We start from the raw sequence: 57171 nt of genomic DNA, 5'->3' as shown, positions 1-57171 counted from the left end.
CAGTACTCATCGCAGCGCAGCGGCCTGCAACACCTGGCGTTCATGGTGCGGCGCCGTTCCCTGGTACACGCCGTACACGACCACATCGTTTCGGTCGGTGGCAGCGTCATTCACCCGCCGCAACATTTCCCGCAGTACCCCGGGCACTACTACGCCCTCTTTTGGTACGACCCATTCGGCATCAAGCTGGAAGCCGTCTGTCACCACGACCGCGACTAACGCCGGCGCTGTATCCGATTGGTGCGCAACGTCACCCGATGGTGGTGATCCCTGCATTGGAGATCGTGAACCCGTGGCCCGGGGAGGTGGTGCAGGTGATTCCATCGGGCTTCGATGTGCAGCTGAACGGACCGACGCCGGCGGTTTGGCCATAGGCAAGGGTTGGCGTGCCCTCCCCAGGGTTGCCGACACACGACACACCGGTGCAACTGGTGACGACTCCGCCCGTGGACAGGTGCGCGGACTGCGGCGGCGAATTGGTCTGGCAATAGGCCTCGTCGGAGATGCCGGGATCACGTTTGTAGTTGATCTCGCAGCTGATGTTGCGTGAGGGAGACAAGAAGGCGCACATCGACGCCGTGCAGGCCGGGTTGTCCCCGGCGGCATGCGGGATTGCCACGCAGCAGCCAACGACGACGAATCCGATTGCCGCGACGACTGCACGCTTCATGGCGTCAAACCTAGCGGATGGGCAGCCCGGTCAGCGCTCTCGAAATCACCAGGCGCTGGATCTCGCTGGTCCCCTCGAAGATCGTGAAGATCTTCGCGTCGCGGTGCATCCGCTCCACGGGGTAGTCGCGGGTGTAGCCGTTGCCGCCGAGGATCTGGATGGCCTCGTCGGTGACATACACCGCGGCCTCGCTCGCCACCAGCTTGGCCATCGAGCCCTCCGCGGAGTCGAAGTTCTGGTTGTTGCGGGCCATCCAGCCCGCGCGCCACACCAGCAGCCGGGCGGCGTCGACCCGGCTCTTCATGTCGGCAAGTTTGAACGCCACAGCTTGGAACTCGCCGATCTTGCGGCCGAATTGCTCACGCTGGCAGGCATATTCGAGCGCGTACTCGTAGGCGGCCCGGGCGACGCCGACGGCCATCGCGCCGACTGTGGGCCGGGTGCGCTCAAAGGTCTTCAGTGCCGCCTGGCCACCCGCGGAGGTGCCGGATTTGACCCGCGCGATCCGGGCTTCGAACTTCTCGCGGCCGCCGAGAATGCAGTCCTCGGGCAACCGGACATTGTCGAGGACCACCTCGGCGGTGTGCGAAGCGCGGATCCCGTGCTTCTTGAATTTCTGACCCTGAGCCAGACCCTTGGTGTCGGGCGGGATGACGAACGAGACCTGGCCCCGCGTACCCAGCTCGGGATAGACCGACGCCACGATGATGTGCACGTTGGCGATACCGCCGTTGGTCGCCCAGGTCTTGGTGCCGTTGAGAACCCACTCACGTGTCGCCTCGTCGAAGCGGGCACGCGTGCGGATGGCACCGACGTCTGAACCCGCATCGGGCTCTGACGAACAGAACGCACCGAGTTTGGGGTCGCCGGGCGTACCGAACATCTCGGGCAACCACTGGCCCAGTTGCTCGGGAGTTCCGTTGCCCGCCAACGCCGCTGCGGCCAGCCCGGTCCCCATGATGGAGAGCGCTATGCCGGCGTCACCCCAGAACATCTCCTCGAACGCGGTCAGAAAGCCCAGGCCCGTCGGCTCGGCGGCTTGCTGTGCGAAAAAGTCGGGGGAGTAGAGCCCAACCTTCGCTGCCTCCTGGATCACCGGCCACGGGGTTTCCTCCCGTTCATCCCATTCGGCCGCGGCGGGGCGGATGGTCTCGGCCGCGAATTGGTGCACCCAATCGCGCACCTCGATCACGTCGTCGCTCAGTTGCATTGAGAAAGTCACGGTATGGCTCCTGGAATATGTTGATGCTCAACGGTTTCGGGGGTTGGTGTGCTGCGCGAGGACGCTAACCGTCTGGGTGACCCAGGCCTCGAAGTAGCGGTCCTCGTCGACGTTGCCCGGCAAGCGGCCGGACAATGCCTGCAGCGTCGCCGCGTAGGACAGGGAACCGATCGCCACGGCCGCGGCGGCCTCGGGATCGGGAATGCTGGTACGGCCGGAGCGATTGGCTGCCGTCAGCTCGTCGGCGAACCGCTGATAAGCGTTGTCGGTGATGACCTGCCACGTCTTCTCGTCGAGATCGCCGACCTCTTCGGGCTCGCGCAGCATGACCTTGAGCAAATCCTCGCTCTGCTTCAGGTTGCTCCAGATCAGTTGGCCTGCGGTGCGTACCGTCTGCTCGACGCTGCCCGGTTGCCCGGCGTCGAACTGCTCGCGCGCGGCCACGATGCTGTCGATCCGGTGGGTGACCGCGGCCTCCAGCAGGTCGCGCTTGGAGGCGAAGTGCTTGTACAGCGCGCCCGATCCCGGAGCGAGGCCGGATGCCCGCTGGATATCGGCGACCGACGTCGCCGCATAGCCCTTCGCGGCGAAGAGCTTCAGCGCCTCCGCCAGCAGTCGATCGCGTCCCGAGTCGGCCACGGTGAGAGAGTACTCACTCACCGCAAGGATGGCAAACGCCGGTACGGGGTGTGGCCCTATCCGCAGGTGGTAGCCGGAAGGGGTGGCCGTAGGCAATGCTGGGACCCGGGGGCCGCAGGTTCCCGGCATCGGGACCGCGCCCGGATCAAGCACCGACGGAGGGAGCGAAGTGAACGAAGAGCAACGCAACGCGATGGCGTCGGGGCGTGGCTTTATCGCCGCGCTGGACCAAAGCGGCGGCAGCACGCCAAAAGCCTTGAAGCTCTACGGGATTGAGCAGGACGCGTACGACAACGACGAGCAGATGTTCAACCTCATCCACGAGATGCGTGAGCGCCTGATGGCGAGTCCAAGCTTCTCCGGCGAGAAGGTACTGGCAACGATCCTGTTCGAGCAGACCATGGACCGGGCCATCAACGGCGAGGAAACCGCGGCGTTCTTGTGGAAGCAGAAGCACATCGTGCCGTTTGTGAAGGTCGACCAGGGGCTCAGCGACGCCGAAAACGGTGTGCAGCTGATGAAGCCGATGACAAAGCTCGACTCCCTGTTGGAGCGGGCCGTCGATAAGGGCATCTTCGGCACCAAAATGCGCTCGTTCATCCAAGAGCCCAACGAGGCAGGCATCAACGCCGTCGTCGACCAGCAATTCGAGTACGCCGACAAAATCGCCCAGCGCGGGCTGATGCCGATTGTCGAGCCTGAGGTCAGCATCAAAAGCCCCGACAAGGCAGGAGCGGACGGCCTGCTGGTGGCGGCGCTGCGCACGAAACTCGACGAGCTCCCCGGCGACAAGCAGGTCATGCTCAAGCTGACGCTGCCCGACGAAGACAACCTCTATGCGCCGCTGATCGAGCACCCCCGGGTGCTGCGGGTGGTCGCATTGTCCGGCGGCTACAGCCTCACCGAGAGCTGCGCGATCCTGGCTCGCAATCACGGCCTGATCGCGAGTTTCTCGCGGGCGTTGACCGAGGGCCTGACCGCCCAGCAGACGGACGCCGAATTCGACGCCAAGCTCGGATCGAATATCGACGAGATCTACGCGGCGTCGATAACGTAGCCGCACTAGGCTTCAAGGCATGGCTCCGAAGCTGCCCTCGCCGAAGATCTTCCTGGAATGGCCCGTCATCCGTCAGCTGCGTTCGGGCGACGTGTTCGGTCGCGGTCCGGCGGTGACCTCCAAGCACACCCGCGCGATGACCCCGCGCACCACGACCGCGGACCGAGTCGTGCAAAGCGTGTGCCCGTACTGCGCGGTTGGGTGCGGCCAGCGGGTGTTCGTCAAGGACGAGAAGGTCGTTCAGATCGAAGGCGATCCCGACTCGCCGATCTCGCGCGGCCGGCTGTGCCCCAAGGGGTCGGCGAGCGAGCAGTTGGTCAACTCGCCGGGCCGACAGCTCCAGGTGCTTTATCGCGCCCCGCGGGCGACCGAATGGCAGCGCCTCGAGTTGGACACCGCCATCGACATGGTGGCCGACCGCTTCCTCGAGTCCCGCCGCCACACCTGGCAGGACATCGACAAGAAGGGCAACCTGCTGCGGCGCACCATGGGGATCGCCGCACTCGGCGGTGCCACGCTGGACAACGAAGAGAACTACCTGATCAAGAAGCTCTTCACCGCCGCGGGCGCGATCCAGATCGAGAACCAAGCTCGTATTTGACACTCCGCCACGGTTCCCGGTCTGGGAGCCTCCTTCGGGCGCGGCGGCGCCACCCAATCACTGCAAGACATGGCCAACGCCGACTGCATCATCATCCAGGGCTCCAATATGGCCGAGTGCCATCCGGTTGGATTCCAGTGGGTTGAGGAGGCCAGGGCCCGGGGGGCACGGCTGATCCACGTCGATCCGCGCTTCACTCGCACTTCGGCGGTCTCGGACAAGCACATCCCGATCAGGGCGGGCTCGGACGTAGTGCTGCTCGGTGCACTGATCAACCACGTGATCAGCAACGACCTGTGGTTCAAGGAATACGTCGTCGCGTACACGAACGCGGCCACGCTGATCAACGAAAACTTCGGGGACGCCGAAGAACTCGGCGGCCTCTTTTCCGGCTTCGATCCCGAGACCGGGCAGTACGACCCGTCGTCATGGGCCTACGCCGAATCCGACGGGGGGCACGTCGAAGATCCAGGCGGCGGCCACGAGCATGGTGCGGACGCCTCGGCACGGGCCGCGGGCGACGAGCACGGCGGCGCCGGCCCGGCGTTGGCGCACGCTCAGGTGCTGCGCGACGACACCCTGCAGCATCCGCGGACGGTGTTCCAGATCCTCAAGCGGCACTATGCGCGCTACACCCCAGAGATGGTCAAGAACCTCTGCGGCATCAGCATCGAGGATTTCTACTATCTGGCCAATTCCATCGTCGAGAATTCCGGCCGCGAGCGCACCACCTGCTTCGCCTACGCCGTCGGGTGGACGCAGCACACCCTCGGGGCCCAATTCATCCGCACCGCAACAATTTTGCAACTGCTGCTGGGTAACGTCGGCCGCCCCGGCAGCGGCATCATGGCGTTGCGCGGCCACGCCAGCATTCAGGGTTCCACCGACATTCCCACGCTGTTCAATCTGCTGCCCGGCTACCTGCCGATGCCGAAGGCGGGCACGCACGACACGCTTGCCGACTACCTCGAAGCGATCGGGTCCAAGCAACAGAAAGGCTTCTGGGCCAACGCCGACGCCTACACCGTCAGCCTGCTCAAGGCCTGGTGGGGCGACGCGGCCCGGGCGGACAACGATTGGGCCTACGACTACCTGCCGCGGCTGTCCGGCCCGCACGGGACCTACCAGACCGTGATGGGCATGCTCGACGACGAGGTGGAGGGCTACTTCCTGTTGGGCCAGAATCCGGCGGTCGGCTCCGCCCACGGCCGGCTGCAGCGACTCGGCATGGCGCACCTGAAATGGCTTGTGGTGCGCGACCTTAACCTCATCGAGTCGGCCACCTGGTGGAAGGACGGTCCGGAGATCGCATCCGGGGAATTGGAAACCGAGAAGATCGAGACCGAGGTGTTCTTCTTCCCGGCGGCGTCCCATGTGGAGAAGGCGGGATCGTTCACCCAGACGCAGCGGCTCTTGCAGTGGCGGCACAAGGCCGTCGAGCCACCCGGCGACTGCCAAAGCGAATGCCAGTTCCTCTACGAGCTGGGCAAGCGGATCCGGGCGCGATTGGCCGGTTCGACCGACGAGCGCGACCGGCCGCTGTTGGACCTCACCTGGGACTACCGCACCGACGACCACGGCGAGATCGACGGCGAGGCGGTGCTGGCCGAATACAACGGCTATCACCTCACCGGCCCCGACGCCGGCAAGCCGGTGTCGTCGTTCACCGAGCTGCGTGCCGACGGGTCGACCGCTGCCGGCTGCTGGATCTACTCGGGGGTGTACGCGAACGCCACCAATCAGTCCGCCCGCCGGGTACCGCACGGCGGAGCCGGCCCGAGCCAGTCGGAGTGGGGTTGGGCGTGGCCGGCCGACCGACGGATTCTGTACAACCGTGCCTCGGCCGATCCCGACGGCAACCCGTGGAGTGAGCGCAAGCGCTACATCTGGTGGGACGCGCAGCAGCAGCGCTGGGTCGGTCACGACGTGCCCGACTTCGTGGTCGACCGGGCGCCGCACAGCCGCCCCGACCCCGGGCTCGGCGGCCCGGCCGCACTGGCCGGCGATGACGCGTTCATCATGCAGGCCGACGGCAAGGGTTGGCTGTTCGCGCCCAAGGGTGTGGTCGACGGGCCGCTGCCCACGCACTACGAGCCGCAAGAGTCGCCGGTCGCCAACGGGCTGTACCCGCAACAGCAGAACCCCGCCCGAATCATCTTCCCGCGCAAGGACAATCTGAGCGCCCCGAGCGCCGGCGACCCCGGCGCCGACGTGTACCCGTACGTGTTCACCACCTACCGGCTCACCGAGCACCACACCGCCGGCGGCATGAGCCGGTGGCTGCCCTACCTCTCCGAGTTGCAACCGGAGATGTTCTGCGAGGTCTCCCCGGAACTGGCCGCCGAGCGCGGGCTACAGCCCTACGGGTGGGCCACCATCATCTCGCCACGCGCGGCGATCGAGGCGCGGGTGCTGGTCACCGAGCGGATGACCCCACTGAGGATCGGCGACCACACCGTGCACCAGATCGGGCTGCCCTACCACTGGGGGGTGGGCAGCGACGCGGTGGTGAGCGGGGACGCGGCCAACGATCTGCTGGGCGTGACGCTGGATCCGAACGTGCAGATCCAGGAGTCCAAGGCCGGGTCCTGCGACATCCAACCGGGCCGCAGGCCGCAGGGCGCGGCGCTGTTGCAGTTGGTGGCCGAGTACCAGTCTCGCGCGGGCGTCACGGTCGAGACGGACAATGTACGAGTCACCGAAGCCGTCTGGGACATCATCGACCCGCCGCGCGGGAAGCACAGAAGGGGAGCCGATGGGGCAGCTGACCGGACCGACTGACCCCGCCGCCGACGCCGGGTGGGCAGATGCCAAGCCGCGCAAGGGTTTTTTCACCGATACCTCGATCTGTATCGGATGTAAGGCCTGCGAAGTGGCGTGCAAGGAATGGAATCGCAACCCGCACGACGGCGACCTCGAACTGCTGGGCTCGTCCTACGACAACACGGGCGCGCTGGGGGCGAGCACCTGGCGGCACGTGGCATTCATCGAACAAGGCCGCGACCGCATCGAGGAGGCGCGCGAATCCGGCCGGGCGTTGGTGAGCCTGGGCATGCCATCCCTGCCACCCGATACCGCAGAGACTCAGGCAGATTCGAAGCCGCCGGACACCCCGGAGTTTCGCTGGCTGATGTCGTCGGACGTCTGCAAGCACTGCACGCACGCGGGCTGTCTCGACGTCTGCCCGACGGGGGCGCTGTTCCGCACCGAGTTCGGCACCGTGGTGGTGCAGGACGACGTGTGCAACGGCTGCGGAACGTGCGTGGCCGGCTGCCCGTTCGGGGTGGTCGAGCGCCGCAGCGACGGCACCTACGCGACGCCGGTGGAACGGCCCGGCCGCCCGCAAGAGGAATTCGTCACCGGCGTCGCCCAGAAATGCACTCTCTGCTACGACCGCCTCATCGAGGACCAGATACCCGCCTGCGCACAGACCTGCCCGACCACCTCTATCAAGTTCGGTGACCACGACGACCTGGTGGGCATCGCGCGCGAGCGGGTCGCGCAGCTGCATGCCGAGGGCCGCACGGAGGCAAGGCTTTACGGTGCCAACGAGCACGACGGCGTCGGTGGCATCGGGTCGGTTTTCTTGTTGCTCGACGAACCGGAGGTCTACGGCCTGCCGCCCGATCCGCGGGTGTGCACGGCTGACCTGCCGACCATGGTCAAGCGCGCCGGCATGGCCGCGGCCGGCATGGTCGGCGCGGCGGCATGGGCCTTCTGGAAGAGTCGATGAGCACCTCCGAATTCGACAGCTTCCGCCCGCCGGAGCCCGAGGGCGGCAAGCGGCGAAAAGGCAAGCGTGCGGGCCGTCGCGGCGGTGGCGACGGTTCACGCGAGATGCCGATGGTCCCCGACGCCGAGTTCACCTCGTATTACGGGCGTCCGGTGGTCAAGCCCGCGCCGTGGGGACACGAAGTGGGGGCGTACCTGTTTCTTGGTGGCGTCGCCGGTGGGTCCGGTCTGCTGGCGGCCGGTGCCCAGCTCACCGGGCGAAAAACGTTGCGCCGCAACACCAGACTGTCCGCATTGGTCGCGGTGTCACTGGGCGCGGTCGCGTTGGTGAAGGACCTGGGCCGGCCCGAGCGTTTCGTCAACATGCTGCGGACGGTCAAGCTGACCTCGCCGATGAGCGTCGGCTCGTGGATTCTCAGCCTCTTCAGTGCAGGCATCGGGATTGCCGCGGTCTCCGAGATCGACCGGATGACCGGCGAGCGAATCCCGTTGGGCCCGTTGCGGTCCGCGCTGCGCGCCGCGGAAGGGCCGGCCGGATTGGAAGCCGGTGTCTTCGCGGCACCGCTCGCCGTCTACACCGCGGTGCTGCTGACCGACACCGCGACCCCGACATGGAACGCCGCATATAGAGACCTGCCGTTCGTCTTCGTCAGCTCGGCGAGCCTGGCCGCATCGGGATTGGCGATGATAACCACCCCGGTCGCCGAGGCCGGGCCCGCCCGCAAGCTCGCCGTCATCGGCGCGATCAGTGATCTGATCTCCGCCAGGTTCACCGAGTTCCGGATGGACCCGCTGACCAGAGAACCGCTGCACCAAGGCACGCCCGGGCGGTTGCTGGCATGGAGCGAATGGCTGGCTGCCGCAGGCGGTTTGGGCGCGCTACTGGGCGGGCACCGCCGCGATGTCGCCGCCCTGTCCGGTCTGACGCTGCTGACGGCGTCGGCGATGCTGAGGTTCGGTTTCTTCGAAGCGGGCAAGGAATCGGCCCGCGACCCCCGCTACACGATCGAGCCTCAGAAACGTCGGCTGGCCGCACGCCGCGCCGCGGGCATCACGGACGACTCCATCACGACCGCTGACTAACGGACCTCGATGCCCTCGCCCGCGACGGTGTGGCCGATCACCGGGTGACCGGGCAACTCGCCGACGACGAGCAGGCCGCCCGAGGTTTGCGCATCGGCGAGGAGCAGTAGGTCGTCCTCGGTTACGCCGGGGCCGGGCCGCAGCTGCGGGCGGACCCAATCGAGGTTGCGCCGAGTTCCGCCGGAGACGAAGCCGTCGCGCAGCGCCTCGCGTCCCGCATCGAGCACCGGCACCGCGGTGCGGTCAATGACGGCGCCCAGCTTCGACGCCCGGCACATCTTGTACAGGTGGCCGAGCAGCCCGAAGCCGGTCACATCCGTGGCGGCCCGTACACCCGCTGCCACCGCGGCCTCGGCGGCGTCGCGGTTCAGCAGGGTCATCGTCGCGATCGCCTCCGCGAACACCTGACCGGTCTGCTTGTGCCGATTGTTGAGCAGCCCGACACCGAGCGGCTTGGTGAGGGTCAGCGGCAGACCGGGTTGGGCGGCGTCGTTGCACAGCAATCGGTCCGGGTCCGCTACACCGGTTACCGCCATGCCGTACTTCGGCTCCGGGTCGTCGATGGAGTGGCCGCCGATCACCGGGCAGCCCGCCTCCGAAGCCACCGCCAGCCCGCCGCGCAGCACCTCGGTCATCAACTCGAGGGGCAGCACATCGCGCGGCCAGCCGATCAGGTTGATCGCGATCACCGGGCGTCCGCCCATCGCGTAGACATCGGAAAGCGCATTGGCCGCGGCGATCCGGCCCCAGTCGTAGGCGTCGTCGACGACGGGTGTGAAGAAGTCCGCCGTGGACAGCACCGCGAGATCGCCCACCAATACCGCGGCCGCGTCGTCACCGTCGTCGAGGCCGACCAGGACGTTCCCGTTCGTCTGTCCGACCAGGCCGCGGACCGCTTCCTCAAGCTCGCCGGGCGGGATCTTGCAGGCGCAGCCACCGCCGTGCGCATAACCGGTGAGCCGCGTCCGCGTTTGGGTCATGCCATGAGCCTACGAGGAGCCGGCGAGCTCACACTCTGCCCGCCTCGCAGCGACAACTGTCAACGTCGTCACACCTTCTTCGCGTGTGCGTCCTGGGCGTTAGTGTGCGCCCAGGGCGGCGACACGCCGGGTGAGGCCACCGCACCCGCACACTCGACGTCGTCACTGTTGTCGCTCTGAGGCGGGCGCGACCAACACCGCCCCGGCGTCGGCGCTGACCAAGCTACGTTGTGCATGGAGGCGTTTGGGTTCCTGGTGGTCCCCCCGGTCTTCAAAACCGGTGAGATCGAGTATCTCGGTCTGGCGGGTTCGATTCCCGTCCGCCTCCGCCAGCCGCGGACCGAGGAGGTCGAAGAGGCAAGTGACACAGGTCGACCCGCGCCGCCGGATTCCGCGCACAGATCAATTGCTTTCGCTTCCGCCGGTGCAGGAGGCGCGAAACCGGCTGGGCGAGCAGGCGGTCAGAGCCGCGGTGCGCGACGTCCAGGACCGGGCCCGCCGCGGCGATCTGTCGCCCGATCAGGTGCAGGACGCGGTGCTGGCGGCGCTGGCCGCGCACCGGAACACGAAGTTGCGCCCCGTTCTCAACGCCACCGGTGTCGTCGTGCACACCAACCTCGGTCGTGCCCCGTTGGCCGCGAGTGCGATCGACGCGCTGGTTGCCGCGAGCGGCTACGTCGACGTGGAACTCGACCTCGCCACCGGCACCCGGTCCAAGCGCGGCGTCGCCCTTCGCCAAGCACTGCTGGATGCCTGCCCCGCGGCCGAGGACGCGCTGGTGGTCAACAACGGCGCCGCCGCGCTGGTGCTGGCGACCACGGCGCTGGCGGCCGGCGGCGAAGTCGTGGTGAGCCGCGGCGAACTGATCGAGATCGGCGCCGGCTTCCGGTTGCCCGACCTGATCGCCTCCACCGGTGCCCGGCTGCGCGAGGTCGGCACCACCAACCGCACCCACCTGAAGGACTACGCAGACGCGATCGGGCCGCAGACCGGATGCGTGTTGAAGGTGCACCAGAGCAACTTCCGGGTGGAGGGATTCACCTCCGCCGTCACGGTGCCGGAGCTGCGGGCGCTGGGCGCCGAGAAGCGGGTGCCTTTGGTCGTCGACCTCGGCAGCGGGCTGCTTGCGCCCGACCCGCTGCTGCCCGATGAGCCCGACGCCGCCACCACGCTGTCCGACGGCGCCGACATCGTGACCGCCAGCGGCGACAAGTTGCTCGGCGGGCCGCAGGCCGGCATTGTGCTCGGCCGCGCGGAGGTGGTGACGCGGATGGCGCGGCATCCGCTGGCGCGCGCGGTCCGTGCCGACAAGCTCACCCTCGCCGCGCTGGAGGCGACCGTCCGGGCCGGCACATCACCGGTGACGCAAGCCCTGCACGCCGACGCGGGGCGGCTGCGAGCGCGGGCTCAGCGTCTCGCCGAGGCGGTCGGCGCGTCCGTCGTCGCGCACGACGGCCGGGTCGGTGGCGGTGGAGCCCCGGGCGTGCCGTTGACCGGCTGGGCGGTCCGTCTCCCCGAGTCCGCGGCTGCCGCCCTGCGCGCGGGCGACCCCGCGGTGCTGCCGCGGATACACGACGGTGCCTGCCTGCTGGACCTGCGCTGCATCCCCGAGTCCGACGACGATCGTCTGCTGGATGCGGTCCGTGCCGCGTTGGCAGGAATGCCCGGGGCGGACCGCTGAGCACCCACGTCTCGCACGTTCTGGCCACCGCCGGCCACGTCGACCACGGCAAGAGCACGCTCATTCGCGCCCTGACCGGCATGGAGCCCGACCGGTGGGAGGAGGAGCGGCGCCGCGGCCTGACCATAGACCTCGGCTTCGCCTGGACCACGCTGCCGTCGGGCCGCGAGGTGGCGTTCGTCGACGTGCCCGGACACCAGCGCTTCCTGGCCAACACCTTGGCCGGTCTCGGCCCCGCACCGGTGGTCTGCTTCGTCGTTGCTGCGGATGAGGGTTGGCGGGCGCAGTCCAGCGACCACCGCGACGCGTTGGCGGCCCTGGGAATCCGGCACGGCCTGATCGTGATCACCCGCGCCGACCGGGCGCCGGACCGTGCTGCCGCGGTTCTGGCGCAGGCCCGCGACGAGCTGGGTAGCACCGGGCTGGCTGATGCGCCCGGTGTCATCGTGTCCGCGGTCGAGGGGTCCGGGCTGACCGAGTTGCGCGCCACCCTCGACCGCGTCCTCGGGCAGCTGCCCGCGCCCGAGAGCACCGCCCGGGTGCGGTTGTGGGTCGATCGCTCCTTCACGATCACCGGCGCGGGCACCGTCGTGACCGGAACGCTCGCGGCCGGCACGGTGGCTCGCCGTGACCGTCTGGACCTGCTCGGCGCGGACCAGCGGCAGTCGGTGGTGATCCGCGGCCTGCAGAGTCGGGGCGAGCCGCATCCGACGTTGGGACCGGTGGCCCGGGTGGCGCTGAACCTGCGCGGCGTCTCGCGCGATGTCATCCATCGCGGGCACGCGCTCGTCACGCCCGACGCGTGGCCCAGCACCGGCGCCCTCGACGTGCGCCGCGCTACCGGCGGTGCATTCACCGAGGCACCGGCGCAACTCGTCGTGCATGTCGGCACCGCGGCGGTGCCCGCGCGGCTGCGGCCGTTCGATGACGACCATGGCCGGCTCACGCTCGACCGGCGCCTGCCGCTGGTCCTCGGCGACCGATTGGTGTTGCGCGATCCGGGTGGCCACCGGGTGCTCGGCGGCGCTCTGGTACTCGATGCCGACCCCCCGGTGTTGCGGCGGCGCGGCGACGGAACCCGCCGGGCCGCGTTCCTGAGTGGCATGAACGCCGCCGGCGAGGTCGGCGCGGAGGTGGCCCGCCGCGGTGCGGTGCGGGAAAGCCACCTCCGCCGGCTGGGGCTGCTGCCGCCACCGGACGCGATACCCGCGGGCGTGCGGGTGCTCGACGGCTGGTGGGTGCACGTCGCGACGTACGACGCCTGGCGGCAGCGCCTGCGGACCGCGGTCGAGGAGCTGCATACGCGAGACCCGTTGGCAGAGGGGCTATCTCGTGGTGCCGCGGGTTACCTGCTGGTTCTGCCGGACGAGTCGCTGCTCGACGCTGTCGTCCGCGACGCGGGACTTGAGCAGCAGGGCGGCCACATTCGGATGGCCGGTGCCGGCGACGACCTCGGTGCCGCCGAGGCCGCGGTGGGTGAATTGGAAGCGCGACTGCGCGCCGAGCCCTTCCACGCGCCGGAGGCCGACGACCTGTCGGCGTTGAAGCTCAGTGGCCGCGAACTGGCCGCGGCCGAACGTGCCGGTCGGGTGCTGCGGCTGCGCGACGGGGTGGTGCTGTTGCCCACCGCACCGGCGCTGGCAATGCGCCAGTTGGCCCGGCTGGATCAGCCGTTCACCACGAGCCAGGCGCGGCAGGCGCTGGGCACCACGCGGCGGGTGGCGATTCCGTTACTGGAACACCTCGACGCGCGCGGCTGGACCCGACGACTGGATGCCGGTCATCGCGAGGTGGTGCGCCGATAGCCGGAGCGCAACGCGAATTCGATTGCAGGACTCAGCATTAAGGAGGTCGGCGAGTGATCATTGTCGTCGGTGCGGGGATATGCGGGCTGGCCGCTGCCTACGAGTTGGCACGGCGCGGCGAGCCTACGGTCGTGTTCGAACGCGGCGAGCCATTCGCCGAACAGTCCGCGGGACTGGCGCGCATCTTCCGCATCGCACATCAGCGCGCCGCGCTGTGCAGGCTTGCCATCCACGCGCGCGCCGGCTGGCAGCGCTGGGAGAGTGAGCTCGACGCCGGGCGACTGCTCGGTTCCGAAGGCTTCATCGTGGCAGCCCCACCCGAGGAGACCGCAACGGCGATGACCGAGGCCGGCGCCGAGTTCTCCTGGCTTGACCGCCGCGACATCGAGGCCCGGATCCCCTTCGTCGCTGCTCCCTGGGAGGCCGGGATCTTCGATCCACTCGGCGGCAGCCTGCGTATCCGCCGTGCACTGACCGCCGTGGCGGCCCGGGTCGAGATCCGGCCCGGCCGGGTAGTCTCGCTCGCCGACGACGGCTCGGTCCGACTGGCGGACGGCACCGTGACGCGCGGCGACCAAGTCCTGGTTTGTGTGGGAGCCCAGACACCAGAACTGTGGGGTCCGCTCGATGTGGAGTTCGCTCCGCATACTCGTTTCACCTATCAGGGCGCCGACGCCACCGGCGCGGCCTGCCTGGTCGCGCCGCAGGGCTACGGGCTGCCGCTGGGCAGCACGGGCCGCTGGGCGTTCGGTCAAGAGATTCCGGAACCGGCCAGCGTGCGCGCTCTTTTCCCGTCGCTGTCCCCGGTGGGCCAGGTGGACTGCGTCTCGGTTCGCGCACCCTGGCTGGACGCGGGAGGCGATGGGTGGATGGTGTGGCGCCGCGGCCGCGTCGTTGCCTTCGTCGGAAGCAACCTGATGAAGTTCGGCCCCTTGCTCGGCGAACTACTCGCGCGGGCCGCACTCGGCGACGGGCTGCCCAGCGAGTTGAGTCTTACGTGAACCATTGGCGTACCGCGCTGCTGCGATCCGGCAAGCGATCAATGGGCGATGATGGTCGCGAGGCAATAGCTCAGTGAGGGAGCCCAACATTCGCGCGTTGAGAAAAGTCCGGCTGCCGATGCGGGTGTTGTCTTTGCGCACCATCGTCATCGTCGCGCAGTTAGGCGTGATCGCCGTCGTCTTCACCCTGGGCGTATGGGTGTGGGTCGGCGTCACCAACGACCAATACAGCCAGCTCGATCGCCGCCTGGACTCCGTGAGCAGCCTGGGCGACATCAACACGCTGCTCAACAGGCCGCAGCAGAACACCCCCGACCGGCCCACCCCGGACGGCAACCTGGTACGCACCGCACGCATCGCGGGCGTGACGGTGTCGGCACCCAGCAACATCGTCTTGCCCAAACTCGCCAACGGCTACGCCAACACCACCATCAACGGCGTGCAGTACCGGGTGCGCACCTTCGAGGCGGGCCCGGCCTCGATCGCGCTGGCGGCCCCACTGGCCGAGGCGCAGCATCGGATCAACGAACTGCACCTACGGGTGTTGTTGATTTGCGCCGGCGTCATCGGCGGGACGTTCCTGGTCGGCTGGGTGATCTCGTTGATCATGGTCAATCCCTTCCTGCTGCTGGCCCGGCAAGCCCGCGCGATCAACGCTCAGTCCAGCCCCGACGAGGTCCAGGTCCGCGGTGTGCGAGAGGCCGTCGAGATCGCCGAAGCCGTCGAGCAGATGCTGGCCCGCATCGGCAACGAGCAACAGCGCACCAGGGCAGCACTCGAATCGGCGCGCGACTTCGCCGCCGTCGCCTCACACGAGCTACGCACCCCGCTGACCGCGATGCGCACCAACCTGGAAGTGCTGTCCACCCTGGAGCTGGCCGCCGAGCAGCGCCAGGAAGTCATCGGCGACGTCATCCGCACCCAGAGCCGCATCGAAGCAACGCTGACGGCGCTAGAGAGACTGGCGCAGGGCCAGCTGACGACCATCGACGACTTCGTTCCGTTCGACATCACCGAACTTCTGGATCGTGCCGCGCATGACGCGCTGCGCGTCTACCCCGACGTGGAGGTGGCGCTGGTGCCGTCGCCCACCGTGTTGATGGTGGGACTTCCCACGGGTCTACGGCTGGTGATCGACAACGCCATCGCCAATGCCGTCAAACACGGCGGTGCTTCCAAGATTCAGCTCACCGTGAGCAGCTCGAGTGAAGGCGTGGAAATCGCGATCGACGACAACGGCACCGGCGTTCCCGAAGAGGAACGCACCGCGGTCTTCGAGCGCTTCTCCCGCGGGTCGACGGCATCGCGGTCGGGTTCCGGGCTGGGATTGGCGCTGGTCGCCCAACAGGCCGAATTGCATGGCGGGAGTGCATCCCTGCATGCCAGCCCGCTGGGCGGGACGCGACTTCTGTTGAACCTGGCCGGTGATGGTCGCGGCCCTGCCTGAGCCAAATAAATTCCAAATATACGGCGGGCCAAAAGGTTTAGGGAAAGCCGGAGTTTGTAACCACGGCCCATTACGAATTCGTCACAGCGCGAACAAAAGATTTGCATTCCATATGCGCACGGCTCGTCCGGTTGACCCGCGCTGATAGCGCACATACCTTCGAACAGAAGCCAGGCGGACACCCAGCCGAACAACGGAGTTGGTGCTTAGCGTAATCGCCTGTATACCAGCATTTTACATCGATGAGGGGAGTAATGATGCAACTCATCGAACAGCCCGAACGGCACGCAACCCAGCGTCGATCCGCCTCTTTGAAGGACCGACTACGCCCGGTGCTGCACCACGACTTGTCCTCGTCACTCGTGGTCTTCTTGGTCGCCCTGCCGTTGTCACTGGGAATCGCGATCGCTTCCGACGCACCGGTACTCGCCGGCCTGATCGCCGCGATCGTCGGTGGAATCGTGGGCGGAGCGATCGGCGGCTCGCCGCTGCAGGTGAGTGGACCCGCGGCCGGCCTGACGGTCGTGGTGGCCGACCTGATCAGTCAATTTGGTTGGAAAATAACGTGTTTCATTACCTTGTGCGCTGGAATCATGCAGGTTCTGTTGGGCTTCAGCCGGGTTGCGCGCGCCGCCCTTGCCATCTCGCCGGTCGTCGTGCACGCGATGCTGGCCGGAATCGGCATCACCATCGCGCTTCAGCAGGTGCATGTACTACTCGGTGGGGCGTCCAAAAGCACGGCCTGGAGCAACGTCATTCAGCTTCCTCACCAAATCGTGAATGCACATCGGCCCGGAGTCCTATTGGGACTGCTCGTCATCGGCATCATGATCGCCTGGCGATGGGCTCCCGCCAGAGTGGCCGCCGTTCCCGGTCCACTGATGGCGATCGTGGTGGTGACGATCGTCTCGCTGGTTTTTCCATTCCAGGTAGCCCGGATCGAGCTGGACGGGTCGGTGCTCGAGGCGCTGCAACTGCCGGGCATTCCCGACGGAAATTGGGGTGCTGTCGTCATCGGCATCATCACCGTGACACTCATCACCAGCGTGCAGAGCCTGCTGACAGCGGTGTCGATCGACCGAATGCACCATGGCCCACGAACGGACTTCAACCGCGAGTTGATCGGACAGGGCGCTTCCAACATCGTGTCCGGGGCGATCGGCGGCCTTCCCATCGCCGGCGTAATCGTGCGAAGCGCGGCCAACGTCAATGCCGGCGCGAAAACCCGCGCCTCGACGATCCTGCACGGCTGTTGGATCCTGCTGTTCGCTCTTCCGTTCGCGGAATTGGTGGAACAGATCCCGAGTGCCGCACTCGCCGGCCTGCTGATTGTCATCGGAATGCAGCTATTGCAGCCGGCCCACATTGAAACAGCGTCGAAGACAGGCGATTTGACCATCTACCTGGTGACTGTCATGGCCGTCGTATTCCTCAACCTGCTGCACGGCGTGATGATCGGATTCGCCCTGGCTATCGCCCTGACCGGGTGGCGGGTGATCCGTACCAAGATCGAGGCCACGCCGGCAGGTGACGAATGGCGGGTAGTCGTCGAGGGAGCGTGCACGTTCCTTGCCCTGCCACGGCTCACTCGGGTTTTGGCGTCGGTTCCGGAGCGCACCACGGTCACCGTCCACCTACTGGTCAGCTACCTGGATCACGCTGCGCACCAGGCGATTAGCGATTGGCAGCGGCAACATCACGCGACGGGCGGGACGGCTGAAATCCACGGGGCAGTGGAAGTGGGCCGCCGCTCGAGCCCGGCCGACGCGGTTCCGGATCGGGCCTAGCGAAGTCGCCGCGACCTGACACGCTATATCAACAGGGTTGACACGTATCAGCCAGATTGATACTAATTGGACGATGACCGACCCCACACCCCCGCCCTGGCTCAAGCCCATGAACAAGGTCATGATGGCCATGCAGAAGGTCGGCATCGCCACCGGACCGGTGCGGGTGCTGACGGTGCCCGGACGTAAATCGGGCAAGCCGCGCAGCACGCCGGCAACTCCGTTCACCCTCCACGACGGCCTCTACGTCGTCGGTGGTTACCCAAAGGCGGACTGGGTGCTCAACGCCCGCGCCGCCGGCGCGGGAACCGTTACCCGGGGCCGCAAGTCGCAGCGGGTCAGCTTCGTCGAACTCAGCACGGAGCAAGCGCACCTGGTGTTGCGAGCGTTTCCGGAAAAAGTGCCCACCGGAGTCGGGTTCTTCAAACGCTCCGGGCTGGTCACCCAGGGAACCGCCGACGAATTCGAGGCACTCGCGGGTCGCTGTGCCGTGTTCAGGCTCGACGTCATCCCCGCGGGCTGACCCGCGTCACAGGCGAACCAGTTCGCGTTCCAGCACTTTCAGGACGAAGTGCCGGCCGCGGTGGCAGAGCACCGGCCCGATGTCATCGTGATGGATCTGCGGATGCGGCGGATCGACGGCATCGAGGCGACGCGCAGACTCGCCGGCGGGCCGCCGGTGCTTGCCCTGACGACGTTCAACGAGGACGAGTTGCTCTCGGGGGCATTGCGCGCCGGCGCCGCCGGTTTTGTGCTCAAGGACTCCTCCGCCGAGGAGCTGATCCGTGCCGTGCACGCCGTCGCCAGGGGTGACAGCTATCTGGATCCTGCGGTCACCTCGCGGGTGCTCACCACCTACCGCAAATCGGCCGAGGTACCGCCCGGGACCGACATCTCGGAGCTGACCACCCGCGAGCTCGACGTACTGACCTTGATCGGAAAAGGTCTCTCCAACACCGAGATCGCCGACGAACTCTGCATCTCGGGTGTCACGGTCAAAAGCCACATCGGCCGCATCTTCGGCAAACTCGGCTTGCGCGACCGCGCCGCCGCGATCGTCTACGCCTACGACAATGGGGTGGTTGCGCCGCGGTGACGGCGCAAGCTCTACAGCGGGGCCTGGTCGGTCAGGTTGAGCATGACGTAGGCAAGGCAGAACAGGAAGTTCAGGACAAGCAGAATCATCCCGGCAAACATCAGCGAGCGGGTGCCTTGACGCTGTAGATGTCGGCGTTTCGCGTTGCGCTCATCGCGCTTCATCTGGGTCGCGATGAGGGCGAAGTTCACATCGGTCACTTCTTCGTCGGTGACCGGCATGCCCGCGAGCATCTGCTGAAGACGAACCGGCCCGGTGTCGACACCCACGTCCGCGAAAGACCGGCACAGCCGCCGCGCCCGCCTCTGGCCGACGATCTGATATCGCATATGCAACCGGTATGGCAGCTGTCCTCGTTCGTCACCACAGGGATTCGACGCGGTCGTCACAAGCCGGAAGTCTAGACCCGTTGCGGCTTTTTCGGGCGGCGCTCGCCGATTAAATTGGCGTCGTCAATTCCCCGGGTTACGGTATGCCCCCGGTCATCCGATCGGATGCCGGTAGGTCGAGGTAGCGCTCGAGATTGCGGTGCATGTTGATCACCCGGCGCTCCTCGCCGGAGAGCACGACGTGGGTGAATCCGGGTTGATGCATGCCGCGCTGTAAGCCCGGGAGGACGCGGATGTCCTGGGTGAGTACCAGGCCCGGTTCAGCTTCCCCGGCGCTCATGCGAACGTCCGTGGGCTTGTTGCGCGCCGCGCCCGGAGGCATCCGGGTCATCAGGAACATGACCAACTCGCCTTTATCAGGGCTCGAGCCGGGATCCGGCCCGGGGCGCGAGCACATGATCGTCAAGTGGTCGGCGTTGGCCAAAAACGTCATGTTCGGGAACACGTTGTACTGGTGCAGCCGGGTGATCCGGTCGGTGTCAGCCCAGTCGAGGCTCACCCCCCGGGAGGCCGCGAAATCCCGGGTGCGTGCCGCGATCGCATCCTGGACCGTCTGCCCGGGCTGGAGTTCGTCGGCGGGCAACGGTGTGCCTTCGGCCACGCCCATCAGCGCACCTTGGGTGTATACGTAAGCGTCCCAGACCTCTTCGTCGCTCAACGCGCCGTCGAAGCGTGGGCTTTGCACACCATATGGCTGGTCGGACTTACCCGTATGACCCCAGATCTGTTGTGGCGCATGGATGTCGTCGACGCAGCGCAGCAGTTCGGGATGCAGGGTCTGGATGTGGTAGGTCTCGCTGTAGCCGTCGGCGATCGTCTTCCAGTTGGCCTCGACCTCGACCGTCAGGGTCGCATAGCACCGGAAGTCCTCCAGATGACACCAAGCGATGTCATCGGGCACTTCCTCCAGATACTCGAGCAGCGGCATCGCGTTGACGTCGAGATTGACGAAGACGAGCCCTTGCCAGCTTTCGACCTTGGCCGGCACCAATGGGAAGTCCGACATGCGCAGCGCGCCGAAGCCCTTGCGGTTGGGCACCCGCTTGAGCGCGCCGGCCAGATCCCAGGTCCAACCGTGATAGCCGCATTTGAGCTCGCGCAGTCCGGAACCCGATCCCACGCACAGCGAGTTGCCCCGATGCCGACAGGCATTCTGGAATGCGCGCAGCACGCCGTCGTCACCGCGGACGATCAGCACCCCGTATGGGCCGCAGCGGTATTCGAAGTAGTCGCCTGGCTCGGCGACGTGGTCGACCATGCAGGCGACCTGCCACACCCTCGGCCACATTCGTTCGATCTCGAGTTGGGCGAATGCGGGAGAGTAGTACCGCTCGGCCGGCACCAACGTCGGACTTTCAGGCGGGGTGCCGATCGCATCCTCGTCCCGGGTGCGTGCCGGATTGCCGGCAGTCGCTGTCACCGACGGAGCTCTTAGCGCGCTCCGCGCACCAAGCGCCCGGGCCGGGCTCCGGTGTCGACGTCTTTGCGACGGGTCACCGTGCCACTGACGATGGTCGCCGCGTATCCGCTTGCTCCCTGCAGGATCCGGTTGCCGCCGGCCGGCAGGTCGAACGCCATCGCCGCGGGGTGCAGTGTCAGCGCGTTCATGTTGATGACGTTGATGTCGGCCTTCTTACCCCGCTCGATGGTGCCGCGATCGGTGAGGCCGAACAGGTGAGCGGTATCGCGCGATTGCTTGCGGATCACGTACTCCAGCGACAGCTTCTCACCGCGGTGCCGGTCCCGCGCCCAGTGCGTGAGCAGGAAGGTGGGATAGGAAGCGTCACAGATCATCCCGCAGTGGGCGCCGCCGTCGGAGAGTCCGAGCACGCCGGCGGGGTGCAGCATCATCTCGCGGATCGCGTCGTGGTTGCCCTCGGCGTAGTTGAACAGTGGCAGCATCAGCATGGCGGTCGCGTCCTGTTCGAGCATCAGGTCGTACAGGGTCGACAGCGGGTCGTCGCCGCGGGCCTTGGCGATGGCGGCGACGGTGCGCTCCGGGGTGGGTTCGTAGTCCGGCGGGTTGCCCAGCGCGTACAGCCGCTTCAGGGAGTGCTGCACCAGGGCGAACATGCCGTCGAACAACAGGCTCGGGTCGACGGGTAGGTCGTCCTCGGACAGGATCGCGGCTTTGACCGCGGGGTCGGCCAGGCGCTGCGCGAGCTCCTCGCGGCTGCACTCGGCCTTCAGCCGGCGGAAGGTCGGCCGGTGGCTGAAGCCGTTGTGACCCTGGAATCCGAACATCATGCCGAATGGCCGGGCCGCGATCTGGGGGTAGAGCCGGCTGCCCGCCGCGTGCGCGTCCGCGGACAGGTCCAGCATCTCGCGCCACAATTTCGGATCGGCGTCGACCTGGATCAGCGCGAACGACACAGGGCGGTCAATCTCGCCGCTCAACCGCCGCATCCATTCCAGTTCCTTTTTTGGCGCGACGATGTCCTCACCCGCGGATCCCTGCGGGGCCAGCTCGAACACCGCCTGGCCCCCGGCCGCCATCGCGCGGCCAAGACCGAACAGCTCGTCTTCGGCGGCAAACGTGCCGGGAACAGGTTCGCCGTCCATGGCACGGTGTCCCATCGTGCGCGACGTCGAGAACCCGAGCGCTCCGGCTTCGATCGCCTCGGTCACCAGTCGGCCCATTGCCTCGATGTCCTCGGGCGTGGCCGGCTCATTACGGGCGCCCCGCTCGCCCATCGCGTAGGCGCGGATGGCGCCGTGGGCGACCTGGCTGCCCACGTCGATCGCGAACTTGTGCTTGCCGATCGCGTCGAGGTACTCGGGATAGGTTTCCCAGCCCCAGGTGATGCCCTCGGTCAGCGCGGTGCCGGGGATGTCCTCGACGCCCTCCATCAACTCGATCAGCCACTTCTCACTGCCGGGCCGCACCGGTGCGAAGCCGACACCGCAGTTGCCGGTCACGATCGTCGTGACGCCGTGGCCGCTGGAAGGCTCGAGCAAACTGTCCCAGGTCACCTGGCCGTCGTAGTGGGTATGGATGTCCACGAAGCCGGGGGCCACCACATGCCCCGTCGCGTCGATGGTTTCGGCAGCCTCGCCACCCATTTCGGGGTCGTCGGCACCCTGTTTGTCTGGAAGGCGCACAACGTCGACGATCTGGCCATCCTTGATACCAATGTCGGCACGGTAGCGCTCGGCGCCAGTGCCGTCGACAACAGTTCCACCGGTGATCTTGAGGTCGAACACGAGTCTCCTCCGAGTCTGTTCGGGGTCGCCATCGGCTGGCTGGCCGGAGATGGTGGACGCGAGACCGGGGTGCGCCCGGTCTCGGCCGCCCATTACGCTACGCCCCGGAGCGTAAATAGTGAAGGCCTTCACGGGAGTTGAACGAATCCTCTTGGCGCGTCGTGGTCCGCATTGTGTGCGTCGGTAGCCCCTAAGGGTTGCGCACCACAACAGCCCATGGATTGAATTGCCTTCAGCGACTTAGTTCCACGCTGCGCAGCAGGACGGAAAGGACGGTGGGCCGTGGAGCCCGCTGATCGCGATCGCGAGCCGCAGGATCGGCCCGCCGAAACACAGCACCGCTTCGGCGCACTCACCCGGCGCGGCGCGCTGTTGGGGATGGGTGCGGTGGCCGGCGTCGCCGCCGTGGACGTGGGCGGGTTCGCCTACGCGGGCGGATGGTTGCGGCCCGACGACTTGACCCCGCCGCGCTTCGCCGATCGCTTCGAACAGGTCTTCGGCCGCCACCAGGGGTTTCGGCGCAACCACGCGAAAGGCCTGTCCGCAACGGGATCGTTTGCGAGCACCGGGGCGGGTGCGGCCATCTGCCGCGCAGCGGTCTTCCAGCCGGGGAGTGTTCCGCTGATCGGCCGGTTTTCACTGGGGGGTGGTCTGCCCGACCAGAGCGACAAGCCCGACACGGTCCGCGGTCTTGGGCTGATGTTCCAGACGCCCAACGGCCAGCAGTGGCGCACTGCGATGGTCAGCTTTCCGGTGTTCACCGACCGCACTCCGGAGGGGTTTTACGAGCGGTTGCTCGCGTCAAAACTCGTTCCCGCCACGGGCAAGCCCGACCCGCAGAAGATGGCCGCCTTCCTCGACCGGCATCCCGAGACGGTTGCGGCCATGAAAATCATCAAGCAGACACCGCCGAGCGCGGGCTTCGTGGACAGCGCGTTTCACGGTCTGAATGCCTTCTACTTCACCAACAGCGCCGGCGCGACTGTGCCGGTGCGCTGGTCGTTGGTTCCCCAGCAAGCCGGCGGGCAGCCGGCAGCCGTGCCGGCATCGGTGGGCAAGGATTACTTGTTCGACGACCTGATCCAGGCGGTGGCGCAGGGGCCGCTGGCGTGGAAGTTCATTCTGGCCATCGGTGAGCCGGGCGATCCGACGAACGACGCCACCAAACCCTGGCCGCAGTCGCGGCGGTCAATCGACGCCGGCACCATCACCATCACCGGGGTGCAGACCGAGGAAGCGGGCAACGCGCGCGACATCAATTTCGACCCGACGGTGCTGCCCGACGGCATCACCGTATCCGACGACCCGCTGCTGGCCGCGCGGTCGGCCGTCTATGCACGCTCGTTCACCCGCCGTGCCGAGGAACCCAAGTCGCCCAGCGAGGTCAACGTCCGACAGGTGCTGTCATGACGGGCGAGAAGGTCGAAACAGCAGGCACATCAACACGTTTCGCGCTCCCGTCCCGGATTCTACACTGGACGATGGTGCCAATGGTCGTCGCGCAGCTGCTCATTGGCGTGATCATGATCGCGTCGCTGAGCTATTACCCGTTGCTCTTGGCCATCCACCGGCCCTTGGGTGTGGCGATCCTGATTTTCGCGATCGTGCGGCTGGGCAATCGGCTTACCCACCGGCCGCCGGCGTTTTTGGCCACGATGGGCCCCGTCGAGCGGCGCATCGCAACGTGGTCGGAATACGCGCTATACGGCTTGCTCCTGATCCAGCCGGTGATCGGATGGGCCACCCTGTCGGCGGCCAGGCTCCCGGTCACCCTGGTGGGGCCGGTTCGCTTGCCCGGCATCGCACCGGACAACCTCGATCTGTACGCGGTGCTGCGGGAGTGCCACGGGGTTTTCGCCTTCCTGCTGTTCGCGGCGTTTACCGCGCACATGTGCGCGGTGCTGTTTCACACGCTCGTGCTGCGGGACAGGCTGATCGATCGAATGGCACTGTGGCCCGTTAAATCCCCACCCCCGCAGTAGAAATAACGTTCACACATGACGGCTGCACCAATGGTCGTGCGAACATATCGACATGACGAGTGAAAGGGACCTCACCGGCCTTGTCGTTATCGATCCGTACAACGATTTCATCTCCGAAGGCGGCAAGGTATGGGATCGCCTCAAAGGTGTCGCCGAAGCCAACGGATGCGTCCCGCATATGCGCGAAACCCTCGGCGCCGCACGAGCGGCGGGTATCCGCGTCTTCTACGCGCTGCACCGCCGCTACCGTCCGGGCGACTACGAGACCTGGAAGTATGTCGCGCCAATCCAGCGCGCCGCGTGGTCGCGCAAAACCTTCGAGTTCGGAACCTGGGGCGGCGATCTGCATCCCGACTTCGTGCCTGCGCCGGGTGACATTGTCGCCCAAGAACATTGGTGCTCCAGTGGGTTCGCCAACACTGATTTGGATCTACTGCTCAAGAAGCACGGCATCCATCGGCTGATCGTCATCGGCCTGATCGCCCACACCTGTGTCGAGGCGACCGTTCGATTTGGCGCCGAGCTCGGCTACGACGTCACGATGGTCAAGGACGCGACCGCGAGCTACTCCGACATCGAGATGCACGCTGCTCTCGAAGTCAATATCCCGAACTATGCCAGCGCGATTCTCACCGCCGACGAAGCCGTCGCGGAGATTGCCGCGCTGGGCCGCTAAAGTTCGGTGCGCTCAGGCCGGCCCTTCAGCCCCGCTCACGTCTGGTGTGGGCGCACGGCGTTGCGTGTGCGCCCAGGGCGGCGACACGCCGATGAGGTTCGCCGTGGGCGCACACTCAAAGCCGTTGACACACAGTCATAGTAGCGACGCGGGCGTTCAGCGTTTGCGCTTCAAGGACTCGACGATGATTTGCGTGGTCAATTCGGCCCGCCGACGTGAATACTGTCGCGCGTCAGAGAGGATGGGATAGACCACGCCACCGACAATGGCGTCGGCCGCCGACTCGGCGGTGCCCGCGTCGATGCCGTCGGCCAGCAGCCTGGTCCGGACGCTGTCGTGCAGCGGCAAACTAAATCCGGCGCGCAACTTGACCGCGGTCTCCTCGTGCTCCATGCAGGCGACGGTCAATGTCCGCAGCATCGCCGAGCCGCGCTCCGTCGTCAGGGTCGCGGTGAGCTTGCGCACCCACCCGATCAGGTCGGCAGCCAGGTCGTCGGTGTGATCGACCGACGCGAGAATCTTGTCGGCATCCTCGAGCATGACGTCGGCGACGAGGGTGTGGCGGCTCGGCCACCACCGGTAGATCGTCTGCTTTCCCACGCCGGCCCGCGCGGCGACCGCCTCGATCGTCAACCCGTCGAATCCGCGCTCGAGAAGCAGCTCGCGCGTCGCCGTAACAATCGCCGTGCGCGACTTCTCGCTGCGGCGCCTTGGGGAGCCGGCCCGTGCGCTCGCGTGGGTGAGATCGGTTGGCATCTGGTGATCCTCGTCTCGCAGGTCCCTTGCCGTCCTTACCGCTGGCAGCGGGGACCCGGGTCGCTTTACATATCTAGACCCGCCCCGGTAATCTTCCACAAGACGAGACGGTTCGTCTTGTAAGACGGAAGGATATCAGCCGGTGCGGCCGAAGCCCATGTTCGCCACTGCGCGGCCCCGGTCATGACTCTCGGGTTGACGCCGGAGCAGCAGGATCTGAGCGAAGCCGTCGGACAGTTCGCCGCCCGACACGCCCCGATCGCCGCAACACGAGAAAACTTCGACGCCCTGGCCGCCGGAAAGCTCCCTGAATGGTGGGATGCGCTGGTCGCCAACGGCTTTCATGCCGTGCATCTGCCCGAGGACCTCGGTGGCCAGGGCGGACGGCTGATCGATGCCGCATGTGTGCTGGAGTCGGCCGCCAAGGCGCTGCTGCCCGGCCCGCTGCTCCCGACCGTGACTGCGGGAGCCGTCGCGCTGCTGGCCGATCCGTCGCCGAGTTCCGAATCACTGATCCGCGAGCTCGCCGCGGGCACACCCGCCGCGATCGTCTTGCCCGAAGGCGCGGATTTCCGGGCAAGCATTGACGATCAGGGATGGCTGATCACGGGCGGCTCTAAGGTCACTGCGGGCGTGTGTGCGGCGCGGGTGATCCTGGTCGGCGCGCGGACCGACGGTGGCGAGGTCATCTGGGTGCCGGTCGACACCGAACAGTCCACTACGACAGTCGAATCCGCGCACGGCACCGACCTGGTCACAGATGTCGGGGTGCTGCGCCTCGCACAGTTTCGCGCGGTCGAGTCTGACGTTCTGACCGGGATCGACGAAGACCGCGCGGCAGGTCTGGTCGTGGGTCTGGTGGCCAGCACGACAGCGGGTATCACCCAGTGGTGCGTCGACGTCGTCACCGCGCACCTGCGCACCCGGGAACAGTTCGGCAAGGTGATCGGGACCTTTCAGGCCCTGCAGCACAGTGCGGCGATGCTGTTGGTCAACAGCGAGTTGGCCACGGCGGCGGCCTGGGATGCGGTGCGTGCCGCCGACGAGCCGCCCGACCAGCACCGCCTCGCCGCGGCCGGGGCGGCGGTCATCGCCATCTCGCCGGTGCCGGACCTGGTGCTCGACGCTCTGACGATGCTCGGCGCCATCGGTTTCACCTGGGAACACGACGTGCACCTGTACTGGCGGCGGGCCATCAGCCTGGCGGGATCGATCGGCCCGGCCAGTCGCTGGGCGCGGCGGCTGGGACAACTGGGCTGCACCCAGCAGCGCGATATGTCGGTCAATCTGGGCGACGCGGAATCGGACTTCCGGTCCTGGGTCGCCGAGACGCTGGACGCCGCTCTGCAGTTGCGCAACGACAAACCCGCACCGCACGGCGACTACGAGGACCAGGCCAGCGGGCCGCAGCGCACGTTGATCGCCGACGCCGGTCTCATGGCGCCGCACTGGCCGGCGCCGTGGGGCGTCGATGCCGGTCCCCTCAAGCAGCTGATCATCGACGAGGAGTTCGCCAAGCGCCCCGGGCTGGTCCGGCCGTCGCTGAACATCGCCGAATGGATCCTGCCCTCGGTCCTGGCCGCCGCACCAAAAGACTTGCAGGAAAGCCTGATCCCGGCGACTCAACGTGGCGACATTCACTGGTGCCAGCTGTTCAGCGAACCCGGAGCCGGTTCCGACCTGGCGTCGCTGGCCACCCGGGCGACCAAGGTCGACGGCGGCTGGCAGATCAACGGCCACAAGATCTGGACGTCATTGGCGCAGTACGCTGACCTCGGCGCGCTGCTGGCGCGCACCGATCCGGAGGCGAGCAAGCACCGCGGCATCGGCTATTTCATCCTCGACATGCGATCCCCCGGGGTCGAGGTCCAGCCGATCAAGACGGCGACCGGACAGGCGCATTTCAACGAGGTCTTCCTCAACGACGTCTTTATCCCCGACGACATGCTGCTGGGCGGCCCAACCGACGGCTGGAGCCTCGCGATCGCCACCATGGCCGAAGAGCGGTCCGCCATCAGCGGATACGTCAAATTCGACCGGGCTGTCGCACTGCGTTGTTTGGCGTCCGAACCCGGCCCCGAACGCGACGACGCTGAGCGGGCACTGGGCGAACTCGACGCCTACACCAACGCCATCAGGGCACTCGGGGTGCGCGAAACCATTCGGCTGCTGGACGGGCAGCCGTCCGGTCCGGCGTCGAGCATCGCCAAGGTGGCGATGAATGTGCTGCTGCGGCGCACATTTGAGGCCACGCTGCGCCTGACCGGACAGACGGCCATGGTCGCCGACTCTGAACCCGCGGTCGTCGAGCCCTATTTGCACTTGCCGGCCGAGCTGATCGGCGGCGGAACGAGGGAGATTCAGCTGAACATCATCGCGCAGATGATTCTCGGCCTGCCCCGCAAGTAGACCCCGAAAATAAGGACACACCATGGGATTACGTGGAGAGGCCGCGGTCGTCGGCTACGTCGAGCTGCCGCCCGAGCGCCTGAACAAGGCCTCACCCGCGCCCTTCGCCCTCGAGCAGTGGGCAGAGCTATCCGCCGCGGCACTCGACGATGCGGGGCTGACGGGCGACGTCGTCAACGGGATCGTTGCCTCCCATCTTGCCGAGTCGGAGATCTTCGTCCCCTCCACGATTGCCGAATACCTAGGCGTGGGAGCGCGATTCGCCGAGCACGTGGATCTTGGGGGAGCCAGCGCCGCGGCGATGGTGTGGCGAGCGGCCGCAGCTATCGAACTCGGCATTTGTGACGCCGTGCTGTGCGCACTGCCGGCCCGGTACATCACGCCGATGTCCAGCAAGAAGCCCAAGGCCTACGGCGACGCGTTGTATTTCGGGTCGTCGAGCAACCAATACGGCTCTCCGCAAGCCGAATTCGAGATACCCTACGGCAATCTCGGCCAGAACGGGCCCTACGGCCAGGTGGCCCAGCGCTACGCGGCGATCTACGGCTACGACGAGCGGGCAATGGCCAAGCTCGTCGTCGATACGCGGGTCAACGCCAACCACACCGACGGCGCGATCTGGAAAGACAAGCCGCTCACCGTCGAGGATGTGCTGGCCAGCCCGGTGATCGCTGACCCGCTGCACATGCTGGAGATCGTGATGCCGTGCGTCGGGGGCGCCGCGGTGGTCGTCGCCAACGCCGACATAGCCAAGCGTTCGCGCAATCGTCCGGTGTGGATCAAGGGATTTGGCGAACATGTGCCATTCAAGACGCCAACCTATGCCGAGGACCTGCTGGCAACGCCGATCGCGGCGGCTGCCGACACCGCCTTCGCCATGACCGATCTGACCCGTGAGCAGATGGACATGGTGTCGATCTACGACTGCTACACGATCACCGTGCTGCTGTCGCTGGAGGACGCGGGCTTCTGCGAGAAGGGTACCGGGATGGAGTTCGTCGCCAACCACGACCTGACCTTCCGGGGTGACTTCCCGCTCAACACCGCCGGCGGTCAGCTCGGCTTCGGCCAAGCGGGATTGGCCGGCGGCATGCACCACGTCTGCGACGCCACCCGCCAGATCATGGGTCGCGCCGGGGCGGCTCAGGTCGCCGACTGCAACCGCGCCTTCGTGTCCGGCAACGGCGGAATCCTTTCCGAGCAAACGACGCTCATCCTGCAGGGAGACTGAGGACCCATGGTGACATTCGATCGTCCGATGCCCGTCAAAACGCCTACCACCGCGCCGTTTTGGGATGCGCTGGCCCAGCATCGCATCGTCATTCAGTACTCGCCGTCGCTAGAGGCGTATGTCTTCTATCCGCGGGTACGCGCGCCGCGCACGCTGGCCGACGACCTGGAATGGCGCGAGATATCCGGTATGGGGACGTTGTATTCCTTCACCGTGGCGCATCGGCCCGTGAGCCCGCATTTCGCGGACGCCGTTCCGCAGCTGCTCGCGATTGTCGAATGGGACGAGGGGCCAAGGTTTTCCACCGAGATGGTCAATGTCGAACAGGCCGACCTCAGCGTCGGCATGCGGGTACGGCCGGTGTTCTTCGACTACCCCGAACACGACGTGACGATGCTGCGCTACGAGCCGGCCGAATAGCGCGCCGAACGCCCGGCTGGCCGGGCCCACGAGTTCGAGCGCCCGACTGGCCGGGCGTTGGGCGTCAGAAGTCACTTCAGCTGTTCGGTAGGAACGCCGTAGCGCTCCTGGTAAGCGCGCACCCGCTCACGCACTTCGCCGGCATCCAAGCCGGTGTCCGACCAGGTGTAGCGGCCGCGGCCGCCGTCACCTGGATGGGCGGCTAAGAAGTCGCGCATTTTCTGTTCGGCCTCAGGCCGCAGCTCGCGGCCCAGCTTCTGATAGATGTCGCCGATCGTACGCAGGGGATCCTGCATGAAATCCGTGAACTGGACGTCGATTACGCCACCGGCGGGAATGGTGCCGCCGTCGCGCAGTGCCATCCCGCGGTCGAGGCCGACGGTGATTTCCTCATACGACTGCGCCGCGCACTCGGCAATGTCCGACTCGTCGCTGCCCATCCGCCGCAAGTGGTGGGTGAGTGCGGCGATCGACGAGATGACGTTGAGTGGATCGCGGTGGGTCTGCACGATCACCGCATCGGGGTATTCGGCGAGGAGCTTGTCTAGCTGCCACAGATGCGCTGGCGACTTCAGCAGCCACTGTCCGGGAATGCCAGACTGCAGGTGCTGCAGGAAGATTCGGTGATAGCGGTAGGCACCGGCGTGATCCGCCTCGTACAGCAGCCAGCGATAGTAACTCGGCAACCGATACTGCACGGTGTAGATCATGCTGGTGAACTCACTGCCCGTGATGCGGACACACTCCTGTGCGAGTAGCGCACCCATCGGGTGAAAGGCCAGGAAGCCTGGAACGATCTGCTCGGACATTTCGATGCTGGCCTGCGCTTGCGCGATGCGCGGATCGCTGTGATAGGTCTCGGGCTGCGGGACCGGACAGGGCTCGTCGACCTCCCAGGTCAATGGCGCGCGCAGCTCGGGATCCTGGGCCAGCAGGTCATGCAGGATTGTGGTCCCGGTGCGCGGTTGTCCCACGATGAAGATCGGCGCGGTGATCGGCTTTTCCGCAATCTCTGGATGCTGGTTGCGCCAAGCGATCACGCCGAGCCGGTTCTTGAGAGCCCGCATGAGGTCGAGGTGGGCGACCTCGACGCCGATCGCCGAGAGCCGCGCCTCGTTGACCAGGCCGTCGGCCAGCAGCTGCAGCCCGGAGCGCCAACCCTCATCACTAGAGGTGTCGCCGAAGTCGTCGCTGCCGGCCTGTTCGCAGGCGGCCGCGATAAGGCTCTCCGGGGCGAAGCGCTCCTGCAGCGTCATGCCTGCTCGCCGCCTTCGCGCACGGAGACCTTGACGTCGGGTGGCGTGGGGTTATCCAGCCAGCGCAGCACGACGAAGCCGCGCCGGCGGCCCCCGGTGTCGAGCCAATGCCCAAAGCCGAAGTCCTGCGCGGAGATCGCGATACGCACCCGCCCGTCGGCGTCGGGTCGCACGGCGCGATTGGTCACCGAACTGGGCCGGCGACGCGGCTCCAGGCACTCGTGCCAGACGCTTTCCAGCGTGACGTTCCAGTACCGGGTGTCGGGCGGCTCGATGTCGAGCACCAGCGCCTGGCCGGGATCGAGCCGATAGGTGCCCATCATGTAGAGGTTGTCGGGCGTGGTGTCGGCCGCACCCAGATCGGCGGCCTCGGCGGTCAGCAGCGTGTTCGGCTGCTGCAGTAGCTCCGGCTTGATGGTGCGGTGCAGCGTGGTGAGCTTCATCAGCGACCACGCCATCGCGGTGAACTGCTCGGCCAATTCGCCGTCGGACAGCGCGGTCACCGGGTCGGGGTCGAGCGCCTCGATCCGCATGGTGGCCGGCTCTTCGGAGTCGCGATCGCCGATGTACTCGCGGACGACCACCGACGATGCGTCATCGGGGATCTGTATCCACTGCGCACCGCCAAGATCGGCGGTCTCGTCGGCCGAGAGCACCAGTGCGAACTCACCGGCATTCAGGTCCAGGTTCGTGTCGCCGACGTAGTTGGACATGCGCCGCGGAGTCAGGCCGGTGCCCGCCAGGATCTGGAATCCGAGGTAGGCCGTTGTGCCGCGAGTGCCGGTGATCCGATAGCGCCGATCGCCGCGGATCATCGCCAGGTAGTAGTTGCCGTCGGGGTTGGGTCCGCCGATCATCCTGTTGTCGGAACACATATCGAAGAAGGCCGGGCGCGCGGTGTCGGATTCGACGGCCATTTGCGAGCACAGCGACGACACCCGGGCGATGACTCGCAGCCCCTCGATAAGCTCGCGCTCGGATTCGGCGTCCTCGGTCACGATCTTGGTGACGTCGGTGATCATCTCCTGGAAGAACTGCCACGCGGCCAGCGTCTTCGCCGGACTTTGAGTCATAGTCTTATACTTAGACTATGTCTCACGCGTTGTCTAGCGGCAGTTCCCCCGCGGAACGACGGCGGGCGGCCACCCGAGAGCGCATCGCCGCAGTTGCCGCGCAGCTGGTGGCCGAGCATGGCTTAGCCGGGGCAACCGTGGACCGCATCGCCGATGCCGCCGACATCAGCCGAGCGACATTCTTCCGCTATTTCAACTCCAAGGAAGACGCGGTCGCCGAGGGTGTGAATGTGCATTGGCTGAACCGGATCACCAATGCGCTGGCCGTTCAGCCGCCCCAGCTCTCCGCCACCGATGCGGTGGTGGGAGCCTTTCGGCACCTCGCACTGGGCTTCACCGAGATCGAAGACCAGGTCCGCGAATTGGCCACGCTCACGAGGTCATCCGAAACGCTCGACGCGTGGACACTACACATCTACGTCCGATACGAATCGGTTATCGCCGAGATGATCGCACCGCGCATGCGCGAGTCAACTCCCGATGATCCGCGGCCGCGTCTGCTCGGTGCGCTGGCAATGGCCACGGTCCGCATCGCGTTGGACGACTGGCTGCGTCACGGCGGATCGCTGCCTGACCGGGTGAGTCAGGGCCTGGCCGCGATCGCCCTCACTGCTACGAACTAGCTTGCGCTACTGGCTATTTGAGAATCTCACGGGCCGTTTTGCCTAGAATCCAGGTCTTATCGTCCTCCGACAGCGACGAGGAGTCGCGGATACTGAACAGCGTCTCGGCCCAAGTGGAGCGGTGCCGGGTCATCGTGTAGTCGCTGGCCCACATGACGCGCTGGGGTCCGAAGGCATCAACGGCGCGGCGCAGCGTCGGCTCGAGGTCGGCGAACGGGTAGGGCTCGGTCGACAGAAACGATGCCGCGTGTGCCCATTTGAAGGCGACGTTGGGAAAGCGGGCCATCGCAACGGCGTCGTCGATGCTGGCTTGGCCGGGCGGCGCATCAAACGCGGCGCCGCAATGATCGATGACGAATTGGACATCGGGAAAGCGTTGCGCGTACTGCGCGAGGTGCGGCACCCGTCCTGGACAGGTGACGAACACCGGAAAGCCATGGACCCGTGCGGTTTTCAGTAACCGATCGTGGCCGCCCTGCTCGAAAATCCGGCCTTCGGCCGGGGTGAAGACAAGGGTGCGCAGCGCTTTGCAACCGGGTGCGGCGCTCAGCGTCTCAACCCAGCATTCGATACCGGGATCAGTCGGATCGACGCGCATCAAGAAGGCGAAACGCTCGGGATGGCGTATCGATGCCGCCTCGGCGTTCGGCCCGACGGTGCGAAAGGCGCCGTTGGACAGCCGATAACCCGGTAGCAGCGTCCCGTCGGCGGCCGGGCCGTCGAACTCGTCGAACAGCACGGCCGCAATGCCCAGGGCGTCCATGATCGCCAGCGTGACCTCGGTGCCGAGCATGTTGGCGTGCATCTGGGCGTCGACGATGTCCATTGAATTGCTCCCATCCGGCGGTGCGCTCAGACCCGGAGTATGCCAGTGCGGTTACGTCGACGAGCGCACGATCAGGTGCGCGATGTCATCGAGCTCACCGGAAGGCGGCACGGGGTATCCCAACCGTTCCAGGAGTGCAGCCAGCGCGACATCGGCGACCGCGCGCGGATCGAATTGCACGGTGGTCAACGGCGGGCTGCTCACCACCCCCATGGGGCTGGCGTCGACGCCGATGACGGCGAGGTCACGCGGGCAGCGCAGCCCCGCCTCGTGAATACCGTGCAGGACGAGGCAGGCGATCTCGTCGCTTTGCGCACACACCGCGGTCACGCCGTCGTGCACCCAGTCGCTCACCACATCCGCGGCGTTGTCCACCGTCACCTCGCCGACGACCAACGGTGGCAACCCACGTGACCGCGCCGCGCGCAAGACGCCTTCGATCCAGTAGTCGCCAAGGGCCCGCCATTTCTGAATTCCGGTGTAGGCGAACGCGATCTGCCGGTGACCGCGTGACACCAGATGTTCGACCCGCATGTCACCGACGGCGAGGTGTGGATCTGCGAGTGCGGGCAGCGTTCCGATCGCGATGTTCGGTATGCCGGAGGCCTTCACCGCGCGCGCGGCGGCCGCGCTGAGCGGGAACAGGCTGGTGACCGCGATCGGGTCGAGGTTCTCGATTGCATCCACGACATACTGATCGTCGTCGGTCTCGAAGATCTGTACCTGAAGCAGGCCCAGGCGCGCCAGTTCGGTGGTCATCCGGCTGCCGGCCTGCATCGGCATGTCGCCCACCGCCACATACGGCACCACGTAGAGCACCACGCCGCTCTTGCCCCGGGCGAGGTTGCGCGCGGCGAGGTTGGGCCGATAGCCCAGTAGCTCCGCGGCGCGGTGCACCGCCTCCCGGGTCTTCGCCGAGATTCTGCGGCCCTCGGCGTTGTTCAAGACGTAGCTGACCGTCGCGGTCGACACGCTGGCCAAACGAGCCACATCGGCGTTGGTGGGCCGCACCGCCCTATTCGTATCCGACTCGGGCCCAGCCATGATCCATGGTGGCACGCGACGACAATCGGCAGCGAAGGATCCCGCAATCCCAGGTGCAGGCCTGCGGCCCGTCAACATGGACTAATAGTCACTAGATATGCCGGTGGCCAGGGTGTGGTTGTTTGTTCACGTACGAGCGGTATATTTGCGGTGTACCGGGCCTTTAACTTCCCAGAAGCAGCAATGCATGGCGTTGACTCTGTGACTGAGATCATTGTCTACTAGTCGCTGCAATCGAGGAGGGCGGCATGAACAAAGACGACCTGATCCTGATCAGTGTGGACGACCACATCGCCGAGCCGGCGGACATGTTCGACGCGCATGTTCCGGCAAAGTACAAAGAGCTGGCCCCGCGGGTGGTCCTTGAGCCCGACGGTGTCCAGCAGTGGTACTACGGCGAGATCCGCGGGCGCAACATGGGCCTGAACGCCGTCGCCGGCAAACCCCGCGAGATGTACAACATCGACGCCTCGCGCTACGACGAGATGCGGCCGGGCTGCTTCAACGTCGACGAGCGGGTCCGCGACATGAACGCCGGCGGCCAGTTAGCGGGTTTGAACTTCCCGAACTTCACCGGCTTCTCCGGCCAGGTCCTCAACCAGGGACCCGACCGCGACGTCAACCTGGTGATGATCAAGGCCTACAACGACTGGCATGTGGACGAGTGGTGTGCGGCCTACCCGGGCCGGTTCATCCCGTGCGGCATCCTGCCCTTATTCGATGTCGCCGAAGCGGCCAAGGAAGTCAAACGCCTGGCGGACAAGGGATGTCACGCCGTGACGTTCTCGGAGAATCCAGAGGCGTTGCAAATGCCCAGCATTCACACCAAGTACTGGTATCCGCTGTTCGAGGCCGTCTGTGAGAACAAAACAGTGCTGTGCACGCATGTCGGGTCCGCATCGCGATCCCCGCAGGTGTCGACGGACGCCCCGCCCAGTGTCCAGATGACGGCGTCGTCGATGATGAGCATGTTCACCTTCACCGAGCTGATCTGGGCCGAGTTCTGGGCCGACTTCCCCCAACTGAAGTTCTCCCTCACCGAGGGCGACGTCGGCTGGATACCGTACTTCCTGTGGCGGGCCGAGCACGTCTACAACCGTCACTCGGGCTGGACACTCGCGGAATTCCCGCCCGGCTACCACGGACCCAGCGACGTGTTCAAGCGGCACTTCTACACCTGCTTCATCAGTGACAAAGTCGGCGTGCACAACATGGACTGGTTCAACGAGGACATGCTGTGCTGGGAATCCGACTTCCCGCACTCCGACAGCAATTGGCCGTTCGCGCCGGAGGACATCATCGCGACGATGGGCCATCTCGACGACGCGGTCATTAACAAGATCACCCACGAAAATGCCATGGCCGCTTACTCATTCGATCCCTTCCGGTACATACCGAAGGAGCACGCCCGGGCCGGCCAGCTGCGTGCACAGGCCACCGACGTCGATGTGGTCACTCATGTCGGTCGCCAAGCCAGCCAGCGTGACCGCGACGCGTGGACCCGGATGACGCAGTTCGCCCTGCAGGCGCAGACCTCGGCGCAGGTACCGGTCGAGGTCACCGGAATCGCCGGCCGCGCTGCCACGCTGGGCAATTGAGCGTGGCGCCCCGGGCACCGTTCGCGGACTGGCGTGTGCTGGAGCTGTCCAACGGGATCGCGGTGTCTTACTGCGCAAAGATGTTCGCCGATGCCGGTGCCGATGTAGTCAAGATCGAATCCCCGCAGGGTGATTCGCTGCGCGGCTGTTCAGCCGGAGGCCCACCCGGGGCATTGTTCGGGTACCTGGCGGCCGGCAAGAAATCGGTGGTCCGTCGCGACGATGCGGAGATCAGCGCGCTGTTGGCCGGCGCCGACATCGTGCTGGCCGACCTGACCGACGGCTGGACGCTCGACCACATCACCGCGTACACCAGTCCGTCCGCGGTGGTCGTCACCGTGACGCCGTTCGGCATGACGGGACCCTACGTCGACGACCAGGTGGCCGCCAACGAGTTCATCCTGCAAGCGTTGTGCGGCTCCATCTCCGGCCGGGGCTGGCCGGGCGACGAGCCGGTGCAGGCCGGCGGGCGGCTCGGGGAGTGGCTGGCGGCTTCGTTCGCCGCCCCGGTCGCCGCCGCCGCGGCCCGCCACGCCGCCCGGGGTGGCCGCGGCGAAATCATCGACGTCTCTACCTATGAGGCGATGGCGATTGCGATGGGCGGGCTTTCCGCCATGTCGGCCAGTGTCTTGGGTCCGGATTCCCTTCTGCACCAACGCAGTCTGGAACTGCCGTCGATCGTTCCCACGGCCGACGGCATGGTCGGCTTCTGCACCATCACCGCGCAGCAGTTCCAGGACTTCCTGATCATGATCGATCGCGCCGACATGGTCGACGACGCCGAGCTGGCATCGTTCGTCGGTCGAGTCGAGCGCCGCGAAGAATTCCTCGGCATGGTCACGCAGTGGACCCAGACCCGGACCACGCAGGAGATCGTCGACCTCGCGGTGGCGTTCCGTATTCCGGTGGCGCCCATCGGTGCGCCCACCACGCTGCCAACGGTCGACCACTTCGTACAACGGGGCGTGTTCGTCGAATCCGAGGCCGGGGTGCTGCAGCCTCGGGTGCCGTATCGCAGCGATGCCATCACGACGCGGCTCCCCGGACGGCCTCCGGTGCTGGGCGCTGACAACGGCGCAGTGCACTGGCCACCGCGGTCCGACCGGCCCAAACTTGCCGACCCCGACGCACTTCCGCTGTCCGACATCCGGATAGCCGACTTCACCGCATTTTGGGCCGGCCCGGTCGCCACCCAGTTCCTCGGTGCGCTGGGCGCCGACGTGATCAAGCTCGAGGGCGTTCGTCGTCCAGACGGTATGCGATTTTCCGCGGGCCGCCCGCCCGACTGGGATCAGTGGTGGGAGTGGGGCCCGGTCTTTCTGTGCAGCAACAACAACAAGCGCGGCATCAGTGTCGAACTCAGTACCGAAGCCGGCCGAGCGCTCGCGCTGGAGCTCATTGCCGCAAGCGATCTGGTCATCGAGAACTTCTCTCCGCGGGTGATGGAGAACTTCGGTCTGCACTGGGATGCCGTGCGCGCGGCCAATCCGCGTGCCGTGATGGTCCGGATGCCCGCGTTCGGTCTCGACGGCCCGTGGCGCGACCGTGTCGGCTTCGCCCAGACGATGGAGCAGGCGACCGGGATGGCATGGATGACCGGACATGCCGACGGGCCGCCGGTGATCCCGCGTGGGGTGTGCGATCCGATCGCAGGGTTACATTCCGCGTTCGCGGCCGTCGCGGCGCTGGTGATCCGCGACCGGGAGGGGGTCGGCATGCACGTCGAGTCCACGATGGTGGAGTCGGCGCTGAACGTGGCCGCCGAAATGCTGCTGGAGTACTCACGCAACGGAATTCAGATGCGCCGGGAGGGAAATCGGGGTCCCGGTGCGACTCCGCAGGGCCTGTACCGCTGCCAGGGCGACGACGAATGGGTCGCGCTGGCCGCGCTGACCGACGCCGCGCGCGAAAACTTGGCGGCGCTTGTCGGCAGGCCCGAACTCGGCGCCGACGAGCCCGGCTGGCGTGAGCGGGCCGACGAAAGCGACAAGCTGATCGCGGATTGGACCGCGCGGCGCCCGGTGACCGATGCGGTCCGCACCCTGCGCGCTGCGCAGGTGCCCGCCGCGCGCGTAACGGAGGCGGCCGCGCTGCTGAATGACCCGCAGCTGCTCGCCCGAGGATTCTGGGAAACCGTCGACCACCCCGTCGCGGGATCCTTCCTTTGTACCGGAATGCCTTTCATCTTTGTCGGGACGCCGAGGCGCTGGATTCGCCGCATGTCGCCGTTGTACGGGCAGCACACCAGCGAGGTGTTGACCGGCGTACTGGGGAAGAGCGAGGAAGATATGGCGGCGTTGCGGGCGGCGGGCGTAATCAGTGCCCGGCCGGCGGGTTTGTGACATGGCGATCACGCTGTGCGTGCCACCGCGAGCCGGCGAATTGTGCGCGCCGGTGCGGTTCCTGGTGCGCCAGGACTCCGTCGTGATGGAACTGACTGCGCGGCACCGGATTACCAGCGTCGAGTGGGACGAGCGAGAGCATGCGGTGGCAATGGTCGTGGAGATCACCGACCCGCAAACCGCACGGCCCGTGGACGTGCGCATCGACGTCGTCGATGCCGGCACGAAACCCGACGACGTGCGGACAACGATGATCGGCACCGTCGACCGCGACGGACGGCAATGCGATGTACTGGGCACCTATTTAGGGGTAGTAGCAGATGAAAACTGAAGAGCCGCAAGGGTGAGCGCCGCGAAGCGCACCGCGGCGATCGTCGGGGTGCACAACACCCGGCAGGGGCGGCGCCTGGACGGCGAAACGTCACGCGGCCTGGCAATCAAGGCGATTCTGGGCGCGCTCGACGATGCCGGCCTGACCCTCGACGATGTCGACGGCATCAGTGCGAGCCCACACTCGACCTCATTGATCTACGACCTGCGTATCGGCCCGGCCTGGCAGGGCCTGGCCTTCGGAGTCGGCATGATCACCGAGGCGGTCACCGCCATCGAGCATGGCATGGCCGACGTCGTGGTGCTGGTCGCCGCCCAGGCCGGCGAATACCGCGATCACCAGGCCACGGCGCCATGGACCAGGCCAGAGAACGAATTCGTCGCGCCGTGGGGAATGTTCACCACCGCCGAGTTCGCGCTCATCGCACGACGGCACATGCACGTCTACGGCACCACGCGCGAGCAGCTGTCCATCGTGGCGGCGACCATCCGCAACAACGGATCACAGAACCCGGAAGCCGTTTACTATCAACGCGGTCCGTTCACCCCGGACGACATCACCGCATCCCGGCCGATCGCCGACCCGTATCACCTGCTCGACTGCGCCACCACCTCCGAAGGCGGCTGCGCGCTGGTGGTGGCGAACATCGACAAAGTCGATGCGGCGCGCCGGCCGATATACGTGCTCGGCAGTGGCGCGGACTTTCACGGCCCGTCGTATCAGCACCCACCGGCCTGGGACCTCGCCGGCCGCCGCGACGATCACGTGAATGGCGTCGTCGGACGCCGCGCGGCCGAATGCGCGTTCCGCCACGCCGGAATTCGGCCCGACGACGTCGACGTGCTCGAACTCTACGATCCGTTTTCATTCGAAATCATCCGTCAGCTCGAGGCTTTCGGCTTCTGCGGTGACGGCGAGGGCGGGCCGTTCGTCGCGGACGGCCACATCGCCATTGACGGCAGCCATCCGATCACCACCGATGGAGGAACCATGTCCTTCAGCCATGCCGGTGCCAATCCGCAAATGATGCAGCGCGCCGTCCGGGCCGTCCAGCAATTGCGTGGTGAGGCGGGCGCGCTCCAGGTACCCGACGCGCATATCGCGTTCTGCAGCAACGGGGGAGCGGGCGCATTGTTCACCACGGTGTTGATCGTCGGAGATGAGCCGCGATGACTACCGAATCGTTGCGACCGCAGCCCGGTCCGCTGCCGCACGCGAGCAGTCACCTCAGCGTGCCGTTCTGGCAGGGATGTCAATCGGAGGAGCTGCGCTATCAGCGCTGCGATGGGTGCGGCCTGGCCAACTTCCCGCCGACCGAGCACTGCCGCCAATGCCTTTCGGCCGAACTGCGGTGGGCGACCAGCGGCGGTATCGGCGAGATCTACAGCTGGACAGTGGTTTACCGCCCCGTCACACCGGAGTTCGAACCGCCCTATGCGCCGGCGATCATCACGCTGGATGAGGGCTACCAGATGCTCACCAACGTCGTGGGCATGGCCCCCGCAGATCTGGCGATCGGCATGCGGGTGCGCGTGCACTTCCACGTGGTTGGCCCGGACCTGACGCTGCCCTACTTCACCAGTCAGAAATAGCGGGTCGTGAGTCCCCGGCGCACCACCAACGGCCTACCGGTAACGGCCTACCTGGTACTGGGTGTGCTGGCGGCCAACGACGAACAACTAACGGCCGGTGAGATCAAGATGCGCGCCGAGCTGAGCGTCGGCCACTTCTATTGGTCGCCGTCGGTCAGTCACGTGCGACGAGAGCTGAACAGGCTGCTGGCGCGGGGGATGGTCAGCGAAATCGGTACGCAATCGGGCAAGCGTGCGATCACGTTGTACGAGACCACGGACTCCGGGCTCGAGGCACTTCGCCGTTGGGTGCAACACTTTCCGGGCGACGATCAGGTCGTCATCAAGCACCCCGTCATTCTGCGTACCTGGCTCGCGCGGGGCGAGGATCCGGAACGGGTCGTCGACACGTTGGACCGCCATCTCGAGGCGACCCGGGCCCGGCTGGACGAGGCGCTGTGGTCGCGGCAGCGCTCCCGCGAGCTCGGCATCACCGACGACCCGGACCAGCGCTTCTCGTTTGCCGTCCTGGATTACACCATCCGTGGGTTGTACGCGGAGATCTCGAACATCGCGCAGCTGCGCGACGAGATCGCCAGTGGCACAAGCCGAGATCCCGTCAAGCGGGTGCCGCGGGCGAAGGGGCAGATCCGCCGTCGGACACCAAAGAACTAGCCGCGCTCCGGTAGGCCGTGCCACGTGGTTCGCGCACCCACAGGGTTTCGCCGTCGACTCCCCCCGTTTCGAAGGCCGTGCCTTGGGCGATCAACTGGCGCTTGAGCACCTTGTGCGTGGCGGTGCTGGGCAGGTCGGTGGCGATACGCACATAGCGTGGCCGCGCCTTGGGGGACAGGTCGGGCTGCGCACCGAGGAAGGCTTCGAACTCATCGGGGTCGAGGGTCTGGCCCTCGTTCAGCACGATGGCGGCCATCACCTGGTCGCCGACATGTTCGTCCGGGACGGCATACACCGCGACCCGGTTGATCACGCTGTGGCGCAGCAGGATTCGCTCGATGGGTGCCGCCGCCATGTTCTCGCCGTCCACCCGCATCCAGTCGGCGGTGCGGCCGGCGAGGTAGATCCATCCGTCGGCGTCGCGGTAGGCGAGGTCGCCGGACCAGTACATGCCGTGACGCATGCGCTCGGCGTTTGCCGCGGGGTCGTTGTAGTAGCCGGTGAAGAAGCCCGATCCGGTGGTGTTGACCAGCTCGCCGATGGCATCGTCGGCGTTGGTGAGCGCGCCGGTGGCGTCGAAGCGCGCCACCGCGCACTCGGTGATGGTGTCGCTGTTGTAGATCGCGATCCCGTCGATGCCTCTGCCGATCGAGCCTTTCGGGGTGCCTTCTTCGCGGATCACGATGACCGCGTTTTCCGTCGAGCCGAAGCCGTCCTCCACCTGGACGCGGAATCGGCGCCCGAATTCTTCGATGTCCTTGTCGTTGGCCTCGTTGCCGAATGCCACCCGCAGCGGGTTGTCGGCGTCGTCGCCGCGTTCGGGGGTGGCCAGGATGTAGGCAAGCGGCTTGCCGACGTAGTTCATGTACGTCGCGCCGTGGCGGCGGACATCGTCGAGGAAATTGGTTGCCGAGAACTTCGCCGGGACGATCGCGGCGCCGGAGACCACCGCGGGCGCCCATCCGGCGACCACGGCGTTGCTGTGGAACAGCGGCATGGACACGTAGCAGGTGTCCTGTTCGGAGAGGCCGAAGCGCTGGACCAGGTTGGTGCCGGCGAACATCGCCATCAGGTGCGAGACCTGAACGGCTTTGGGATTTCCGCTGGTTCCCGAGGTGAAGATCATCATGAACGCGTCCGTCGCGTTGACTTCCCGATGCGGAACCAGTTCGCCGCCAGCACCGAGGAATTCAGCCCACTGCGGTGTGGAGGTGTCGAGGATCTGTGTTCCCTCGAGGTCCAACCCATCCAATAGCGGGCGGTGCTCGGCGTCGGTGACCACGAACTGGCAGTCGGCCCGCCGGACGTCGGCGGCCAGCGCCTCACCGCGCCGGGTGTTGTTCAGGCCGCACAGCACATAGCCTCCCAGCCCTGCCGCCGCCATCTGGTTGAGCATCTCGGGCGTGTTGCCCAGCAGAGCGCCAACGTGCAGCGGTCGTTGCGGATCGGCCGCGCCGATCAGGGCCGCGGCCCGCGCGGTTGCCTGCTGAAGGTGCTGGCTCCAAGTCCATTGCAGATCATGGTGTTTCACGGCGATGTTGGTATCCGACACGCGCCGTCGCAGGAATGCCTGCATCGTGTCGTCAGTCATCGAGATTCACCTTCACTCTGCCCACCGCTACGAGACGAGACGGTCCGTCTTATCTTAGCGGGTTGCTCACGCCGCAATGGCTCCGGTGGTTCCCTACCCGCCCACCATCATCAGGCCGCCGTCCACGGCCAGCAGCTGGCCGGTGATGAAGCCCGACCCCGGGCCGGCCAGGAAAACCAGCATGGGCCCGACATCGCGCGCCGGATCTCCCAATGTCCCGCCGAGCGGAATCATCATTTTCATCTGCTGGTCGATGAGTGGCGCGGCCTCCGGTCCGAGGAAAGCTCGCAGCCGGTCGGCTCCCGCCGTCTGCACCGCGGGCGCCAGGGCGTTGACGGTGACGTTGTCGGCGGCCCAGGCTTTGGCGGCCGATCGCGTCCAGGCCTGCACCGCACCTTTGGTCGCGGCGTAGACAGCCGAAATCGGGCTGCCCATAACGGCTTCGGAGGACCCGAAGTTGATGATCTTGCCCCCCTTGGGATCTTGATCCTTCATGACGGTGTAGGCAGCCTGATTGGTCAGGATGGTCGCCTTGATGTTGGTGTCCAACAGGAACGAGATGTCGTCGGCGCCGATATAGCCCGGTATCCCGGCTTGCCACAGCCCCGCGGCGTTCACCAGGACATCCAGTCCGCCAAGCTGTTCGGCGGATTGCCCGACCATCGCCGAGACGGCGTCGGCGTCACGCACATCGCACTGTATCCAGGTGGCCGTAAGGCCATCTGGCGGCGGAGTCTGGTGATAGGTCGCGGCGACTTTGGCCCCAGCCGCGGTGAGCACTCCGACGGCGGCGGCACCGATACCGGTCGCTCCGCCGGTCACCAGGATTCGTCGGTCTTTGAGCGTGGGTAGGTCTGACATGGCCGAAACGCTATACGGCCAGCGCAGCCGCCACTACACCGCCTGGAGGGGAGCGCGCTAGGTGCGCACCGCGATCGTCGACAACAGGTCGGCGAGTCGCTCCGGCCGGTCCACCATCGAGAACGTCCGCGCGCCGTCGATGACTTCGAGGCGGGCGTTGGGGATCGTCGCGGCGAGACGCCGGCCGTCCTCCTGTGCAAAGAACACGTCGTCGGCCGACCAGGCGACGAGAGTGGGCTTGTCGATCTCGTGCAGGCGGGCGGCGACGCCGGTGGCGACCTCCGTACGCAGCGACAGGGTGAACTGGCGCAAGTCTTCTGCGATCGCCGCATCGCTCAATGCCGGGCGGACCCAGAGCTGGGTCAGGTGGTCAATGTTGCTGTGCGCCAGTCCATCGAAAGCACGCTTGCGCACCAACGGCACCCGCACCGCCTGGATGGCGGTCCGGAACAGCTGCTTCGTCTGGGCCGCCATGATGAGCGGTTTGAGGATCGGAGGCGGAAAATGTTCGAACGCATCGCAACTCGTGAGCACAAGCCCGCCCACGCGTTCGGGATAGTGCACGGCCACGAGTTGGGTCACCAAACCGCCGGTGTCGTTGCCCACCAGCACTACGTCCTCGAGGTCCAGCGCGGCAAGCACATCGGCCACCACGCGCGCCACTCCGTAGATGGTCTGGTCGGCACCGCGGCGCAGCGGTTGCGTGTGCGCGCCGAAGGGAAAGGTGGGGGCGATGCACCGCAGGCCCAAGCCGGCGAGGCGTTCGCCGACCTGACGCCACAGTTGCCCACCCATCATGTAGCCGTGTACGAACACGACTGGCCTGCCGTTTTCTGGTCCGGTTGCTTCGTAATGGATGGTTCCGGCGCTAATGTCGATCGTCGACATAGAGGACTCCTACTTCGAGAGATACATTTACAAACAGGCTGTCTGTTCGTAAGTTACCAACAGGTTGTATGGAAAGCAAGAGACGGACCCAGGAAGAGCGCTCCGCGGCGACCCGCGACGCGCTGATCTCCGCTGCCCGTCGGCTGTGGGGGGAACGGGGCTACGTGGAGGTGGGGACGCCGGAGATCGCCGCCGCCGCGGGCGTTACCCGCGGGGCCATGTATCACCAATTCGCCGATAAGGCAGCCCTATTCAGAGAAGTCGTCGAGGTCGTAGAGCAAGACGTGATGGCGCGGATGGCGACCTTGGTCGCCACATCGGGCGGCGCAACACCCGCGGATGCCATCCGCGCGGCCGTCGATGCCTGGCTCGAGGTGTCCGCTGATCCGGAGGTCCGTCAGCTGATTCTGCTCGACGCACCCAGCGTGCTGGGCTGGGCGGGATTCCGTGACGTCGCCCAGCGGTACAGCCTGGGGATGACCGAGCAGCTGCTCAGCGAGGCGATCAAGGCGGGCCAGCTGGCGCGGCAACCGGTGCGGCCGCTGGCGCATGTGCTGATCGGCGCGCTCGACGAGGCGGCGATGGCGATCGCGACCTCCGAAGACCCGAAGCGTGCTCGCCGCGAGACTCGCCAGGTACTGCATCGGCTGATCGATGGAATGATCGCCACCTAGATCGCGTCGGAATCCCGCTGCAGGGTAACGGAAATCAGTGCTCAGCGCTGCCCGGATCGTTGGGGTGTGGCGTCAGCGGAGTCACCCCGACCGTCATCCACTTGTGCAGCGGCATCGTTGCCAGGATCGATTGAAGTTCGGTTTCATCGGCGGCTCGAAAGAGGCCCCAGGTACGCCATACTCCGGGTTCGGCAGGCGGCTTCCACAGTCGCAGTAAGTTTCCCTGCCGGGCCAACTCGGCGGCCCGCTGCTTTTCAGCGGCTCTGGTGGCCTCCACCTCGCTGTCGGGAGTGCCCTGCGGAACGTTGGTGACCAGATCAGTGAGGAATTCCACGCGTTGATCATCCGCCCCGCGGTCGAAAATTTCAGTCGCTGCGAACCCGAGCGACTCCGGCGATGACGCCCTGGATGAGTCGGTCGAGGTGTTCGGCGCTCGCGACAACAGGCTGACCCGCAACGAACGTCATCATCACCCCATTGATGAATGTCAGGGTGGCCAGCGCCTGATCCTCGATCAACGCCGAATCCGGTTCGCTTTCCACGGGATGCCATTGAGTGACAACCTCGCGGGCCAACGTGTAGAGCCGGTCGGAAGATTCGTTGAGCCTCGTTGCCAATTCGGGGTCGCGGCTGGCGAGCAACATGAGCTCATAGCGTGCCCTGGCGCGGGTCAGCCAGGGCTCGGTGTTCACGTACATGACAATCCGGGCCAGCCCCGCGGTGCCGGCGAAATGCGTCGACTGCGAGCCGGCGAGCTCGGTCATCAGCGAGAAGTCGGCGACATCGAGGTCGGTCAGCCGCGTGGCCACAGCTTGCAGCAGCGCTTTTCGGGTCCTGAAGTAGAACGACGTGCTGCCCGCGGGCACATCGGCGCGCTCGTCGACTTTGGGATGGCTCACGCCGTGGACACCGTCGCTGCCCAGCAGTTCGATCGCGGCGTCGGTGAGCTGTCGACGCCGCTCGGGTGCGTTGTGCTTCCTGCGTGCACTGGTCGTCATGGCGACCCCGATTTTATGAGCGATTTAGAACTGACCACAGTTTGGCGCGGTGGGCTCGCCGTTGAAGCGGGCAGCGATCCATTGCATGGCCGGTTCACCGTCGACGAGCATCACCAGGCCATGATTGATGATCAGCTTGTTGAGGAACGGTGGCTCCTCGTTGGTGCGGAATTCCACGTCGGCGCCCTGGGCGCACCAGTCGCGACCGAGCTGATTGGCCGCGGTCCAGGGCACCAGGGGGTCGTAGCGGTTGCTGTTGATCAGCACCGGCGTGGTGGGTTTGTAGCGTCCGAGCTTCTGCGCTTCGAACAGGGTGTTGAACGGTTCTTCGTTGACCAATTGATAGATGTCTTCGGTGAAGTAGGGCTGCAGATGGCGAAACATGAAATCCAGCAGGGTCTGACCTACGCACTGGCGCGACGCCGATTCGAGCATCGCCAGCCCGCGGGGTGTCATCTTGGAGCGGATGATGTCGGCGAACTCCGGGTATTCGGCCATGACACCGTTGAGGGCATAGCCGACGACGCCGACCAGGACGCTGCCGTCGGCGTAGGGCAGCAGTTCCTTCAGGTTGGCTGGAGGCGCGCCCGCGTAGGTGCCGACGATGTGCAGCTCCGGGGCATACGACGGAGCGAGTTCGGCCGCCGACGCGGTCGCTCCGCCTCCTTGCGAGTAGCCCCAAAATGCCACGGGCCCTTGCGGATCCAATGACGTCCCGGGCAGGCGCATTGCCGCGCGGGCGGCATCGAGCACGGCCTGCCCCTCCGCGACGCGGCCCACATAGGTGTGCATGGACGCGGTGCCCAGGCCCTCGTAGTCGGTCATCACGATGGCGAAGCCGCGGGCAACCATCGTGGCGACGAACAGTTCCTCGTAGTTGAACATGATGTCCCAGCCGCCCGAATAGTGGATGCCCTGGTTGAACATTCGCGACGGAGCACACTGATTGCCTTGACCCTGCGTTCCGGGCGCATAACTGATCAAGGGCCGCGGTCCCTTGCCCGGCCACGCGTTGTAAGGCTCGAAGTAGGTACCGGTGACGGCGATCGGCCGACCGCGAGTATCGGTGCTGCGGTACATGATTCGGGTACCGGTGGCCATGATCGCGCCCAGCTGGCCGGACGGCTCCAGCACCAGCCGCGACGGTTCGGTGCGGATCAGGTCGCCAGGCTGGCCGGGCGGCAGCGGATCCGGCGCGGTGTAGAACTCGGCATACTGCGGCTCGTCACCGCCGTCCGCGTGCGCGTGACCGGAGCCGATCAGCGCCGAACCGAGCACAACCAGGATTGCGAAGATTCCCCCACACCGGCGCATCACGAAAAGGTAACAATGGACCACCCGCCAGTGGAAGAGAAATCTCTAAAATTTTAGAGATTAGTTCCCGGTGACCGCTTCAGCGATGACTCTGGGTGAAGAATTGCCAGATCGTGGCGGTGGCGTCGAGCGCGGTGGACGGAGCCGGAATGCCGGCGACCCGTTCCGCGAGTGGACTCGGCTCGCCGCCCGGCCATTGGTGTCCGGCCCCGGCCACCGAGATCAACTCGACGGTTCGCCCGTCGGCACATCCGGCCGTCTGCGTCGTCACGTCCCCGGACGTTGTCGACGTCGGCGAGCCGCACGCGTCGATCTCACGCCAGGTCGCATTGACCGCTTCCGCCGAGGGGCCGTCCACGCGTGGATTTCCGTTGCCGGCGAAGGCTTTACCGGGACCGCCGTCATAGGGGACCCGGTCGTCGGCCGTGCCGTGGATCTGCAGAACGGAGGTCGGGCGCGCCCCGGCGCAGCCCGTCAGCAGGGTGCCCGCGACGGGAGCGATCGCGGCGAAGGTATCGGTTTGGCACCCCAGGCGAAGCGCCATCATCGCCCCGTTCGACATGCCGGTGACGTAGACGCGGGCGTGATCGACGGGGATCTCCTGCTCTATGGCGCCGACCATGGAGGTGATGAATCCGACGTCGTCGACGTTGTCGCGCTGGGGTTCGCCGCAGCATGTACCGGCATTCCAGGCGCGATTGAGACCGTCGGGGTAGGCGACCAGGAAGCGGCCACTGTCGGCCGCACCGTCCCAGTGATAGGAACGCTCGGCCTGAGCACCGTTGCCGAACCCGCCGTGCAGCATCACTACCAGCGGGATCGCATCGGTCAGTCCCTGCGGCCGGTACAGATGAAAAGTTCTGCTGGCCCCGCCCGCCTCGATGGTCTGGGTGGATTGCCCGACCGGGATCGATTGAGAACCCGGCGTTCCCAACGCATGTCCGCCGCCCAGGCATCCGCCTAGTACGACAACCAGAGTCCCGAGAACGCACACGCTCAGCGCACGGATGTGGCCGGATCGCATGACGCCATCGTGGCAGCCCCCACGGCATTTGACAAGTAGCTTGTCAATCTCGACCCGGATGGCACACTTTGTGTTCATGCGACGTGTTGTGGATGCCGACTGGAAACCCACCGTGCCGGCGCTGGTGAATTTGGTTGCCGCATCGGGGGCGCCCCGCTTGAGAGCGGCATTCGCCGCAGCCGGACTGGACGGGATCCGCCCCGCGCAAGCGGTTGCCCTGGTACCTCTGGCCGTTGGCGGACTCCATGCTTCGGATTTGGCCGATCGGCTCCGGGTGAGTCGGCAGGCGGTGGCCCAGGCGGTGGTGGCCCTGGAGCGGCATGGATACGTCACGCGAGTGCCCGACCCTGTCGACGCCCGTGCCCGCATCATCCAGCTGACACCACGCGGTCAGCAGGCGCTGGGGGTAATGCGTTCGAACGCAATCGATTTGGAGAAGCGATGGCAACGGTTGCTGGGTAAGCAGCGACTGGGAGAGTTTCGCGAGACCTTGGAGATGTTGCTGTCGGTGGAATCCGCGGAATCCGGTGCCTGACGTCAACAAGCGACATCACCGGCGTACTTTCGAATCGAGGTGCGTCTAACGAGAAGGCGGCGGTTGTGATCACCCGTGATGTCGACGTGAGAGCCGTAGCCGATTTGGCACTGGCACCGCCACGCGCGGCGCTGGCCGCCGTCGTGGACGACGAGATCGTCTTGCTACCGGTGGATGTAGCCCTCGAAGAACCTGCCGATCCCCCATCGTCGGCGCGCATCGTCAAGCTGCCACGGCGTAGCCCGGATCTGGCAGGCCGCAATGTCGTGGTGATCGCCGACGACGGTCCGCAGTGGTTTCGCTTGCGTTCCTTGACTGTTAGAGGGACGGCTACGGAGATAGGCGAATGCTCTTATCGGGTGGTGCCCAGCCGCATAGTGGCCTGGGACTACGGTTCACTGCGCGAGACACCGGCACCGACGGTGGCCCGAGATCCGTTAGCCGCGTCGTTTTCGGCCGCCGACGAAGAGGGTGACGCTTCGTGTCTACAGTCTCCGAACCTCACAACGGCGATGGAAAAGTCGCGAATCATGATTCTGGCCAGCCGTTCACTCAAGGGCACGCCATTCGCGGTACCGCTGTGGTTCGTGCCTCACCATGGCCGCTTGTATGCGACGACGTCAGCGTCGTCCTGGACAGTGCGTAACGTGACTGCTACTTCACAGGTGGCCCTACTGCTCGGCGGAGAGGGCCGGTCCGACCAGAGCCGGCTTGTCGTGCGCGGCGTTGCCCGAGCAGAATCAGGCGTACCACCGCCGGCGGTGCTCGCTCGAATCGCGTTGCGCTACTACCTCCAACCACATTTCGCTGCGGTCGAACTGAGTCACATACGGCTATGGGCGCTGCGGACGCGGTACTACGGCCAGTCGCAACCGGCATACCTCGTGATCACGCCCCAGACGGTGAGAGAATGTCGGGTGCCGTAGCTCGTGCGACCGCAAATCTCATTGTCCCACAACAGAACTGGAGACAGGTCTTAGCACTGTCTTGATTCGTCGTTTGAATGCCTCGTCGAAACGGTGATAGGTATTGCGCAGCGTGTGTCCCGGCCAACGGTCGCCAATGAGCTCAACGGGTAGCAGCGGGTCGCGCTGCAGATGCTGAACGACGGCGATCGATAGTGCGAACTCGTAGGTGAAGGTTTCGGGCGAATCGTCGCGTTTGCCGGTCTTGAGCGCAACATCCATCGCCTCGATGAGCGTCCTGGCATCGTCTTCCCACGGATCGAGCGAAAAGAGCAACCGCATCTTGTCGGCGCAGATGTCGGTCGCCGCCCCGTGGAAGTGGGTGCACTGCTGGTCCAGCACTGCCCGCGATGTCGGAAGCCGTTGCGGGTCAAGGTTGTCCGGACGTATCCACACGCCTTCCCGAAGCTCCGCGAGGTGCAGGGCCGTCGCTGCTTTCCTCAGCTCGAGGCGATCGGCTGCAGACCGACGATCCAGGGAGACGATCGCCAGTTCCCATGTCCGGTCCCATCCGGAGAGGGGCACGTCGTCGATCCGGGAGGCGTCGTCGACACGCTGGCGGCGTTCCAACAAGTGCCCGGCGAGTGTGTAGCAGCCGTCATCGCCGGTGAGTTCGCCATTGGAGACCATCCGCCATAGGCAGGTGCGGGCCGCGCCGGGGCTGATGCCGAATTGGGAGGCGACCGCGATCAGCTCCGCGACCGTGAGGCGGGGTTGGTCGGCGCCCAACAGAGCGGTGGCGAGCACCGAGCGCGCGCTGAGCGGTCGGTTGCCGATCAGGTCGCTCACGCCGGGTTGAGGTAGGGCGGGCACGGGTGACAACGGTATCACCAAATCATTGACGCGTGATTCCCATAGTGTGATACTGGCACGCATGGGTTCCCCGACGAAGTCGTTGGTGGCTGATGATGTGGAGATTGTCCGGCGCATCCTCGCCCATATCGACGCCGGCACCACCGATGAGGGTGTGGCTTGGCGTGAGCCCGTCGAAAACTATGTGAACCCAGGTCGGTTCGCCGAGGAACTCCGGTTGCTGCGCACGATGCCGAGCGTTTTCGTTCCCTCGGCTGCTATTCCGAACCCCGGCGACCACGTCGAACGAACCGCTTTCGGGGTGCCACTATTCGCGGTGCGGGGGCGCGATCGACGGGCGCGCGTGTTCCGCAACGCTTGCCGGCATCGCGGCTTTGCCCTTGTCGAGGACGCCGGGTGCTCGCAGGCGCTGGTGTGCCGCTACCACGGCTGGACGTATCGGCTGGACGGTTCGCTCGCGCATGTGCCGCACGCCGACGCATTCCCCGACCTGGACATGTCGGCCCGCGGTCTGGTCGAGGTCACCAGCCACGAGGTGGACGGATTCGTCGTCATCGCTGCACTCGACCCGGTGGGTCCGCAAGACCGTGCCGATGACGCGATGGGCTGGCTGACCGATGGGACCCCGTGGCGGGACAAGCTCGTGCCGGCGGAGCGGCTCGTGTATGTGGATTGCACCTTGCGAGCGATGAACTGGAAGGTGCTCGTCGAGCAATTCCTGGAGGGCTATCACATCCGCTCGACTCACAAGGACACGTTCTACCCTGTTCAGTACGACGACCTCAACGTGGTCGAGGCGTTCGGACCGAATAGCCGAATCACCTTCCCGTACCAGAATATTGAGCGGCTCCGCGACCGTCCGGAGACATCCTGGACCATCGGTGCGCGGGTGACCTATCTGTATCAGCTGTTCCCCAACGTGATGATCGCGACGTTCCCTGATGTGGTGAGTGTGGTTGTGGTCGATCCGGTCGACGTCGACCACACCACGATGACCACCTATTCGATGGTCAGGCCCGAAGTCGCCGCCCGGCTATCGCCGGACGGCGGACCGACGGACCCGGTAGGTCAGGGCAGCTTCATCGCGCTCGGCCTGGTGGAGGACAACGAGATGTCGGCAGGTGTACAACGCGGGCTGCACGCGGGCGCCAACGAGTTCGTGGAGTTCGGACGGCACGAGAGCGCGATCGGGCACTTCCATGCCACCCTTGATGAGCGACTGGCTCAATTGGCCACCTAGTGGGCAGGCGCGACCAATTTTGTTGCCGCTAAGGCGTTCTGAGGAACACGTCGTTGAGTGTGACGGTGCGAAGGTTCCGCTCTTTGATGGTGTCGATGAGTTGCGGATAGACGTGCGTGACGGGCAGGTGATTGAGGTGACCGATCACGATGGACTGCGGGGTGAAGTACTCGTCGATCATCTTGAGGATGTATTCCTCGGTGATCAACGTCGAGTCCGACAACGAACCCGACCATAGGGTGGGAACGGTGTAACCGAGGTCAGCCGCCACCGCGTCGACGGTGGCGTTGCGCTTGGCATAGGGCGGCCGGTAATACGGTTTCGCGCCGACGCCGTAGGTCGTCTTCAGAAACTCGTCGTTGCGCTTGAGCTCTTCTTCGACCTTGCTCTGCGGCACCGTCGTCAAATCCGGGTGCGACCAGGTGTGGTTGCCGAGCTGGATCTGCCCGGACTCCACCAGCGGCCGGAGCAGGTCCAGATTGTCGGTCCACGAGTTGTAGATGCCGTTGACGAAAAACGTCATCCGCGCGCCGGTGTCCTTGGCGAGCTGCGTGTAGGCGCGCACGACGTCGCTGTTGACCCCGTCGTCGAGGGTCAGCGCGAGCAGGTCGCCGTCGCCGGGGATCTTCATCAGTGCCCCACCACCCGGGAGCGGGATGCGAGCACTCAGCGGCGGGGGCGGCAACAATCCGGCCGGCGAAGGCGCGGCCGGGCCCGAGGTTGCCGGCGAATCCAGGGGTGCCTGGGCAAATGTGCGCGGTTGCGGGTCAACGATCAGGCGTGCCGCGCCCACAGCGGCAACCGTGGCCGCGGCCAGCGAGCCGAGAAAACGACGGCGCTTCATCTCCTCCACGGCACGGCCCCGTTTGCGGTGCGGTGGCCGAGAGGCGAGCCCGCGTACGGGTCTCCTACCCTGCCGAACTTCGCATCCACAGCAGCGAACCGTACCACCACCAGCCCCAATATGTCGGTTTCGTTACAGGAGGGTCAGCTGTGAATTCTCCACGAAAATGGCCTGGAGCTGCGCAGGTCACGATACGGTCACGGCGCGCTATCGGATCAGTGCGGTTCCCCGCTGCCCTGCTGCGGTAGCTGCACCGGCTCGACTTCCGGGGTCCCCAGCGTCGAGGCGAGCCAGGGCAATGATGCGTCGAACGCCTGGGCGGCGAATGGCCAGTCGTGTTTGCCCGGCTGGGTCACCACCGCGCAGCCGATCCCGTTGGCCCCGGCGATGGCGCACAGGGCGTTGGCGGCAGCGTCTTGGCCCTCGGGGTTGGCCGCGGTGGTACTGCCGAGGGTGGGATTGGCCGCTTGCGCGACGCTGTGTGCGCCAGGCGGCGTCGGGATGTCGAACCATCCCGACAACCCGGTGTAGCGGCCGTGCCGAGTCATCACGGTGAGCGGGTCGTACTCCACCCACGCGGCCGTGTTGCCGCCGAACAACTGCGCGATGGTGTGTTCCTTGCTGCCGATGTTGGGCCGGAAGTCGCCGGCGATGTCCACGAACGCGCTGAACAACTCCGGATGCATGACGGCCAGGGTGACGGCGCAGGTACCACCCATCGACCATCCGGCGACCCCCCAATTCACCCGGTCCGCGCTGACCCCGAAGTTCGAGACCATGAACGGCATCACATCTTTGGTCAAGTGATCGGCGGCGTTGCCGCGGCTCCCATTGACACACTCGGTGTCGTTGTCGAACGAGCCGGTGGCGTCGACAAACACGAACACCGGGGCGAAACCGTGATGGCGGGCCGCGAAGCCGTCGATGGCGGTGAAGGCGCCGCCGGGCCCTAGCCAGTCGGAAGGGAGGTTGAACGCCGAGCCGATCATCATGACCGTCGGCAGGCGGGGCGGCGGGTTGGTGTTGAACCAGGCCGGGGGCAGGTAGACGAGTTCCTGACGGTGCGGAAAGTGGGAGGCGTCGGAGTCGATGTTCACCGGCACCACGACGCCCTTGTCCGGCTTGGTCCCGGCGACCTGCATTGCGGTGACGCGCAACCGGTCGATCTGATCGGGCAGCGGCTCGGACGTCAGCTGATTCCACGCGGCGAGCACGGTGGGGAAATAGCCGACCCAGAGATTCAAGGACATGCTCGCGCACAACGCGCACAGCGGGACGGAAAGAAACGCGAGCCCCCGACGCCACCAGCGGGCGCCTTTCCACCCCAGGACCAGCACCGCGGCGGTCAATCCGCTCATCGCGATCCACAGCCACAAGGATTTCGGTGCCGGGTCCCCGGCCACCCCGAGCGAGGCGATGTACCAATACGCCAGCGCGGTCACCGCGGCCGCGGCGATCAGCGCCACCGGCAACGCGCGCTTGAACCAGTTCGGCCGGCGCCAATCGATCACGATCAGTGCGACGAGCAATGCGAGTGCTTGCGTGGCTGGTGGCAACCAGCCGTGCAGCAAGGACAGTTGTCCGAGGAATTGGGGCAAACGTCGAGACCTTAAAGCTATGGAACCCGGTAGGCCAGACCAACTATCCCATATTGCCCGACGGGATCGTGCTCGCGAAGGACCGCAGGCGCAGGCTGTTACCGACAACGAAGACGCTGGAAAAGGCCATCGCGGCGCCCGCGAGCATCGGATTGAGCAGGCCGAGCGCGGCGAGCGGGATCGCGGCGACGTTGTAGCCGAAGGCCCAGAAAAGGTTCGTCTTGATCGTGGCCAGCGTTTTACGGGAAAGCCTGATCGCGTCGACGGCGGCGCGCAGGTCGCCGCGGACCAGTGTCAGGTCGGCGGCTTCGATCGCCACGTCCGTGCCGGTGCCCATCGCGAGGCCCAGATCGGCGGTGGCCAGGGCGGCGGCGTCGTTGACCCCGTCGCCGACCATCGCGACGACCTTGCCGTCGGACTGTAAGCGCTGAACCACCGCGACCTTGTCGGCGGGCATGACCTCGGCGATGACGTGGGCGATTCTCAGCTCGCCGGCGATGCGGTCCGCCACGATCTCGTTGTCACCGGTCAGCAGGACCGGCGTCAGCCCGAGCCGCTTGAACTGCCGGACGGCCTCGGCGCTGGTCGGCTTCACGGTGTCGGCGATCACCAGGACCCCGCGGGCGCTGCCGTCCCAGCCCACGGCGACGGCGGTCTTGCCTTCGCTCTCGGCGCGAACCTTGGCCGCCGACAGCGCAGGGTCCAGGTGCTGGGACCAATCGGCCAGCAGGCTCTCGCGGCCGACGACGACGGCATGTCCGTCGACGATGCCTTGCACGCCTTTGCCTGCAACGTTCGTGAAGCCTTCGGGCGCCGGCAGGGAACCGAATTCCGCCTTGGCGGCCTTGGCGATCGCCTGCGCGACAGGGTGTTCGGAGGCGCCCTCGAGCGCTCCGGCGTAACGCAGCAGCGTGGCACGGTCCGCATCGGGAGCAGTGATGACGTCGACGAGCGTCATTTTGCCGGTGGTCACGGTGCCGGTCTTGTCGAGCACGATCGTGTCGACCTTGCGGGTGGACTCCAGCACCTCGGGCCCCTTGATCAGCACGCCGAGCTGGGCCGCCCGACCCGTGCCGACCAGGAGTGCGGTCGGAGTGGCCAGCCCCAGTGCGCACGGGCAGGCGATGATCAGCACCGCGACCGCGGCCGTGAACGCCGCCGCGACCGGAAATCCGGCGGCGAGCCACGCCACGAGGGTGGCCACGGCAATCACGATCACGACGGGAACGAACACTCCCGAGACGCGGTCCGCGAGCCGCTGCACGTTGGCCTTGCCCGATTGGGCGGCCTCCACCAGCTTGGCCATCTGCGCCAGCTGGGTGTCGCCGCCGACCCGGGTGGCCCGAACGACTAGACGACCGCCGGCGTTGACCGTGGCGCCGGTGACGGTATCGCCTTCGCCGACTTCGATCGGGACGCTCTCGCCGGTCAGCATCGAGGCGTCTACGGCCGACGAGCCGGCGATGACGATCCCGTCGGTCGCGATCTTCTCGCCGGGACGCACGACGAAATCGTCGCCGACTTTGAGGCGCTCGATCGGGATGCGGGTCTCGATGCCTTGAATATCGGGCCGCAGCACCGCGACCTCCTTGGCGCCGAGCTCCATCAGAGCGCGCAACGCAGCACCCGCGCGCCGCTTGGCGCGCTTCTCGAAGTAGCGGCCGGCAAGGACGAACAGGGTCACACCGGCGGCGACTTCGAGGTAGATGTTGCCGGCACCGTCGCTGGGCGCAGTGGTCCGTTCTAAGGTCAGCGTGAAGCCGTGGTGCAGATGCGGTTGGCCGGCCGTCCCAAAGAACAGCGCATACAGCGACCACAAGAACGCCGACAGGGTGCCGATCGACACCAGCGTGTCCATCGTTGCGGCGCGGTGCTTGAGGTTGGCCCACGCGGCGGCATGGAACGGCTGGCCCGCCCACACCACCACCGGCGCGGCCAAGGCCAGCGACGCCCACTGCCAGTAGCGGAATTGCAGGGCGGGGATCATCGCCATCGCGATCACCGGGGTGGCCAGCACCGTCGAGGTGATCAGGCGACGACGCAGCGATGCCAGCTCGGGGTCTTCGGCCTGCGCGCCGGGTTTCTCGTGCTGTTGCGGCAGAACGGCGGTGTAGCCGGCCTTTTCGACCTCGGTGACCAGCGACTGCGGGTCGTATCCCGCCGGGACGGTGACACTGGCCCGTTCCATCGCGAAATTCACGGTCGCTGTCACGCCGTCGAGTTTGTTCAGCGCCTTCTCCAGGCGGGCCGCGCAGGAGGCACACGTCATCCCGGCGATGTCCAGCTCCAGGCTGCTGAGCGCGCTCGTGGTCATGACATCCCTTCCATATACCCCCAGGGGGTAATCAAGCTCTGAGTCATTTATACACCCCTTGGGGGTATGCACATCAAGGCCGCGTCATCGCCATGATGTGAGCACGATTGTGCCTGGTCGGCGAGCGGGGCTGTGTACCGGGCGTCCGGCGCTCTATTGCCGTAGGCGACGTGTTGCGGGTCGCTGCCGAGTGCCGCGCGCTTCGTGCCCTCGCCGGTGTGGGATCCGAACATTCCGGAGCCGCAGGACTAGGCGGGGCTACGCTGCCGGGTAGGCGGAAGGAGAAGGTCATGACTGTCGTCATT

General features: G+C 66.3%; 51 protein-coding genes, 1 tRNA gene and 1 pseudogene (1 of these 53 only partly in view). 30 read left to right on the top strand and 23 right to left on the bottom strand.

What is annotated here, in order from left to right; all coding sequences use genetic code 11:
• On the top strand, positions 1–219 hold the 3' portion of the coding sequence (locus ACZY0B_RS19115) for a VOC family protein (RefSeq protein ID WP_463765772.1). Its footprint begins 180 nt before the window's first position; only the last 219 of its 399 coding nucleotides appear in the window; the start codon falls outside the window, past its left edge; the stop codon is at positions 217–219.
• Between the two features lie 31 nt (positions 220–250).
• Here ACZY0B_RS19115 and ACZY0B_RS19110 read toward each other — a convergent pair whose 3' ends face one another.
• Genes ACZY0B_RS19110 through ACZY0B_RS19100 form a run of 3 tightly spaced genes read right to left on the bottom strand, consistent with a single transcriptional unit; the run spans position 251 to position 2531 of the window.
• Positions 251–670: a DUF6636 domain-containing protein gene (locus ACZY0B_RS19110; RefSeq protein ID WP_463765771.1), complete on the bottom strand. Its 420-nt coding sequence runs from the start codon at positions 668–670 to the stop codon at positions 251–253.
• A gap of 10 nt (positions 671–680) precedes the next feature.
• Positions 681–1892, bottom strand: a complete 1212-nt coding sequence (locus ACZY0B_RS19105; RefSeq protein WP_463765770.1) for an acyl-CoA dehydrogenase family protein — start codon at positions 1890–1892, stop codon at positions 681–683.
• A gap of 27 nt (positions 1893–1919) precedes the next feature.
• A complete protein-coding gene (locus tag ACZY0B_RS19100; RefSeq protein ID WP_463765806.1) occupies positions 1920–2531 on the bottom strand; it encodes a TetR/AcrR family transcriptional regulator in 612 nt (203 codons plus the stop codon).
• Positions 2532–2700: 169 nt separating this feature from the next.
• Between ACZY0B_RS19100 and ACZY0B_RS19095 the strand changes: the two genes are divergently transcribed.
• Genes ACZY0B_RS19095 through nrfD form a run of 4 tightly spaced genes read left to right on the top strand, consistent with a single transcriptional unit; the run spans position 2701 to position 9004 of the window.
• Positions 2701–3588, top strand: coding sequence for a fructose bisphosphate aldolase (locus tag ACZY0B_RS19095; RefSeq protein ID WP_463765769.1), 888 nt, complete (start codon positions 2701–2703; stop codon positions 3586–3588).
• 19 nt (positions 3589–3607) lie between these two features.
• The gene (gene fdh, locus ACZY0B_RS19090; protein WP_463765768.1) at positions 3608–6970 is read left to right on the top strand and encodes a formate dehydrogenase; all 3363 of its coding nucleotides are present in this window, start codon (positions 3608–3610) and stop codon (positions 6968–6970) included.
• Positions 6945–7922, top strand: coding sequence for a 4Fe-4S dicluster domain-containing protein (locus tag ACZY0B_RS19085; RefSeq protein WP_463765767.1), 978 nt, complete (start codon positions 6945–6947; stop codon positions 7920–7922). Before fdh ends, ACZY0B_RS19085 begins: the two co-directional genes overlap by 26 nt.
• Positions 7919–9004, top strand: coding sequence for an NrfD/PsrC family molybdoenzyme membrane anchor subunit (gene nrfD / locus ACZY0B_RS19080; RefSeq protein ID WP_463765766.1), 1086 nt, complete (start codon positions 7919–7921; stop codon positions 9002–9004). Before ACZY0B_RS19085 ends, nrfD begins: the two co-directional genes overlap by 4 nt.
• On the opposite strand, the gene selD is transcribed toward nrfD, so the two are convergent.
• Complete coding sequence (selD, locus tag ACZY0B_RS19075) at positions 9001–9984, bottom strand: selenide, water dikinase SelD (protein ID WP_463765765.1); 984 nt, start codon at positions 9982–9984, stop codon at positions 9001–9003. The two genes, nrfD and selD, sit on opposite strands and share 4 nt — an antisense overlap.
• Before the next feature lie 236 nt (positions 9985–10220).
• Between selD and ACZY0B_RS19070 the strand changes: the two genes are divergently transcribed.
• The 8 genes and pseudogenes from ACZY0B_RS19070 to ACZY0B_RS19035 form a co-directional block, all read left to right on the top strand.
• Positions 10221–10316: transfer RNA gene (locus ACZY0B_RS19070), tRNA-Sec, on the top strand.
• Between the two features lie 29 nt (positions 10317–10345).
• Entirely contained in the window at positions 10346–11665 is a 1320-nt protein-coding gene (gene selA, locus ACZY0B_RS19065) for an L-seryl-tRNA(Sec) selenium transferase (protein WP_463765764.1), read from the top strand.
• Positions 11662–13470 (top strand): selenocysteine-specific translation elongation factor, encoded by a 1809-nt coding sequence (selB, locus tag ACZY0B_RS19060; RefSeq protein ID WP_463765805.1) that lies wholly within the window; start codon positions 11662–11664, stop codon positions 13468–13470. The genes selA and selB overlap by 4 nt, the downstream gene beginning before the upstream one ends.
• Positions 13471–13523: 53 nt before the next feature.
• A complete protein-coding gene (locus ACZY0B_RS19055; RefSeq protein ID WP_463765763.1) occupies positions 13524–14471 on the top strand; it encodes an NAD(P)/FAD-dependent oxidoreductase in 948 nt (315 codons plus the stop codon).
• Positions 14472–14589: 118 nt separating this feature from the next.
• Positions 14590–15918: a sensor histidine kinase gene (locus tag ACZY0B_RS19050; protein ID WP_463765804.1), complete on the top strand. Its 1329-nt coding sequence runs from the start codon at positions 14590–14592 to the stop codon at positions 15916–15918.
• A gap of 257 nt (positions 15919–16175) precedes the next feature.
• Positions 16176–17705 (top strand): SulP family inorganic anion transporter, encoded by a 1530-nt coding sequence (locus ACZY0B_RS19045; protein WP_463765803.1) that lies wholly within the window; start codon positions 16176–16178, stop codon positions 17703–17705.
• 73 nt (positions 17706–17778) lie between these two features.
• A complete protein-coding gene (locus tag ACZY0B_RS19040; protein ID WP_463765762.1) occupies positions 17779–18228 on the top strand; it encodes a nitroreductase family deazaflavin-dependent oxidoreductase in 450 nt (149 codons plus the stop codon).
• Positions 18229–18270: 42 nt separating this feature from the next.
• A pseudogene (locus ACZY0B_RS19035) lies at positions 18271–18801 on the top strand (LuxR C-terminal-related transcriptional regulator); the annotation flags it as partial.
• A gap of 11 nt (positions 18802–18812) precedes the next feature.
• Here the strand turns inward: ACZY0B_RS19035 and ACZY0B_RS19030 are convergent.
• From ACZY0B_RS19030 to ACZY0B_RS19020, 3 genes are all read right to left on the bottom strand, one after another.
• Positions 18813–19070, bottom strand: a complete 258-nt coding sequence (locus tag ACZY0B_RS19030) for a hypothetical protein (protein WP_463765761.1) — start codon at positions 19068–19070, stop codon at positions 18813–18815.
• A gap of 196 nt (positions 19071–19266) precedes the next feature.
• Positions 19267–20610 (bottom strand): aromatic ring-hydroxylating oxygenase subunit alpha, encoded by a 1344-nt coding sequence (locus tag ACZY0B_RS19025; RefSeq protein ID WP_463765760.1) that lies wholly within the window; start codon positions 20608–20610, stop codon positions 19267–19269.
• Positions 20611–20621: 11 nt separating this feature from the next.
• Positions 20622–22394: an N-acyl-D-amino-acid deacylase family protein gene (locus ACZY0B_RS19020; RefSeq protein ID WP_463765759.1), complete on the bottom strand. Its 1773-nt coding sequence runs from the start codon at positions 22392–22394 to the stop codon at positions 20622–20624.
• A 378-nt stretch (positions 22395–22772) separates the two neighbouring features.
• Here ACZY0B_RS19020 and ACZY0B_RS19015 point away from each other — a divergent pair, with 378 nt between their 5' ends.
• Genes ACZY0B_RS19015 through ACZY0B_RS19005 form a run of 3 tightly spaced genes read left to right on the top strand, consistent with a single transcriptional unit; the run spans position 22773 to position 25052 of the window.
• Entirely contained in the window at positions 22773–23804 is a 1032-nt protein-coding gene (locus tag ACZY0B_RS19015; protein ID WP_463765802.1) for a catalase family peroxidase, read from the top strand.
• Positions 23801–24376 carry a cytochrome b gene (locus tag ACZY0B_RS19010; protein WP_463765758.1) on the top strand — a complete coding sequence of 192 codons (576 nt, stop codon included), beginning with the start codon at positions 23801–23803 and terminating at the stop codon, positions 24374–24376. Before ACZY0B_RS19015 ends, ACZY0B_RS19010 begins: the two co-directional genes overlap by 4 nt.
• A gap of 52 nt (positions 24377–24428) precedes the next feature.
• The gene (locus tag ACZY0B_RS19005) at positions 24429–25052 is read left to right on the top strand and encodes a cysteine hydrolase family protein (RefSeq protein WP_463765757.1); all 624 of its coding nucleotides are present in this window, start codon (positions 24429–24431) and stop codon (positions 25050–25052) included.
• A 156-nt stretch (positions 25053–25208) separates the two neighbouring features.
• Here the strand turns inward: ACZY0B_RS19005 and ACZY0B_RS19000 are convergent, their stop codons facing one another.
• Positions 25209–25808: a TetR/AcrR family transcriptional regulator gene (locus ACZY0B_RS19000; protein ID WP_463765756.1), complete on the bottom strand. Its 600-nt coding sequence runs from the start codon at positions 25806–25808 to the stop codon at positions 25209–25211.
• A gap of 183 nt (positions 25809–25991) precedes the next feature.
• Between ACZY0B_RS19000 and ACZY0B_RS18995 the strand changes: the two genes are divergently transcribed.
• From ACZY0B_RS18995 to ACZY0B_RS18985, 3 genes are read left to right on the top strand one after another with little or no spacing between them, the layout of a single operon-like run.
• Positions 25992–28217, top strand: coding sequence for an acyl-CoA dehydrogenase (locus tag ACZY0B_RS18995; protein ID WP_463765755.1), 2226 nt, complete (start codon positions 25992–25994; stop codon positions 28215–28217).
• 22 nt (positions 28218–28239) lie between these two features.
• Positions 28240–29448 (top strand): thiolase family protein, encoded by a 1209-nt coding sequence (locus ACZY0B_RS18990; protein WP_463765754.1) that lies wholly within the window; start codon positions 28240–28242, stop codon positions 29446–29448.
• 6 nt (positions 29449–29454) lie between these two features.
• Positions 29455–29868 carry a Zn-ribbon domain-containing OB-fold protein gene (locus ACZY0B_RS18985; RefSeq protein ID WP_463765753.1) on the top strand — a complete coding sequence of 138 codons (414 nt, stop codon included), beginning with the start codon at positions 29455–29457 and terminating at the stop codon, positions 29866–29868.
• 71 nt (positions 29869–29939) lie between these two features.
• On the opposite strand, the gene ACZY0B_RS18980 is transcribed toward ACZY0B_RS18985, so the two are convergent.
• Positions 29940–31124, bottom strand: coding sequence for a sulfotransferase family protein (locus ACZY0B_RS18980; RefSeq protein WP_463765752.1), 1185 nt, complete (start codon positions 31122–31124; stop codon positions 29940–29942).
• Entirely contained in the window at positions 31121–32197 is a 1077-nt protein-coding gene (locus ACZY0B_RS18975; RefSeq protein ID WP_463765751.1) for a DUF1214 domain-containing protein, read from the bottom strand. Before ACZY0B_RS18975 ends, ACZY0B_RS18980 begins: the two co-directional genes overlap by 4 nt.
• Before the next feature lie 17 nt (positions 32198–32214).
• Between ACZY0B_RS18975 and ACZY0B_RS18970 the strand changes: the two genes are divergently transcribed.
• Positions 32215–32820: a TetR family transcriptional regulator gene (locus ACZY0B_RS18970; RefSeq protein ID WP_463765750.1), complete on the top strand. Its 606-nt coding sequence runs from the start codon at positions 32215–32217 to the stop codon at positions 32818–32820.
• Between the two features lie 13 nt (positions 32821–32833).
• Here the strand turns inward: ACZY0B_RS18970 and ACZY0B_RS18965 are convergent, their stop codons facing one another.
• Both ACZY0B_RS18965 and ACZY0B_RS18960 read right to left on the bottom strand, forming a co-directional pair.
• Positions 32834–33646, bottom strand: a complete 813-nt coding sequence (locus ACZY0B_RS18965; RefSeq protein ID WP_463765749.1) for an amidohydrolase family protein — start codon at positions 33644–33646, stop codon at positions 32834–32836.
• A 51-nt stretch (positions 33647–33697) separates the two neighbouring features.
• Positions 33698–34690, bottom strand: a complete 993-nt coding sequence (locus ACZY0B_RS18960; protein ID WP_463765748.1) for a LacI family DNA-binding transcriptional regulator — start codon at positions 34688–34690, stop codon at positions 33698–33700.
• 248 nt (positions 34691–34938) lie between these two features.
• On the opposite strand from ACZY0B_RS18960, the gene ACZY0B_RS18955 reads away from it, so the two are divergent.
• Genes ACZY0B_RS18955 through ACZY0B_RS18930 form a run of 6 tightly spaced genes read left to right on the top strand, consistent with a single transcriptional unit; the run spans position 34939 to position 41207 of the window.
• On the top strand, positions 34939–36288 hold the full coding sequence (locus tag ACZY0B_RS18955) for an amidohydrolase family protein (protein WP_463765747.1): 1350 nt from the start codon (positions 34939–34941) through the stop codon (positions 36286–36288).
• Between the two features lie 2 nt (positions 36289–36290).
• On the top strand, positions 36291–38630 hold the full coding sequence (locus tag ACZY0B_RS18950; RefSeq protein ID WP_463765801.1) for a CaiB/BaiF CoA-transferase family protein: 2340 nt from the start codon (positions 36291–36293) through the stop codon (positions 38628–38630).
• Position 38631: 1 nt separating this feature from the next.
• Complete coding sequence (locus tag ACZY0B_RS18945) at positions 38632–38961, top strand: hypothetical protein (protein WP_463765746.1); 330 nt, start codon at positions 38632–38634, stop codon at positions 38959–38961.
• 12 nt (positions 38962–38973) lie between these two features.
• Positions 38974–40134 carry a thiolase family protein gene (locus ACZY0B_RS18940; protein WP_463765745.1) on the top strand — a complete coding sequence of 387 codons (1161 nt, stop codon included), beginning with the start codon at positions 38974–38976 and terminating at the stop codon, positions 40132–40134.
• Positions 40131–40553: a Zn-ribbon domain-containing OB-fold protein gene (locus ACZY0B_RS18935; protein ID WP_463765744.1), complete on the top strand. Its 423-nt coding sequence runs from the start codon at positions 40131–40133 to the stop codon at positions 40551–40553. The genes ACZY0B_RS18940 and ACZY0B_RS18935 overlap by 4 nt, the downstream gene beginning before the upstream one ends.
• A 6-nt stretch (positions 40554–40559) precedes the next feature.
• Positions 40560–41207, top strand: coding sequence for a PadR family transcriptional regulator (locus ACZY0B_RS18930; RefSeq protein ID WP_463765743.1), 648 nt, complete (start codon positions 40560–40562; stop codon positions 41205–41207).
• Here the strand turns inward: ACZY0B_RS18930 and fadD1 are convergent.
• The 3 genes from fadD1 to ACZY0B_RS18915 form a co-directional block, all read right to left on the bottom strand.
• The gene (gene fadD1 / locus ACZY0B_RS18925) at positions 41152–42798 is read right to left on the bottom strand and encodes a fatty-acid--CoA ligase FadD1 (protein ID WP_463765742.1); all 1647 of its coding nucleotides are present in this window, start codon (positions 42796–42798) and stop codon (positions 41152–41154) included. The two genes, ACZY0B_RS18930 and fadD1, sit on opposite strands and share 56 nt — an antisense overlap.
• Positions 42799–42891: 93 nt before the next feature.
• The gene (locus tag ACZY0B_RS18920; RefSeq protein ID WP_463765741.1) at positions 42892–43659 is read right to left on the bottom strand and encodes an SDR family NAD(P)-dependent oxidoreductase; all 768 of its coding nucleotides are present in this window, start codon (positions 43657–43659) and stop codon (positions 42892–42894) included.
• Between the two features lie 57 nt (positions 43660–43716).
• Positions 43717–44547 (bottom strand): alpha/beta fold hydrolase, encoded by an 831-nt coding sequence (locus tag ACZY0B_RS18915; RefSeq protein ID WP_463765740.1) that lies wholly within the window; start codon positions 44545–44547, stop codon positions 43717–43719.
• 68 nt (positions 44548–44615) lie between these two features.
• On the opposite strand from ACZY0B_RS18915, the gene ACZY0B_RS18910 reads away from it, so the two are divergent.
• A complete protein-coding gene (locus ACZY0B_RS18910) occupies positions 44616–45221 on the top strand; it encodes a TetR/AcrR family transcriptional regulator (protein ID WP_463765739.1) in 606 nt (201 codons plus the stop codon).
• Positions 45222–45255: 34 nt separating this feature from the next.
• Here the strand turns inward: ACZY0B_RS18910 and ACZY0B_RS18905 are convergent, their stop codons facing one another.
• From ACZY0B_RS18905 to ACZY0B_RS18890, 4 genes are all read right to left on the bottom strand, one after another.
• A complete protein-coding gene (locus ACZY0B_RS18905) occupies positions 45256–45555 on the bottom strand; it encodes a muconolactone Delta-isomerase family protein (protein ID WP_463765738.1) in 300 nt (99 codons plus the stop codon).
• Positions 45556–45586: 31 nt separating this feature from the next.
• Entirely contained in the window at positions 45587–46219 is a 633-nt protein-coding gene (locus ACZY0B_RS18900; RefSeq protein ID WP_463765737.1) for a TetR/AcrR family transcriptional regulator, read from the bottom strand.
• Between the two features lie 24 nt (positions 46220–46243).
• A complete protein-coding gene (locus tag ACZY0B_RS18895; RefSeq protein ID WP_463765736.1) occupies positions 46244–47533 on the bottom strand; it encodes a lipase family protein in 1290 nt (429 codons plus the stop codon).
• Positions 47534–47612: 79 nt separating this feature from the next.
• Positions 47613–48557, bottom strand: coding sequence for an extracellular catalytic domain type 1 short-chain-length polyhydroxyalkanoate depolymerase (locus ACZY0B_RS18890; RefSeq protein ID WP_463765735.1), 945 nt, complete (start codon positions 48555–48557; stop codon positions 47613–47615).
• Between the two features lie 76 nt (positions 48558–48633).
• On the opposite strand from ACZY0B_RS18890, the gene ACZY0B_RS18885 reads away from it, so the two are divergent.
• Both ACZY0B_RS18885 and ACZY0B_RS18880 read left to right on the top strand, forming a co-directional pair.
• Complete coding sequence (locus ACZY0B_RS18885; protein WP_463765734.1) at positions 48634–49092, top strand: MarR family winged helix-turn-helix transcriptional regulator; 459 nt, start codon at positions 48634–48636, stop codon at positions 49090–49092.
• Between the two features lie 65 nt (positions 49093–49157).
• Entirely contained in the window at positions 49158–50018 is an 861-nt protein-coding gene (locus ACZY0B_RS18880; protein WP_463765733.1) for a pyridoxamine 5'-phosphate oxidase family protein, read from the top strand.
• An 18-nt stretch (positions 50019–50036) separates the two neighbouring features.
• Here ACZY0B_RS18880 and ACZY0B_RS18875 read toward each other — a convergent pair whose 3' ends face one another.
• Positions 50037–50870 (bottom strand): PaaX family transcriptional regulator C-terminal domain-containing protein, encoded by an 834-nt coding sequence (locus tag ACZY0B_RS18875; protein ID WP_463765732.1) that lies wholly within the window; start codon positions 50868–50870, stop codon positions 50037–50039.
• Positions 50871–50931: 61 nt separating this feature from the next.
• On the opposite strand from ACZY0B_RS18875, the gene ACZY0B_RS18870 reads away from it, so the two are divergent.
• Positions 50932–52110 carry an aromatic ring-hydroxylating oxygenase subunit alpha gene (locus ACZY0B_RS18870; protein ID WP_463765731.1) on the top strand — a complete coding sequence of 393 codons (1179 nt, stop codon included), beginning with the start codon at positions 50932–50934 and terminating at the stop codon, positions 52108–52110.
• Between the two features lie 28 nt (positions 52111–52138).
• Here the strand turns inward: ACZY0B_RS18870 and ACZY0B_RS18865 are convergent, their stop codons facing one another.
• The 3 genes from ACZY0B_RS18865 to ACZY0B_RS18855 all read right to left on the bottom strand — a co-directional run bounded on the left by ACZY0B_RS18865 (position 52139) and on the right by ACZY0B_RS18855 (position 56866).
• Complete coding sequence (locus tag ACZY0B_RS18865; RefSeq protein WP_463765730.1) at positions 52139–52954, bottom strand: polysaccharide deacetylase family protein; 816 nt, start codon at positions 52952–52954, stop codon at positions 52139–52141.
• 215 nt (positions 52955–53169) lie between these two features.
• Positions 53170–54552: an alpha/beta hydrolase gene (locus tag ACZY0B_RS18860; RefSeq protein ID WP_463765729.1), complete on the bottom strand. Its 1383-nt coding sequence runs from the start codon at positions 54550–54552 to the stop codon at positions 53170–53172.
• Positions 54553–54595: 43 nt separating this feature from the next.
• Positions 54596–56866 carry a heavy metal translocating P-type ATPase gene (locus tag ACZY0B_RS18855; RefSeq protein WP_463765728.1) on the bottom strand — a complete coding sequence of 757 codons (2271 nt, stop codon included), beginning with the start codon at positions 56864–56866 and terminating at the stop codon, positions 54596–54598.
• Positions 56867–57171 lie beyond the last annotated feature (305 nt).

The sequence above is a fragment of the Mycobacterium sp. IDUB_19 genome (assembly GCF_055419445.1).
Note: the sequence above shows the minus strand (reverse complement) of the source record. Positions and strands in the feature narration are given on the sequence as shown.

Coding starts and splice junctions, on each gene's coding strand:
- ACZY0B_RS19110 (WP_463765771.1), bottom strand. CDS start 670: ATGAAGCGTGCAGTCGTCGCGGCAATCGGATTCGTCGTCGTTGGCTGC.
- ACZY0B_RS19085 (WP_463765767.1), top strand. CDS start 6,945: ATGGGGCAGCTGACCGGACCGACTGACCCCGCCGCCGACGCCGGGTGG.
- nrfD (WP_463765766.1), top strand. CDS start 7,919: ATGAGCACCTCCGAATTCGACAGCTTCCGCCCGCCGGAGCCCGAGGGC.
- selD (WP_463765765.1), bottom strand. CDS start 9,984: ATGACCCAAACGCGGACGCGGCTCACCGGTTATGCGCACGGCGGTGGC.
- ACZY0B_RS19050 (WP_463765804.1), top strand. CDS start 14,590: ATGCGGGTGTTGTCTTTGCGCACCATCGTCATCGTCGCGCAGTTAGGC.
- ACZY0B_RS19045 (WP_463765803.1), top strand. CDS start 16,176: ATGCAACTCATCGAACAGCCCGAACGGCACGCAACCCAGCGTCGATCC.
- ACZY0B_RS19040 (WP_463765762.1), top strand. CDS start 17,779: ATGACCGACCCCACACCCCCGCCCTGGCTCAAGCCCATGAACAAGGTC.
- ACZY0B_RS19015 (WP_463765802.1), top strand. CDS start 22,773: ATGGGTGCGGTGGCCGGCGTCGCCGCCGTGGACGTGGGCGGGTTCGCC.
- ACZY0B_RS19010 (WP_463765758.1), top strand. CDS start 23,801: ATGACGGGCGAGAAGGTCGAAACAGCAGGCACATCAACACGTTTCGCG.
- ACZY0B_RS19005 (WP_463765757.1), top strand. CDS start 24,429: ATGACGAGTGAAAGGGACCTCACCGGCCTTGTCGTTATCGATCCGTAC.
- ACZY0B_RS19000 (WP_463765756.1), bottom strand. CDS start 25,808: ATGCCAACCGATCTCACCCACGCGAGCGCACGGGCCGGCTCCCCAAGG.
- ACZY0B_RS18995 (WP_463765755.1), top strand. CDS start 25,992: ATGACTCTCGGGTTGACGCCGGAGCAGCAGGATCTGAGCGAAGCCGTC.
- ACZY0B_RS18990 (WP_463765754.1), top strand. CDS start 28,240: ATGGGATTACGTGGAGAGGCCGCGGTCGTCGGCTACGTCGAGCTGCCG.
- ACZY0B_RS18985 (WP_463765753.1), top strand. CDS start 29,455: ATGGTGACATTCGATCGTCCGATGCCCGTCAAAACGCCTACCACCGCG.
- ACZY0B_RS18980 (WP_463765752.1), bottom strand. CDS start 31,124: ATGACGCTGCAGGAGCGCTTCGCCCCGGAGAGCCTTATCGCGGCCGCC.
- ACZY0B_RS18975 (WP_463765751.1), bottom strand. CDS start 32,197: ATGACTCAAAGTCCGGCGAAGACGCTGGCCGCGTGGCAGTTCTTCCAG.
- ACZY0B_RS18970 (WP_463765750.1), top strand. CDS start 32,215: ATGTCTCACGCGTTGTCTAGCGGCAGTTCCCCCGCGGAACGACGGCGG.
- ACZY0B_RS18965 (WP_463765749.1), bottom strand. CDS start 33,646: ATGGACATCGTCGACGCCCAGATGCACGCCAACATGCTCGGCACCGAG.
- ACZY0B_RS18960 (WP_463765748.1), bottom strand. CDS start 34,690: ATGGCTGGGCCCGAGTCGGATACGAATAGGGCGGTGCGGCCCACCAAC.
- ACZY0B_RS18955 (WP_463765747.1), top strand. CDS start 34,939: ATGAACAAAGACGACCTGATCCTGATCAGTGTGGACGACCACATCGCC.
- ACZY0B_RS18945 (WP_463765746.1), top strand. CDS start 38,632: ATGGCGATCACGCTGTGCGTGCCACCGCGAGCCGGCGAATTGTGCGCG.
- ACZY0B_RS18935 (WP_463765744.1), top strand. CDS start 40,131: ATGACTACCGAATCGTTGCGACCGCAGCCCGGTCCGCTGCCGCACGCG.
- fadD1 (WP_463765742.1), bottom strand. CDS start 42,798: ATGACTGACGACACGATGCAGGCATTCCTGCGACGGCGCGTGTCGGAT.
- ACZY0B_RS18920 (WP_463765741.1), bottom strand. CDS start 43,659: ATGTCAGACCTACCCACGCTCAAAGACCGACGAATCCTGGTGACCGGC.
- ACZY0B_RS18915 (WP_463765740.1), bottom strand. CDS start 44,547: ATGTCGACGATCGACATTAGCGCCGGAACCATCCATTACGAAGCAACC.
- ACZY0B_RS18910 (WP_463765739.1), top strand. CDS start 44,616: ATGGAAAGCAAGAGACGGACCCAGGAAGAGCGCTCCGCGGCGACCCGC.
- ACZY0B_RS18900 (WP_463765737.1), bottom strand. CDS start 46,219: ATGACGACCAGTGCACGCAGGAAGCACAACGCACCCGAGCGGCGTCGA.
- ACZY0B_RS18895 (WP_463765736.1), bottom strand. CDS start 47,533: ATGCGCCGGTGTGGGGGAATCTTCGCAATCCTGGTTGTGCTCGGTTCG.
- ACZY0B_RS18890 (WP_463765735.1), bottom strand. CDS start 48,557: ATGCGATCCGGCCACATCCGTGCGCTGAGCGTGTGCGTTCTCGGGACT.
- ACZY0B_RS18885 (WP_463765734.1), top strand. CDS start 48,634: ATGCGACGTGTTGTGGATGCCGACTGGAAACCCACCGTGCCGGCGCTG.
- ACZY0B_RS18870 (WP_463765731.1), top strand. CDS start 50,932: ATGGGTTCCCCGACGAAGTCGTTGGTGGCTGATGATGTGGAGATTGTC.
- ACZY0B_RS18865 (WP_463765730.1), bottom strand. CDS start 52,954: ATGAAGCGCCGTCGTTTTCTCGGCTCGCTGGCCGCGGCCACGGTTGCC.
- ACZY0B_RS18855 (WP_463765728.1), bottom strand. CDS start 56,866: ATGACCACGAGCGCGCTCAGCAGCCTGGAGCTGGACATCGCCGGGATG.